The 56665-nt window shown below is 51.3% G+C and carries 55 protein-coding genes and 1 tRNA gene (1 of these 56 cut by a window edge); 40 read left to right on the top strand and 16 right to left on the bottom strand.

Features of this window, described 5'->3' with window-relative positions; translation table 11 throughout:
- On the bottom strand, positions 1-1732 hold the 5' portion of the coding sequence (gene rapA, locus IEX86_RS20870) for an RNA polymerase-associated protein RapA (RefSeq protein ID WP_188868081.1). Its footprint begins 1091 nt before the window's first position; 1732 of the gene's 2823 nt are visible here — the first part of the coding sequence; the start codon lies at positions 1730-1732; its stop codon lies off the left edge, out of view.
- 115 nt (positions 1733-1847) lie between these two features.
- Here rapA and IEX86_RS20865 point away from each other — a divergent pair, with 115 nt between their 5' ends.
- The 3 genes from IEX86_RS20865 to IEX86_RS20855 all read left to right on the top strand — a co-directional run bounded on the left by IEX86_RS20865 (position 1848) and on the right by IEX86_RS20855 (position 2947).
- Positions 1848-2114 carry an aspartate-semialdehyde dehydrogenase gene (locus tag IEX86_RS20865; protein WP_188868080.1) on the top strand — a complete coding sequence of 89 codons (267 nt, stop codon included), beginning with the start codon at positions 1848-1850 and terminating at the stop codon, positions 2112-2114.
- A gap of 96 nt (positions 2115-2210) precedes the next feature.
- Positions 2211-2792, top strand: coding sequence for an alpha-ketoglutarate-dependent dioxygenase AlkB family protein (locus IEX86_RS20860; RefSeq protein WP_188868079.1), 582 nt, complete (start codon positions 2211-2213; stop codon positions 2790-2792).
- Positions 2789-2947 (top strand): hypothetical protein, encoded by a 159-nt coding sequence (locus IEX86_RS20855; protein WP_188868078.1) that lies wholly within the window; start codon positions 2789-2791, stop codon positions 2945-2947. Before IEX86_RS20860 ends, IEX86_RS20855 begins: the two co-directional genes overlap by 4 nt.
- A gap of 316 nt (positions 2948-3263) precedes the next feature.
- On the opposite strand, the gene IEX86_RS20850 is transcribed toward IEX86_RS20855, so the two are convergent.
- The 4 genes from IEX86_RS20850 to IEX86_RS20835 all read right to left on the bottom strand — a co-directional run bounded on the left by IEX86_RS20850 (position 3264) and on the right by IEX86_RS20835 (position 8536).
- Entirely contained in the window at positions 3264-4496 is a 1233-nt protein-coding gene (locus IEX86_RS20850; protein WP_188868077.1) for a sugar MFS transporter, read from the bottom strand.
- A 227-nt stretch (positions 4497-4723) separates the two neighbouring features.
- On the bottom strand, positions 4724-5941 hold the full coding sequence (gene fabB / locus IEX86_RS20845) for a beta-ketoacyl-ACP synthase I (RefSeq protein ID WP_188868076.1): 1218 nt from the start codon (positions 5939-5941) through the stop codon (positions 4724-4726).
- 12 nt (positions 5942-5953) lie between these two features.
- Positions 5954-6469, bottom strand: a complete 516-nt coding sequence (gene fabA, locus IEX86_RS20840) for a 3-hydroxyacyl-[acyl-carrier-protein] dehydratase FabA (protein ID WP_010797837.1) — start codon at positions 6467-6469, stop codon at positions 5954-5956.
- 180 nt (positions 6470-6649) lie between these two features.
- Positions 6650-8536, bottom strand: coding sequence for an ATP-binding protein (locus IEX86_RS20835; RefSeq protein ID WP_188868075.1), 1887 nt, complete (start codon positions 8534-8536; stop codon positions 6650-6652).
- A 196-nt stretch (positions 8537-8732) separates the two neighbouring features.
- Between IEX86_RS20835 and IEX86_RS20830 the strand changes: the two genes are divergently transcribed.
- The 7 genes from IEX86_RS20830 to IEX86_RS20800 all read left to right on the top strand — a co-directional run bounded on the left by IEX86_RS20830 (position 8733) and on the right by IEX86_RS20800 (position 14359).
- Positions 8733-9758, top strand: coding sequence for an NAD(P)H-dependent glycerol-3-phosphate dehydrogenase (locus tag IEX86_RS20830; RefSeq protein ID WP_188868074.1), 1026 nt, complete (start codon positions 8733-8735; stop codon positions 9756-9758).
- 8 nt (positions 9759-9766) lie between these two features.
- Entirely contained in the window at positions 9767-10060 is a 294-nt protein-coding gene (locus IEX86_RS20825) for a DUF4389 domain-containing protein (RefSeq protein ID WP_188868073.1), read from the top strand.
- On the top strand, positions 10057-10512 hold the full coding sequence (gene sixA / locus IEX86_RS20820) for a phosphohistidine phosphatase SixA (protein WP_188868072.1): 456 nt from the start codon (positions 10057-10059) through the stop codon (positions 10510-10512). The genes IEX86_RS20825 and sixA overlap by 4 nt, the downstream gene beginning before the upstream one ends.
- Positions 10513-10608: 96 nt before the next feature.
- Positions 10609-11046 carry a hotdog fold thioesterase gene (locus IEX86_RS20815; protein WP_188868071.1) on the top strand — a complete coding sequence of 146 codons (438 nt, stop codon included), beginning with the start codon at positions 10609-10611 and terminating at the stop codon, positions 11044-11046.
- A gap of 170 nt (positions 11047-11216) precedes the next feature.
- Positions 11217-12083, top strand: coding sequence for an alpha/beta fold hydrolase (locus IEX86_RS20810; RefSeq protein ID WP_188868070.1), 867 nt, complete (start codon positions 11217-11219; stop codon positions 12081-12083).
- Between the two features lie 255 nt (positions 12084-12338).
- Positions 12339-13139: a DUF4892 domain-containing protein gene (locus tag IEX86_RS20805; protein WP_188868069.1), complete on the top strand. Its 801-nt coding sequence runs from the start codon at positions 12339-12341 to the stop codon at positions 13137-13139.
- 167 nt (positions 13140-13306) lie between these two features.
- Complete coding sequence (locus IEX86_RS20800) at positions 13307-14359, top strand: AI-2E family transporter (protein WP_188868125.1); 1053 nt, start codon at positions 13307-13309, stop codon at positions 14357-14359.
- A gap of 43 nt (positions 14360-14402) precedes the next feature.
- Here the strand turns inward: IEX86_RS20800 and IEX86_RS20795 are convergent, their stop codons facing one another.
- Positions 14403-15608, bottom strand: a complete 1206-nt coding sequence (locus tag IEX86_RS20795) for a CynX/NimT family MFS transporter (RefSeq protein WP_188868068.1) — start codon at positions 15606-15608, stop codon at positions 14403-14405.
- Positions 15609-16176: 568 nt separating this feature from the next.
- On the opposite strand from IEX86_RS20795, the gene selD reads away from it, so the two are divergent.
- The 3 genes from selD to IEX86_RS20780 all read left to right on the top strand — a co-directional run bounded on the left by selD (position 16177) and on the right by IEX86_RS20780 (position 18651).
- Positions 16177-17211, top strand: a complete 1035-nt coding sequence (selD, locus tag IEX86_RS20790) for a selenide, water dikinase SelD (RefSeq protein WP_188868067.1) — start codon at positions 16177-16179, stop codon at positions 17209-17211.
- Positions 17211-18305: a tRNA 2-selenouridine(34) synthase MnmH gene (gene mnmH / locus IEX86_RS20785; protein WP_188868066.1), complete on the top strand. Its 1095-nt coding sequence runs from the start codon at positions 17211-17213 to the stop codon at positions 18303-18305. Before selD ends, mnmH begins: the two co-directional genes overlap by 1 nt.
- Before the next feature lie 64 nt (positions 18306-18369).
- On the top strand, positions 18370-18651 hold the full coding sequence (locus IEX86_RS20780) for a hypothetical protein (protein ID WP_188868065.1): 282 nt from the start codon (positions 18370-18372) through the stop codon (positions 18649-18651).
- A gap of 52 nt (positions 18652-18703) precedes the next feature.
- Here IEX86_RS20780 and IEX86_RS20775 read toward each other — a convergent pair whose 3' ends face one another.
- The 4 genes from IEX86_RS20775 to IEX86_RS20760 all read right to left on the bottom strand — a co-directional run bounded on the left by IEX86_RS20775 (position 18704) and on the right by IEX86_RS20760 (position 22271).
- The gene (locus tag IEX86_RS20775; RefSeq protein WP_188868064.1) at positions 18704-19447 is read right to left on the bottom strand and encodes a YciK family oxidoreductase; all 744 of its coding nucleotides are present in this window, start codon (positions 19445-19447) and stop codon (positions 18704-18706) included.
- Positions 19448-19484: 37 nt separating this feature from the next.
- On the bottom strand, positions 19485-20156 hold the full coding sequence (gene mupP / locus IEX86_RS20770; protein WP_188868063.1) for an N-acetylmuramic acid 6-phosphate phosphatase MupP: 672 nt from the start codon (positions 20154-20156) through the stop codon (positions 19485-19487).
- A gap of 4 nt (positions 20157-20160) precedes the next feature.
- Entirely contained in the window at positions 20161-20859 is a 699-nt protein-coding gene (gene ubiG, locus IEX86_RS20765) for a bifunctional 2-polyprenyl-6-hydroxyphenol methylase/3-demethylubiquinol 3-O-methyltransferase UbiG (RefSeq protein WP_188868062.1), read from the bottom strand.
- A gap of 89 nt (positions 20860-20948) precedes the next feature.
- A complete protein-coding gene (locus IEX86_RS20760; RefSeq protein WP_188868061.1) occupies positions 20949-22271 on the bottom strand; it encodes a TRZ/ATZ family hydrolase in 1323 nt (440 codons plus the stop codon).
- 181 nt (positions 22272-22452) lie between these two features.
- On the opposite strand from IEX86_RS20760, the gene mtnA reads away from it, so the two are divergent.
- The 4 genes from mtnA to pheA all read left to right on the top strand — a co-directional run bounded on the left by mtnA (position 22453) and on the right by pheA (position 28648).
- Entirely contained in the window at positions 22453-23529 is a 1077-nt protein-coding gene (mtnA, locus tag IEX86_RS20755) for an S-methyl-5-thioribose-1-phosphate isomerase (protein ID WP_188868060.1), read from the top strand.
- Between the two features lie 116 nt (positions 23530-23645).
- Positions 23646-26465: a DNA gyrase subunit A gene (gyrA, locus tag IEX86_RS20750; protein WP_188868059.1), complete on the top strand. Its 2820-nt coding sequence runs from the start codon at positions 23646-23648 to the stop codon at positions 26463-26465.
- Entirely contained in the window at positions 26465-27550 is a 1086-nt protein-coding gene (serC, locus tag IEX86_RS20745; protein WP_188868058.1) for a 3-phosphoserine/phosphohydroxythreonine transaminase, read from the top strand. The genes gyrA and serC overlap by 1 nt, the downstream gene beginning before the upstream one ends.
- Before the next feature lie 3 nt (positions 27551-27553).
- On the top strand, positions 27554-28648 hold the full coding sequence (gene pheA / locus IEX86_RS20740; protein WP_188868057.1) for a prephenate dehydratase: 1095 nt from the start codon (positions 27554-27556) through the stop codon (positions 28646-28648).
- 40 nt (positions 28649-28688) lie between these two features.
- Here pheA and bamE read toward each other — a convergent pair whose 3' ends face one another.
- Positions 28689-29189, bottom strand: coding sequence for an outer membrane protein assembly factor BamE domain-containing protein (gene bamE / locus IEX86_RS20735; protein WP_188868056.1), 501 nt, complete (start codon positions 29187-29189; stop codon positions 28689-28691).
- A 305-nt stretch (positions 29190-29494) separates the two neighbouring features.
- On the opposite strand from bamE, the gene mgtE reads away from it, so the two are divergent.
- A complete protein-coding gene (gene mgtE, locus IEX86_RS20730; RefSeq protein ID WP_188868055.1) occupies positions 29495-30928 on the top strand; it encodes a magnesium transporter in 1434 nt (477 codons plus the stop codon).
- A 47-nt stretch (positions 30929-30975) separates the two neighbouring features.
- On the opposite strand, the gene IEX86_RS20725 is transcribed toward mgtE, so the two are convergent.
- Positions 30976-31293: an Arc family DNA-binding protein gene (locus IEX86_RS20725; protein ID WP_188868054.1), complete on the bottom strand. Its 318-nt coding sequence runs from the start codon at positions 31291-31293 to the stop codon at positions 30976-30978.
- A 283-nt stretch (positions 31294-31576) separates the two neighbouring features.
- Between IEX86_RS20725 and IEX86_RS20720 the strand changes: the two genes are divergently transcribed.
- The 9 genes from IEX86_RS20720 (at position 31577) to IEX86_RS20680 (ending at position 40322) form a co-directional block, all read left to right on the top strand.
- Positions 31577-31653: transfer RNA gene (locus tag IEX86_RS20720), tRNA-Arg, on the top strand.
- A gap of 515 nt (positions 31654-32168) precedes the next feature.
- Positions 32169-33194, top strand: a complete 1026-nt coding sequence (locus IEX86_RS20715) for a glycosyltransferase (protein ID WP_188868053.1) — start codon at positions 32169-32171, stop codon at positions 33192-33194.
- Positions 33195-33204: 10 nt separating this feature from the next.
- Positions 33205-34311, top strand: coding sequence for an FAD-dependent oxidoreductase (locus IEX86_RS20710; RefSeq protein WP_188868052.1), 1107 nt, complete (start codon positions 33205-33207; stop codon positions 34309-34311).
- Positions 34292-35941, top strand: coding sequence for a hypothetical protein (locus IEX86_RS20705; RefSeq protein ID WP_188868051.1), 1650 nt, complete (start codon positions 34292-34294; stop codon positions 35939-35941). Before IEX86_RS20710 ends, IEX86_RS20705 begins: the two co-directional genes overlap by 20 nt.
- Before the next feature lie 5 nt (positions 35942-35946).
- Complete coding sequence (locus tag IEX86_RS20700) at positions 35947-36744, top strand: NAD-dependent epimerase/dehydratase family protein (RefSeq protein WP_188868050.1); 798 nt, start codon at positions 35947-35949, stop codon at positions 36742-36744.
- Positions 36744-37583, top strand: coding sequence for a sugar phosphate isomerase/epimerase family protein (locus IEX86_RS20695; RefSeq protein WP_188868049.1), 840 nt, complete (start codon positions 36744-36746; stop codon positions 37581-37583). The genes IEX86_RS20700 and IEX86_RS20695 overlap by 1 nt, the downstream gene beginning before the upstream one ends.
- On the top strand, positions 37580-37939 hold the full coding sequence (locus tag IEX86_RS20690; protein ID WP_010797866.1) for an EamA family transporter: 360 nt from the start codon (positions 37580-37582) through the stop codon (positions 37937-37939). The genes IEX86_RS20695 and IEX86_RS20690 overlap by 4 nt, the downstream gene beginning before the upstream one ends.
- A gap of 13 nt (positions 37940-37952) precedes the next feature.
- Positions 37953-38759: a glycosyltransferase family 2 protein gene (locus tag IEX86_RS20685; RefSeq protein WP_188868048.1), complete on the top strand. Its 807-nt coding sequence runs from the start codon at positions 37953-37955 to the stop codon at positions 38757-38759.
- A gap of 189 nt (positions 38760-38948) precedes the next feature.
- Positions 38949-40322, top strand: coding sequence for an MFS transporter (locus tag IEX86_RS20680; RefSeq protein ID WP_188868047.1), 1374 nt, complete (start codon positions 38949-38951; stop codon positions 40320-40322).
- Here the strand turns inward: IEX86_RS20680 and IEX86_RS20675 are convergent.
- The 4 genes from IEX86_RS20675 to flgA form a co-directional block, all read right to left on the bottom strand.
- Positions 40319-41053, bottom strand: coding sequence for a flagellar brake protein (locus IEX86_RS20675; protein WP_188868046.1), 735 nt, complete (start codon positions 41051-41053; stop codon positions 40319-40321). The genes IEX86_RS20680 and IEX86_RS20675 overlap by 4 nt on opposite strands.
- Positions 41054-41127: 74 nt before the next feature.
- Positions 41128-41595 carry a flagella synthesis protein FlgN gene (locus tag IEX86_RS20670; protein ID WP_188868045.1) on the bottom strand — a complete coding sequence of 156 codons (468 nt, stop codon included), beginning with the start codon at positions 41593-41595 and terminating at the stop codon, positions 41128-41130.
- A gap of 41 nt (positions 41596-41636) precedes the next feature.
- Positions 41637-41963 carry a flagellar biosynthesis anti-sigma factor FlgM gene (flgM, locus tag IEX86_RS20665; RefSeq protein WP_188868044.1) on the bottom strand — a complete coding sequence of 109 codons (327 nt, stop codon included), beginning with the start codon at positions 41961-41963 and terminating at the stop codon, positions 41637-41639.
- Positions 41964-42109: 146 nt separating this feature from the next.
- Positions 42110-42835, bottom strand: a complete 726-nt coding sequence (gene flgA, locus IEX86_RS20660; RefSeq protein ID WP_188868043.1) for a flagellar basal body P-ring formation chaperone FlgA — start codon at positions 42833-42835, stop codon at positions 42110-42112.
- A 98-nt stretch (positions 42836-42933) separates the two neighbouring features.
- On the opposite strand from flgA, the gene IEX86_RS20655 reads away from it, so the two are divergent.
- From IEX86_RS20655 to IEX86_RS20595, 13 genes are all read left to right on the top strand, one after another.
- Complete coding sequence (locus tag IEX86_RS20655) at positions 42934-43866, top strand: chemotaxis protein CheV (protein WP_188868042.1); 933 nt, start codon at positions 42934-42936, stop codon at positions 43864-43866.
- A gap of 43 nt (positions 43867-43909) precedes the next feature.
- Entirely contained in the window at positions 43910-44737 is an 828-nt protein-coding gene (gene cheR, locus IEX86_RS20650) for a protein-glutamate O-methyltransferase CheR (protein ID WP_188868041.1), read from the top strand.
- 226 nt (positions 44738-44963) lie between these two features.
- Positions 44964-45377, top strand: a complete 414-nt coding sequence (gene flgB, locus IEX86_RS20645) for a flagellar basal body rod protein FlgB (protein ID WP_188868040.1) — start codon at positions 44964-44966, stop codon at positions 45375-45377.
- 2 nt (positions 45378-45379) lie between these two features.
- Complete coding sequence (gene flgC / locus IEX86_RS20640; RefSeq protein WP_188868039.1) at positions 45380-45823, top strand: flagellar basal body rod protein FlgC; 444 nt, start codon at positions 45380-45382, stop codon at positions 45821-45823.
- Positions 45824-45836: 13 nt separating this feature from the next.
- Positions 45837-46547, top strand: coding sequence for a flagellar hook assembly protein FlgD (locus IEX86_RS20635; protein WP_188868038.1), 711 nt, complete (start codon positions 45837-45839; stop codon positions 46545-46547).
- Between the two features lie 27 nt (positions 46548-46574).
- Positions 46575-47882, top strand: a complete 1308-nt coding sequence (gene flgE / locus IEX86_RS20630) for a flagellar hook protein FlgE (protein WP_188868037.1) — start codon at positions 46575-46577, stop codon at positions 47880-47882.
- Between the two features lie 178 nt (positions 47883-48060).
- Complete coding sequence (gene flgF, locus IEX86_RS20625) at positions 48061-48798, top strand: flagellar basal-body rod protein FlgF (protein ID WP_188868036.1); 738 nt, start codon at positions 48061-48063, stop codon at positions 48796-48798.
- A gap of 51 nt (positions 48799-48849) precedes the next feature.
- Positions 48850-49635, top strand: coding sequence for a flagellar basal-body rod protein FlgG (gene flgG, locus IEX86_RS20620; RefSeq protein ID WP_188868035.1), 786 nt, complete (start codon positions 48850-48852; stop codon positions 49633-49635).
- 29 nt (positions 49636-49664) lie between these two features.
- Positions 49665-50360: a flagellar basal body L-ring protein FlgH gene (gene flgH, locus IEX86_RS20615; protein ID WP_188868034.1), complete on the top strand. Its 696-nt coding sequence runs from the start codon at positions 49665-49667 to the stop codon at positions 50358-50360.
- Positions 50361-50371: 11 nt separating this feature from the next.
- Complete coding sequence (locus IEX86_RS20610; RefSeq protein ID WP_188868033.1) at positions 50372-51472, top strand: flagellar basal body P-ring protein FlgI; 1101 nt, start codon at positions 50372-50374, stop codon at positions 51470-51472.
- Between the two features lie 12 nt (positions 51473-51484).
- Positions 51485-52726 carry a flagellar assembly peptidoglycan hydrolase FlgJ gene (gene flgJ / locus IEX86_RS20605; RefSeq protein WP_188868032.1) on the top strand — a complete coding sequence of 414 codons (1242 nt, stop codon included), beginning with the start codon at positions 51485-51487 and terminating at the stop codon, positions 52724-52726.
- A gap of 9 nt (positions 52727-52735) precedes the next feature.
- Positions 52736-54787, top strand: a complete 2052-nt coding sequence (gene flgK / locus IEX86_RS20600) for a flagellar hook-associated protein FlgK (RefSeq protein WP_188868031.1) — start codon at positions 52736-52738, stop codon at positions 54785-54787.
- An 11-nt stretch (positions 54788-54798) separates the two neighbouring features.
- Positions 54799-56355, top strand: coding sequence for a flagellar hook-associated protein 3 (locus IEX86_RS20595; protein WP_188868030.1), 1557 nt, complete (start codon positions 54799-54801; stop codon positions 56353-56355).
- Positions 56356-56665 lie beyond the last annotated feature (310 nt).

Here is a 56665-nt window from a genome sequence, read left to right as displayed (position 1 = left end):
GCTGACCAATGCGGTCAAGGCGGCCAATCCGTTGCTCAAGCAGGTCAGGGTGTCCAGGCAGATCGAACAGCACCAAGTGGTGAGCAAACTGGAAGTTACGGCCCTCGCTACCAATTTCAGAGCAAATCAATACCTGTGCGCCGAACTCTTCATCAGCAAAGTAGGCTGCGGCCCGATCGCGCTCAAGGATGCTCATCCGCTCATGGAAAACTGTTGCCGGAATACCCGAACGTAGACGTAAGGCGTCTTCCAGATCCAGTGCAGTTTCCGCGTGTGCACAAATAACCAGAACCTTGAATTTCTTCAGACTTTTCAGGGTTTCGATCAACCATTCCACACGCGGGTCATGACGCCACCAGCGATCGTTATCATCCTCTGGAACATAAAGCGTTTCAGGGTACAGTGAGTCTCCGACATCCAGGTATTGATCTGGAAAGGGCAAAGCTGACGCATGAAGATTTCGCTCTGGAAAACCTTGCACTGCTGCGCGGGTATTACGGAAAAGAACACGGCCTGTACCATGGCGGTCCAGTAGCTCACGAATAAGACGTGAGCGAGCTTCCTCATCCCCGGCTGCGGCGGACGTCAACAATGTATCGCCTTCTGCTCCCAGGAAGCCGTGGATAGCAGTACGTGACGCATCGCTCAAGGTGCCATGATCAAGCAGCTCCTGAACAGCCTCAGCCACTGGGCGATAATTAGCGCTTTCACTGCGAAAAGCTTCAAGGTCATGGAACCGGTTAGGGTCCAGCAGGCGTAGACGGGCAAAATGGCTGTCCTGTCCAAGCTGCTCAGGCGTTGCTGTGAGGAGTAACACGCCAGGTATGACCTCAGCCAGTTGCTCCACAAGCGCATATTCGGGGCTCACATGCTCTGGATGCCAAACCAGATGATGAGCCTCATCGACAACCAGAAGATCCCATCCTGCCGCGAATGCAGCATCTTGGGCGCGCTCATCGCGCCTTAGCCAGTCCAGCGAGACCAGTGCAATCTGGCTATCTTCGAACGGATTAGTCGCATCGCTGGCGCGGAAGCGTTCTGCATCAAACAGGGCGACTTCCAGGTTAAAGCGGCGCCGCATTTCCACGAGCCATTGGTGTTGAAGGTTTTCAGGCACCAAAATCAGTATGCGACGTGCGCGACCATTCAGCAGCTGACGATGGATAATGAGGCCTGCCTCGATTGTCTTGCCAAGTCCCACTTCGTCGGCCAGCAGGACGCGTGGGGCAATACGGTCGGCTACACTACGGGCAATATGCAGCTGATGCGGAATAGGTTGCGCACGCGCGCCAGCCAGCCCCCACAGCGAGGATTGCAGGAGACGACTGCTGTGGGCTAGCGTGTTATAGCGCAGGCTAAACCAGGAAAGGGGATCGATCTGCCCGGCAAACAGGCGATCACTCGCCAACCGGAATTGGATGAAGTTGGACAATTCCGCTTCGGTCAGGGTGTGAGGCTCATTCTTGGCATTTAAGCCATGATATGTAAGCAGTCCTTCGTTCTCTTCTACTTCCCGGACTGTAAGCTTCCAGCCCTCGAAGTGAGTGATTTCGTCGCCTGGTGCGAAGCGTACGCGGGTTAGGGGTGCATTGCGTTGAGCATACTGGCGTGTTTCTCCGGTGGCCGGATACAGTACGGTCAGAAGGCGTCCATCCTGTGCCAGGATGGTCCCGAGCCCCAGCTCGGCTTCACTGTCACTGATCCAACGTTGCCCTGGTTGATACTGCGCCATGTAATAGCTTCTCCCGCCCATTCAAAAAGCCGGTTATGTTAACGAATGCGCCCGCTGAGGCCAAAGCCTAATGGCATAAAAACTTTCAATAGGTATCTCGTGAGAGGATAAGTCGATGTTACCCCCGATTCCACAAGCCTTGATTCCGGTTACCACACAGCATGATTCAGTAAAGCCTCGACCAGACATCGCTCCGGTAACGGCTGTTGCTCATTCAAAGGAAGCAGGCTTTCAGTCAGTACTGGATGAGCAGAAACTGGAGCAGGAGAGTGAAAAGCGCCGTAAGCGCAGGCGTGCACTGCAGGTTTCGTTGCCAGATGAGCGTGCCGAAGCATTGATGGAACCTTCCGAAAAAGGGCAGTGTGTCGATATCAAAGTTTAGGTGCCGGTTAGGTTCTATCAAGCTATATATGCTGGTTTGTAACCGCTTGGCTAAGATCGTGCTGAAAACACAACGATTAGTGATCCAAGGGGCGCCATGATCCAGGTTGATTTGCCCGATGCCGATATATTGTTTTATGAGCATTGGGTTGCTTCTGGAGAAGCCAATGACTGGCTGATAGAGTTGATCAGGCAAACACCCTGGGAGCAACCGCAGGTACGTGTATACGGCAAAAGCTATTCAACGCCTCGGCTGGTAGCTTGGTATAGTGACCCTGGAATCGATTATGAGTATTCCAGCCTTGCACATCCTTCATTACCCTGGACAGCTCTTCTTGATGAGATCCGTGGTCGAGTAAGTCAGTTTTGTGAGCACCCGTTTAATGGTGTCTTGATTAACTACTATCGTAACGGCCAGGATGCCATGGGATGGCACAGTGATAATGAAGCTGTTCTAGGCAAAAATCCCACCATTGCTTCATTGAGTTTGGGGGTGGCGCGGCGTTTTGATCTACGTCGACGTGGCGCACAACGTATCGAGCATTCCATTGAGCTTACACATGGTTCGCTTTTAATCATGCGAGGAGCTACACAGCATTATTGGCAGCATCAAGTTGCCCGAACAATGCGATCAATATCTCCTCGACTCAATCTTACTTTTCGTTGGATACGAACGTGAGCGATAACAACCTGATTGATTTTACTTCTGAACGCAGCAAGCGCATCCATGACTTGAATGAAAAACGACTGAATGAAATGCGTCAGGCATTCGAACAGGCGCTGCCATTAACGAAAACAAAAAAGAAAGGCAAGTCAAAGCCTAAGAAGCGTTGAGTGTCAAATTACTTACCTGCCCAACTATTGACTGAGGTCAATAACCCCAAGCTGGCTCTGGTTTAACGTATATCCATTGCTTCGCTGCAGAGATCATCACCATGTTTATTGATGATGTTGTCACAACAGGTGTTGGCGCTTTGATCTCAGTATTATTGTTTGTTGCAGTTGTAGGTTTTATCGTTTGGAAGGATATGCATAAGCCCTGACCTTCCAGATAAAGGGCACGCAAGGCACTTGGGCGACTTCGGTCGCCTTTTTTTTGCTCTTTTTTAAGGCAAAAAAAAGGCTGGCTAAAGAGCCAGCCTTTTTAGGCTTAGTGAGCGGTTACAGGCTTGGTGCGATAGCCTTTCAAGCCGTAGAACAGAATATAGACGTAGCCTACCATCGGGACGAAGAACGACATCAGAAGACCGAGAGAGTCAGCAAACATAGCCTGAATAAACGGAATCAGTGCACCGCCAACAATGCCCATGCACAGGAGGCCAGAGCCTTTGCCGGTGAACTTGCCTAGGCCATCCAGAGCCAGGGAGAAAATAGTCGGGAACATGATGGAGTTAAACAGGCCCATGCATAGCAAGGCCCACATTGCCACCTTGCCGCTTACTGCCATGGCAATTGCCAGCAACACAACGTTTGCAATGCTATTGAAGGCGAGTACGTAGTTGGGTCTCACACGGGCCATGACCACGCCACCAATAAAGCGGCCAACCATTGCGCCACCCCAGTACAGCGCCAAGTAACGACCAGCAACATCGCTTGACAGGCCTGCAACGTCAGGGCTCTCCATTAGGCTGATGAGGTAGGTGCCGATGGATACTTCGGAGCCTACATACATGAAGATACCAACAACCCCTAGAAGAAGATGCTTATATTGCCAGACGCTTTTGGCTTCTTGCTTCGGAGTGGTGTTCTGAGGTTGAACTTCATCGTTGCCGCCCTTGATCTGGGGTAGCTTGATGAAGCTGATGATCACGGCAATTGCTAGAAGCATACCGGCCAGGATGACATAAGGCATCTGTACCGAGGACGCATCCGTACTGTGCTCAACCAGCGCCAGAATGGTCACGGCGCCAATCAGCGGGCCTACTGTAGTGCCCAGGGAGTTGAAAGCTTGAGTAAGCGTCAAACGGCTTGCGGCGGTTTCAGGCTTGCCTAGCACGGTAACGTAGGGGTTAGCGGCTACCTGCAATATGGTAATGCCGCCAGCCAGCACAAACAGGGCTAGCAGGAAGAAGGCGTAAGAGTGTGCGCCGGCTGCTGGATAAAAGAGCAAGCAGCCGACAGCGGCTGCGCACAAGCCAAAAATAATTCCCTTCTTGTAGCCAAGCCCCTCAACCAGGCGACCCGCTGGAAACGAGACGATGAAGTATGCGGTAAAGAAACAGAACTGAATCATCGAGGCTTGAACATAGCTCAGCGTGAATACAGCCTTGAGGTGAGGAACCAGAATATCGTTCAGTGAGGTAATCAATCCCCACATGAAGAACAGTACGGTAAGTACCGACAGAGGGCCTCTATAATTTGGAACTTCGTTGGAATTATTCATCTTCTCTCCAAAAGGGTAGGCGACTCAAATAAACGCCCGTTTAAAGCTCGCATATGATTGATCCAAGCCGTTTCGGTTCAATCAGCGCGAAATAATAATTATGAAACGCGCAGAAATCGATTCAGCCATAGGCTAAATTTTTAAAAAATTCGTCTAAGGTCATGTTTTAGCTGTAAAAAAGCCCGCACATTGTGCGGGCTTTTTTAGACGCTATAGCACTTGCCTAATCAACTGTTCCAACGCTTGAGGATCAGCGTAGCGTTGGTGCCGCCAAAACCAAAGCTGTTACTCATGACGACGTCCAGCTTGGCATTCTCGCGAGTTTCGCGAAGAACTGGCAGATCTGCTACTTGAGGGTCGAGCTCATCAATGTTGGCGGAGCCAGCAATGAAGTTACCTTCCATCATCAACATGCAGTAGATAGCTTCATGGACACCGGCAGCACCCAGTGAGTGACCCGAAAGGCTTTTGGTAGAACTAATAGCAGGAGCCTTGTCGCCAAAGACTTCACGTACCGCTTTGATCTCGGCAACGTCGCCCACTGGAGTAGAGGTGCCATGAGTATTCAGGTAGTCGATCGGTGCATCTACTGTAGACATCGCCTGGCGCATGCAGCGTGCAGCGCCTTCGCCACTTGGGGCGACCATGTCATAACCGTCAGATGTTGCACCGTATCCTACGATTTCTGCATAGATTTTGGCGCCGCGTGCAAGGGCGTGCTCCAGCTCTTCAACCACAACCATGCCGCCACCGCCCGCGATGACGAAGCCGTCACGGTTGGCGTCGTACGCACGAGAAGCCTTTTCAGGCGTTTCGTTGTACTGGCTGGAAAGGGCGCCCATGGCATCAAACAGGAAGGACTGAGACCAGTGTTCCTCTTCACCGCCGCCAGCAAATACGACGTCCTGTTTGCCAAGCTGAATCTGCTCCATGGCCAGGCCAATACAGTGAGCACTGGTGGCGCAGGCAGACGCTACGGAGTAGTTCAGGCCCTTGATCTTGAATGGAGTTGCAAGACAGGCGGAAACCGTACTGCTCATGGTGCGGGTTACCCGATAAGGGCCAACGCGCTTTACACCTTTTTCACGCAGGATATCCAACGCTTCCATCTGGTTGAACGTGGAAGCGCCCCCAGAGCCGGCAATTAGGCCGGTGCGTGGATTTGAAACCTGCTCTTCGGTCAAGCCTGAGTCTTTAACAGCCTGTTCCATAGCCAAATAGGCATAGGCAGCTGCATCACCTACGAAGCGCTTGACCTTGCGGTCGATCAGCTCTTCTAGGTTCAGGTCGACGGACCCGGACACTTGGCTGCGAAGCCCCATTTCGGCATATTCCGGATTGAAACGAATGCCGGGACGACCTGCGCGCAGGTTGGCGGAAACGGTGTCTTTGTCATTGCCGAGGCAGGAAACGATGCCCAAGCCGGTGATCACGACGCGACGCATGCGGAAAGACCCTTAGAAACTTTCTGTTGAAGTGAATAGGCCGACACGAAGACCTTCGGCCGAGTAAATTTCGCGACCATCAACGCTGACCGTACCATCTGCGATGGCAAGGATCAGCGAACGTGTGATGGTACGCTTGATATGTATGTTGTAGGTCACTTTCTTGGCTGTGGGCAGGACTTGGCCAAAAAACTTGACTTCTCCCGAGCCCAGCGCTCGGCCGCGGCCGGGGTTACCCTGCCAGCCAAGGTAGAAGCCTACCAGTTGCCACATGGCATCCAAACCCAGGCAGCCCGGCATTACCGGGTCACCTTCGAAATGGCATTTAAAGAACCAGAGGTCTGGATTGATATCCAGCTCGGCGACCAGTTCACCCTTACCGTACTTGCCGCCTACATCGCTGATATGAGTAATACGGTCAATCATCAGCATGTTTGGGGCGGGCAGTTGCGCATTACCCGGACCGAATAGCTCGCCACGGCTGCAGCGCAGCAAGTCTTCGTGGGTGAAGGCGTGTTGTTTGGTCATGCAAGCTCCTGTAGCTGGCCTGGTGATCAATGTCGGCGATTATAATGTCGCTCTCGCTATTAGACAGCCACCACATAGACAGCCAAGCCATTTTGAAAGTCACAGCGAGGCGGTAAAACCTCGCGAAAGACGAATTGTGCACGTTGGAGATCAAATACTCCAATAGTGATGCATCTTCGATTACAAGGACGCTGCTCCTTGGGATCGATCGGGCTGGCTAATCCAGCGCTGCAGCATCTGCTGAAGGTCAGCGCGCTTGAAGGGTTTTGCCAGGTAGTCATTCATTCCTGCGGCCAGGCAATTTTCCCGATCTCCCTGCAGCGCATTGGCCGTTAGCGCGATAATAGGAACAGCAGGCCCAGCTGACTGTTGGCGGATCAAGCGAGTAGCTTGGTAACCATCCAGTACCGGCAGCCGACAATCCATGAGAATTGCACTAAAAGACTGCTGCTCGGCCAGACTTACCGCCTGGGCACCATCCCCCGCGATGGTGATATGATACCCTAGGCTGCGTAACATGGCTTCGATAACTGTCTGATTGACGGGGTTATCTTCGACCAGCAGGACGTTCAAGCCGTTAACCTGAACCTCCTGAATGGGTGATTGGTTACGCTCTGTCTGCTTGACATGCCGGAATGGAAGGGGCAGTTCAAGCGTAAAGGTCGATCCTTGGCTTTCCTGACTCATGGCATGCAGTGAGCCCCCCATTCGCTCCGCAAGTGTGCGGGCGATCGAAAGCCCCAGGCCTGTGCCACCGTAGCGTCGGCTAATAGTTGGATCAGCCTGTTGAAACGCATCAAACATACGCTCTAGCTGTTCAGCTGAAATACCTATGCCACTATCATGTACGGAGCAGGTGAGCCAAAGCAGGCGTTCATCCAGCGGCTGGCAATGGCATTTCACCCCAATGGAGCCGCTTTCTGTAAATTTAAGTGCATTTCCAACCAGATTGACGAGGATCTGCCTTAGCCGCGTTGGATCTCCAGTAACCTCAAGGCGTTCCATATTTTCAGCGCCTTCGAGTGTCAGATGCAGCCCACGCTGTGTTGCGCTGTGCTGAAAGACTTGTACTGATCCTGTAATCAGGTCAGCCAGATTGAACGGTATGCTTTCTAATTCCAGGGCGCCACGCTCGATGCGTGAAAAATCCAAGACATCATTGATCACTTTCAATAGATGCTCTGTAGATTCAGTAGCAAGGCTTGTGTATTCGCTTTGCTCGCTAGACTGCTCTGTTGTCTCGAGAAGCTGCAGCATGCCCAGGACGCCGTTGAGTGGCGTACGAAGCTCATGGCTCATCATGGCTAAAAAGTCTGATTTGGCCCGGTTCGCTTGCTCGGCTTCTTCGCGTGCTGCAACCAGTTGATCGATGCTGCGTTGCTGCTCTTCGCTGGCCCGTTGCAAGGCCTGTGCAAGGTCGTTGATCAGATGTGCCAGAACGCCCATTTCGGAGTTGTCCGATACCGGCAGGCGGCTGTGATAGTCACCCGCACGAATGGCATTGACAGTGCGTCCCATGTCGCTCAGCGGCGCTGAAAGGCGTTTAGCCAGGCGCCAGGCCAATAGAAACGTAAGCCCTAGGGCTAATAGAGCCAATGCGCCGGCCTTCGTCAAAATGGCTTGTTGACGCTCATGAAAGGCTTCGTTGGTCACACCTACCGCAACACGGCCAAGGGATCCATTCGAATTCGGAGTGCCAGAGCGGCTGATGCTGGCGTGAAATATCTCTACCTGCGAGGCCGATTGTGCATTAGGGGGCGGATTATGCGCATACATAATGATGCGTTCTTGGCGGTCGCGGATTTCGATGAATCGAACATAACGGGTCGCCAGTGTAGCTTCCAAAAGGTTACGCAGCATTGGAAGGTTGTCGGTTGAAACCCCATACTCACTCGCAGATGCCAATTGAATTGCAATCAGCTGGCCCGTATGACTGAGCTCGTGATGCAAATCCTGAAGGCGCGCATATGTGAAGTAGCCCGTCAGTACCAGTGTAATAATCAGGGCAGGTCCCAGGCTGATGGCTAAAGTGCGGGTACGTATGCCCCAGCCGCGTCGCTTATCCAATAGAGCGTTCTCCGTGAGCCTTGAGCTCGATGCTCTTACTACAATAGGCCATTCTGGCCGTTGTGGGGTTAACGTCCATCTTCATAGCAGAAGGATACGGAATTACACATGGTTCAATAAAAGAGGGCGGAATGTTAAATAGGGGCTTCGTATAATGTAGATACCGTCGCACATTGCGATATAAATGGATAACCCGATGAGTGTAAAGCAACCTATAGCCGTGTTGGGTGGTGGCAGTTTTGGAACGGCCCTGGCCAATCTGCTGGCGGAAAATGGTCATCCTGTAAGACTCTGGATGCGTGATCCTGAGCAGGCTGAAGCCATTCGTCAAGTTCGCGAGAATCCGCGTTACTTGAGAGGCATCAAGGTGCATCAGTTAGTTGAGCCAGGATGTGATCTTGATCTTGCCCTGGAATGCGACATGGTGTTTGTTGCTTTGCCCTCAAGCGCCTTACGGCATGTTCTTGCGCCGGTAGCCGACCGCCTGACGGGTAAGGCGTTGGTGAGTCTAACCAAGGGGATTGAAGCCCATAGCTTCAAGTTGATGAGTCAGATCCTTGAAGAAGTTGCGCCAAAAGCACGGATTGGTGTCATTTCAGGACCAAACCTGGCGCGAGAGATTGCAGAGCATGCGCTGACGGCTACTGTCATTGCCAGTGAAGATGAAGCGCTCTGTCAGCAGGTGCAATCTATTTTGCATGGTCGCACTTTCAGAGTCTATGCCAGTCGTGATCGGCTAGGCGTTGAGTTGGCCGGGGCATTGAAAAATGTGTATGCCATCATGGCAGGGCTGGCCGCGGCACTGAATATGGGTGAAAACACACGCAGCATGCTGATCACTCGCGCCCTGGCTGAAATGACGCGATTCGCCGTACAGCAGGGCGCCAGTCCCACCACTTTCATGGGGTTGGCCGGAGTAGGTGATCTTATCGTCACCTGTTCGTCTTCTAAAAGCCGCAACTATCAGGTAGGACATGCGCTTGGCGAGGGCCTTACGCTTGAGGCAGCTATTGCCCGAATGGGTGAAACTGCAGAGGGGGTCAATACCTTGCGTGTCTTGAAGGAAAAGGCTGATGAGCTAGGCGTGTATATGCCGCTGGTGCAAGGCCTGTATGCGGTTCTATTTGAGTCTCGCACTCTGGATCAGGTCATTGCTGCGCTAATGCGTGGAGAACCTAAAACCGATGTCGATTTTTATTTGCCGATGGGCCCTGAAGCCTAGGAGAAGATATGTCAGCTGATACCCATGAGCGCGAAAGCGTGGCACTGCGTCTTATTTGGATGGTGCTTTTTCTGTTTGTATGGTTGGTAGCTCAATACATTTTTGCAGGTGTGGTGGTTGTTCAGCTTGTTTGCCGCCTCGTTAAGGGCAGGCCAAGTAACGCATTGAGTGAGTTTGGTTTAAATCTTTCCCGCTATCTGGCACAGATTGTCCGTTTTGGAACGTTTGCTACGGAAGAAAAACCATGGCCTATCGCTGACTGGCCTGCTAGCACGGCCACTGTACAAGAGGAGCAGATATGAGGCTTTGGTTGCTGCGGCACGGCGAGGCTGAGCCTCGTGCAGAAGGGGATGAGTTCAGGCCGTTGACCGCGAAGGGGCGTGATGAGGTCAGACGCAGCGCTGCACGACTGCTAGGGAAGGGTATTGATGCGATTTATGCCAGTCCATACGTTCGAGCTCAGCAGACAGCTGAGCTGGTAAAGGAAGTTCTGGCGTATAAGGAGCCTATTGTTACCTTACCTTGGATAACACCTGATGATGATGTCAGTAAGGCTATCGATCATTTGGATAGTCTTTCTGGCAGAAATATTCTGCTGGCTACTCATAATCCCTTCGTTAGTGATTTGGCGGGTTTTTTGGTGTACGGAAATCGTCAGCAACCGCTGAGCATGGCTACGGGGTCGTTGGCTGTGCTTGAAGGAGAGCTGCCCATTGCAGGGGCTATGGAATTGATTGAGCTTTTCCACCCCTAACGCTTTCGACGATTCCACAATTTCTAACAAAAAGAGGGTCGCTATGTTAGCTCTTGCCTCAAGTGTTGCTTCAATCGCCTGTTTGGAGTGCTCGGAATGAGTATCTGGTTTACTGAGCCGGACCTTGCTGCTCTGGACGAAAGCTTGCGAAACACTATATGCGAGCGTGTGGATATCCGCTTTGAAGCTTACGATGATGATTCGCTTACAGCGAGCATGCCGGTAGACGAGCGCACTCATCAGCCATTTGGGCTGCTCCATGGAGGCGCGTCTGTTGTCTTGGCCGAAACAGTAGGTTCTATTGCGAGTTTGCTGTGTATCGACAGAAGCCAGTATTCCTGCGTAGGCCTTGAGGTCAATGCTAACCACTTGCGCGCCGTCAGAAGTGGGCGCGTAACGGCTGTGGCAAGACCCATACATTTAGGACGAAGCACACATGTATGGGATATTCGCCTGTCTGATGAAGCTGGGCGCGCGACCTGTATTTCTCGTTTGACCGTAGCCGTTATCCCGGAAAGCCGCATTTCCTCTTGATCTTGCGTTTGGGCCAGCTTTTGAACGCGCACCATGGCTGGCCCTTCGCCCGCTGTTCTATGCATAGGTATTTCATGGCCGACGGGGAAGTCTTGTTGTATCCATTCTTTCTGCGAAGCCTATCCTCTTGCGGTATTGTCTGAGTTGGAAATCAACCATGAGAGCTAGACATGACTGCCCATGTACAGGAGTTGCGCCTTAACCTACCTCACCTTGAACTGGCCGCTCGCTTATTCGGCCCGGAAGATGGGCAGCCTGTATTGGCCTTACATGGTTGGCTTGATAATGCTATGACGTTTTCCCGCCTTGCCCCCCATCTGGAAGGTTTGCGGATTGTCGCAATCGATCTGCCAGGGCACGGCTTATCAGCTCATCGGCCTGCCGGTGTTGGCTATCTGCTCCAGGATTATGTGCAGGATGTACTGATGGCAGCAGAGCAGCTGGGCTGGGAACGCTTCTCTCTACTAGGTCATTCACTCGGCGCGATTATTTCGGTGCTCTTTGCGGCAGCCTTACCTGAGCGCATAGAACGTTTGGCCTTGATCGATGGTTTGCTACCTTATACGACCGAGCCAGATGAGGCGCCTGAAAAGTTGGGCAATGCCTTGCGCGCTCAGCTCAATTTGCCTAATAAGCGCAAGCCGGTCTATGAAACCGTTCAGCAGGCTGCTCAAGCCAGGCTGAAAGGAGTAGGCTCGGTCAGTATGGAGGCCGCCGAGCTACTGGCGGAGCGGGGGTTGATGCCTATCCCCGGTGGATATACATGGCGATCGGATGCCCGTCTGACCTTGCCAGCAACGCTCCGCCTGACAAGAGATCAGGCATTAGCATTTATTAATAAAGTGCAGTGCCCAACAAGTCTTGTTGTGGCTGGCGAAGGGTTGCTTGTCAATATCCCGGATATCGACACGCTCCTGAAAGGGCTTAACTCCTGTGAAGTTACTCACTTGCCAGGAGGGCATCATTTGCACCTGGACACGGAGGTTGGAGCAAGGGCGGTAGCAGATTGTTTCAATCGCTTTTTCGCTGCTACTTGACTCGTCTAGACGTATTGATGAGTCTTCCCGCATCAAGGATTCGATGGTGATCGATTTATACACAACCGCTACATCCAATGACAGAAGGTTTCCGCTGCCCTTGAGGCTTTCCATTTACTCTGTCAGGTCTGTGTCTGAATCATGGGAAGAGGGAGCAAAAGGCTCCGCTTGTTTTACGTCTGAGTCCCAACGGGCATATTCCGCGCATTGTCTATCATATGTCTTCAACCAATACAGGGTGATCCGTTAATAACTATGCGACTTTTTCTTGCGCTTGGCCTAGGGGTTATGACATGCGCTGCAGTGGCGGCGGATATAGCAGGCAGTGTCGACCTTCCAGTTTTAACACGGCCGGCTCATGCTGAAATTGTTGACTATAAAAAGGCCGGCCCTGCCGAGAGAACGTATCCGCAGGGGGCTGTCAGTCGTATTGGAGGAAGGTTACGCCTGGAAAGTAGCGTTCAGGCTGAGGGTGAACTCATTACTCTAACCTACGAGCTGCCGCGCGGACATGACCCCGTTGTAGCACTTAATGAGGTGCGGAGAGTACTGCATAAGCAGTCCGCTATACCTCTATCATGGTGCGAGGGCCGAGACTGCGGTTCCAGTAATGTCATTGCCAATACTATTTTTGGTAAATCACAGCTTTATGGGCCAGATGAACAGCAGGCTTATCTACTGCTGCGCCTTGCTCCTCCACATGATGATACGCTGCTGGCCCTTTATGCCATTACGCGAGGCAACCGCAAAGCTTATCTGCATGTTGAGCAACTAGAGGCTTCTACATCTCTAGGCACGCTAGTGGCAAGTCCTGCTACCTTGCTCCGCCAGTTGCGGCAGGATGGTGAATTGCATCTTCCGGCCTTAGCTGACACACCAGACGGAATCTGGCTGGACCTAATAGCGCAATGCCTTAATTTAGATGCTGGCGCCAGAGTTATCATCGGAGGGCAGCAGGCCGGTGAGTGGGAAAAGGCATTGCTGGCTAGACGAATACGAGCGGCCCGCCTTGAGGTCGATCCAGGCCGTGAGCCGGGACTCTATCTGCAGCCTTGATCTAAGCGTGTTTGCCTGGCGACAGGCGACTGTCCCAGCGGTAAGCTCTCGCCATTGCCTCACCTGCTCATCCAACGGAACTCGATTAAGCAGGGCATGACTCGATTGTCATCTTAGGAATTTTTATGCGGCTTCCTGCTGGTCAGTCTCCTCAGTTACCCCCGTCTATGTATGAGCATGACCGCCTGCTTGTCAGGATACTTCTTCTATCCTTGCTTGGTGCCTGCCTTTGGGTGCTGCTGCCATTCATGTCAGCACTCTTTTGGGCTGCTGTACTGGCTTATGCCAGTTGGCCTCTGATGCGAGGTATGACTCGTAGACTCAACGGTCGCAATACGGTAGCCGCTGCAGTTCTTACTATTGGCTGGATATTGCTTGTAGCATTACCGCTTGTATGGGTTGGTATGGGACTAGCCGATCATTTGCATGGAACCATCGAGTTGATCCGTAGCATTCAAGTAGGTGGACTGCCTCCAGTGCCCGAATGGATCGTCCGACTACCTCTTATTGGTGACAGGCTGGCCAGCCTATGGCAAGCCCTGGATGCTCGGGGTGCTGCCTACTTTGACAGCTTAAAACCCTATTTAGGGCAGGTAGGTAATTGGCTTCTGGCGCGAAGTGCACGTGTTGGTGGCGGCTTTTTGGAGCTAGCGCTAAGTCTGGTTCTGGTATTTTTCTTCTACCGAGACGGACCACGGCTGGCTACCTTGGCTGAGAAAGCGCTCATCAGGCTCATTGGTGCACAGGCTGGTCATTATATGCAGCTGGTTGGCGGTACCGTGCATCGCGTCGTCAATGGCATTCTGGGAACAGCAGCAGCCCAGGGTGTCTTGGCTGTAACAGGTCTTATGATCGCCGGCGTTCCGGGTGCATTGGGGCTAGGGTTGCTGACCTTTGCCTTAAGCCTGATTCCGGTTGGACCTCCATTGGTCTGGATCCCCTCAACAATCTGGCTTGTGCTTCAGCAGGAATACGGATATGCCATATTCCTGGGGCTCTGGGGGCTGTTCGTTATTAGTGGCGTTGATAATATCCTCAAGCCCTACCTTATCAGCCGAGGAGGTGACCTACCGCTGGTGGTGGTGCTGCTTGGCGTGTTTGGGGGGCTTCTGGCATTTGGCTTTATGGGGCTCTTTCTCGGGCCTATTCTTCTAGCTGTTGCCTACAACCTGATCCGTGACTGGATGGCAGGGGCTGCCGACCAGCCACCTAAGCCATAGGGTTGAGCGAGGCTGAACAAGACGTTAGCTTCGCTCTGGCTGGTTACAATGGAAGACTTTTGGCCTGTACATGCAGATTGCGTCCCGCCAATAGACCAAATAGTGCAGCCGAAAGAGCAATCCCAATAAACAGGATGCCTACACTGTTCCAGCCATGGGTCATGTCGTGAATTACGCCCACCAGCAGGGGGCCCATAGCCGCCAATGTATAACCCACGCCTTGGGACATCCCTGATAGACGAGCCGCAATATGTGCATCAGGCGAGCGCAATACGATAAGAGCCAATGCAATGCTAAACGTCCCGCCTTGGCCAAGACCCAGGATACATGCCCAGAGCCAGAGGCTGCCAAGCGAGCCGTACAGGCACCCAAGAAGTCCTGTTAGTGTCATGCTTAGCACCAGGATAATAGCCAGGCGTTGATCTTTGCCGCGTGTGGCCAGCCAGGGGGTAATAAGAGCAGTCAGTAACTGCAACAGCACTGAAACTGACAGCATGAGCCCAGCTTCTACAGCGCTTAGGCCTCGATCTATCAGGATTGAGGGCAGCCAACCAAATACGATGTATGCAAGTGACGATTGCAACCCCATGTACAGGGTAACTTGCCAGGCTAATCGATCTTGCCAAAGGCCCACCACATACCATTTCTGGCTATTGGCGTGATGATTGGCACGAGCCTGCGGCAACCAGACGATAGCGGCTAGAATTGCTGGAATGGCCCAGAAGGCTAGAGCGGGTTGCCAAAGATCATTAAACATATGTTCAAGCGGAGCGGTTGCACCTGCAGCAAGTGCGGCGCCCAGGCAAAGCGCCATGGTATAGGCCCCCATAAGCATGCCAGCCTGCTTTGGGAAATCCCGCTTGATAATGCCAGGGAGTAAAACGCCGATGATGCCAATGCTGGCTCCGGCAAGAAGACTCCCTATGAAGAGCCCGGTAGGTGGAAGCAGGCTACGTAAAACAATACCGCCAGCCAATGTGAGCAGTATAACCAGTATCGTCCTTTCGCTACCTAGCCAGCGAGAAAGGCGAGGTGCCAGTGGGGCGAACAAGCCGAGACAAAGTACTGGCGCAGTGGTTAGTAGTCCTGCAGCAGAGCTGGATAAACCCGTCGAGGCTTCGATTTGGCGAAGTAAGGGCGAAAGGCTCGACAACGCTGGCCTGAGGTTGAGTGCTACTAGAAAGAGGCCTAGCAGGAGTAGCCACGCGCGGGCGGGTACTGAGCTGGATTCGATTGATGAAACAGGCATTGAATAATCCAAAATATAAAACGCGCTCATCCTACCTGAAAGGGGCTGGCAGAACAGGCTGTAGTCTTACTGTAATGAGATATGCACACCTTGCTAAAACACAGTCTGACGTAATGTCAAGTAGGCATGGCAGCACGCATAACACTATTTAAAAAATATAAATGCCTGAAAAGGAAGAGAATTTATGAATTGTCTAAAAAAGCGACAGTTTAGTTAAAGGTCGCATGGCTACTGGCGTCGCGATGCTTTCCACCATCTTTTCCACGAACTTATCCACAGCTTCTGTGGATTAAAATTATTGATACTCATCGCTTGGGTGCTTGGGTGCTTGGTTGTAGCAGCTATTTCGCGACATTTTGTCCTCCTAAGTATGCTGTCAGTTCCATAATCTCAATCTTTACAAGGTCTCGAACCGGCTAACTCACAAGCGTATGCTGGCTTGGTTTATTTGATTTATGGCACTGTCAGGAACCTGATCCTGCCCAGGCTTTGTTAGAATATTTTTACTCGTTTCTCATGTAAGCGCGCCTCGCGCGTATGAAAGCCTTAGCTTTTTAGCGGAGTATCTATGTCCGAGCCTATTCGTCTTACCCAGTACAGCCATGGAGCCGGGTGTGGTTGCAAAATATCGCCTAAGGTATTGGAAATCATCCTAGCCGGCAGTGGGGCCCAGCATCTGGATCCAAATCTCTGGGTGGGAAATGCCTCAAGGGACGATGCGGCGGTATATGCGCTTGATGCTGAGCGTGGCGTGGTCTCTACAACGGATTTCTTTATGCCAATCGTGGATGATCCGTTTGATTTCGGGCGAATCGCGGCCACTAATGCCATCAGCGATATCTATGCCATGGGCGGTGACCCCCTGATGGCTATCGCAATCCTGGGCTGGCCGGTTAACGTGCTTGCGCCAGAGGTCGCACGTGAGGTCGTAGCCGGAGGGCGTAAGGTATGCGACGAAGCCGGTATACCGTTGGCTGGCGGACACTCCATCGACGCGCCTGAGCCTATTTTTGGTTTGGCCGTAACAGGCGTTGTCGAAAAGCGAAACATGAAGCGCAATGACACTGCTTCGCTAGGCTGCAAGCTGTTTCTGACCAAGCCGCTTGGCATTGGCATTCTCACTACAGCTGAGAAAAAATCCAAGTTGCGCCAGGAAGACAAGGGGGTCGCGCGGGACTGGATGTGTCAGCTCAACAAGCCGGGCAGCCGCTTTGGTAAATTGGCTGGTGTCAAGGCAATGACAGATGTGACGGGCTTCGGCCTGCTAGGGCACCTGGTAGAGATGGCGGATGGCAGCGGTCTGACGGCTCGAGTCGATTACAGCGCGGTTCCTCGCTTGCCTATGGTTGAGCAATATCTGGAGCTGGGTTGTGTGCCTGGAGGCACACTGCGTAATTTTGACAGCTATGGTGATCGTATCGCCTCCTTACCTGAACAACAGAAATTGCTTTTATGTGATCCCCAAACCAGTGGTGGACTCCTGATTGCAGTCGATCCACAGGATGAGTCTGAATTTATATCAGTGGCTAATGAGTTAGGTCTGTCGCTTCAGCCAATTGGTGAAATGATTGATCGACAGCGCCATGCGGTCGAGGTGTATTGATGCGTGATGACGCCCGGGATTATCGCTCCCTGTTCCTTTCAGGCGCTCCACTGATGGACGTACGCGCACCTGTGGAGTATTCCAAGGGCGCGTTTCCCTGTGCAGTTAACCGGCCGCTGATGGACGATGTTGAACGGCAGAAGGTTGGCACTTGTTATAAGTTGAAAGGCCAGCAGGCAGCGTTGGAGCTTGGGCATTCACTGGTTTCTGGACGGATAAAGGAAGCGCGTATTCAGGCGTGGGCTGATTTTGCACGGAACAACCCAGAGGGTTACCTGTACTGCTTTCGGGGAGGGCTTCGCTCGCAAATTGCTCAACAATGGCTGCTTAGCGAGGCGGGTATTGCGTATCCACGAGTAGCCGGTGGTTATAAGGCCTTACGTACATTTCTCATGGAGTCACTGCTTCAAGCGGTTGAGGAGTGTCGTTTTGTATTGGTGGGTGGGATGACCGGGACTGGCAAGACAGAAGTCATCGCCCAGCTCGACGATAGCGTTGATCTGGAGGGACATGCCAACCACCGTGGCTCAAGCTTTGGTAAGCGCGCGACGCTACAGCCATCGCAAATTGATTTTGAGAACAGTCTCGCCATTGACTTGTTGAAGCGTCGTGCCAATGGACAGGGACGTTTTGTACTAGAGGACGAATCGCGGCTGATCGGGCGTTGTTCATTGCCTTTTGAACTACACCAGGCTATGCAGCATTTTCCGATGGTATGGCTAGAGGATACGCTAGAAGGCCGTGTCGAGCGGATACTCAAGGATTATGTGGTTGATCTGGCGGCCGAGTTCAGCCGTGAGCATGGCCAGGATAATGGCTTCAGCTTATTTGCCGAGCAGCTTCGCAAAAGTCTTTCGAATATTGCCAAAAGGCTTGGGGGCGAGCGTTACCAGCGGCTGGATGAAATCATGGGTGAAGCGCTGGCTGTGCAGTTGTCCAGTGGCGATGTAGGACAGCATCGCGAGTGGATCCGAGCGTTATTGGCCGAGTACTACGATCCTATGTATGCCTATCAGCGCGAGAACAAGTCAGGGCGCATTCTCTTTGCTGGGAACCAGCAGGAAGTCGTGACCTATCTCAAGGTAAACCGTTGAACAGGCTAGTTAAAAAGCGGTCTTTAGTGCGCTGGATTTACTTATCCATTGAAGGAGTCAAGTCATGAATCGCTATCTTGCAATGATGCCTGTCGTAGCACTGGTGCTTGCTGGTTGTGCAGCCAAAACAGTTAATCGAGATAGCTGTGCGACTGAAGTGAGTGCTGCCTGGAAAGAGCTGGATATAGCCAAGACTGAAGGGTTTGCAGGAACGGTCAGCTATTCCAAGGCATTGGGCCTGATCTCAACAGCCAAGACTCAACAGCAGGTCGAAGCTTATAATGGGTGTGTTCAAAATGCCCAGAAGGCGCGTTTCTATATCCGCGAGTCACGCGCCGGCCGCTAATTGATTCAAGGATGAGCACCCTCCATGTTCATCCTTTTTCGTTTCCGCTTTCTTAGCCCTGAGCGTCGAACGCTTGCCCATTCACATGGGCGCTGTCAGGTCCCATCAGATAAAGGTACACCGGCATGATTTCCTCAGGCGTTGGGTTACGCGTAGGATTTTCAGCTGGATAGGCGAGGGCGCGCATATCGGTTCGGGTTCCGCCGGGATTGATGCTGTTGGCGCGAACTGCTGCGGTGCCATCCATTTCGTCAGCAACTACTTGCATAAGGCCTTCATTGGCAAATTTCGAAACGGCGTATGCTCCCCAATAAGCACGTCCTTTACGACCTACACTGCTTGATGTAAAGACAATCGAAGCGTCCTTTGACTGCCTGAGTAGTGGTAGTAGGGCGCGCGTCAACATAAAGACAGCGTTGACATTGATTTGCATGACTTGCATGAAGGCTTCCCCGCTTGTCTGCTCAACAGAGGCGCGAGGTCCCAGAATGCCTGCATTGTGTAAAAGACCATCAAGCTGGCCAAGTTCCGTTTCAACCATTGCAGCCAGTTCTTCGAACTGCTCGGGCTGCGCTGTTTCAAGGTCGAAAGGAACTACAACGGCTTGTGGATGGCCGGCGGCTTCGATCTCATCATAGACCGCGTTTAGGTTTTCCTCGGACCTTCCTAATAAAAGGACCGTCGCGCCATGGGCGGCATAGGTTTTCGCAGCTGCTCGTCCAATGCCTCGACCAGCGCCTGTAACAAGGATGACTCTATTTTTAAGAAGATCTGGGCGCGCAGTGTATTCAAACATCGTAACTCCCGACCGCCCCTGCGAGCGGCCTTACTTTTTAACAGCCGCAAATAGCGCGGTCTAAGGCATCACGCAGCTCAAGTGGATGATCAACTACCAAATCGGCACCCCAGTAAGCAGGGTTATCGTCAGGATGAATATACCCAAACCTCACCGCTGCTGTTTTGGTACCTGCCGCACGTCCAGATTCGATATCACGACGGTCGTCACCTACAAAGATGACAGCTTGTGGATCAATGTTGATCTGTTTGCAGGCAAGCAGAACAGGCTCAGGGTTAGGTTTGCTGTGTGTGACATGATCCGGACAGATTAAAACGGCTGATCGTTCTGCAAGGCCGAGGGCCTGCATGATGGGCTCTGCATAACGGACGGGTTTGTTTGTAACCACGCCCCACGTCACGCGGGCTCGCTCAAGATCTGCCAGTAGCTCTGCCATACCTTCGAATAGGTGTGAGTGAACTGCGCAGTGATGCTGGTAGCGCTCAAGAAAGTCCAGGCGCAACGGCTCAAAGGCATCACTTAAAGGATCTATTTGGAATGCACTGGCAACCATGGCTCGTGCACCACCGGAAACCACGTCACGAACACTCTTTTCATTGACAGCGGGTAAGCCTCTATCCGCTCGCATGGCCTGAATGACGGCAATGAAATCAGGTGCCGTATCGAGCAGTGTGCCGTCCATATCAAACAGGACCGCTTTGATTCGCATCCTATTACTCCTCGCGAACGGTGCGTAGCATGTAGTTCACGTCGACATCATTGCCAAGCTTGTAGACCTTGGTGATGGGGTTATACGTCATGCCAATGACATCCCGCACGTTTAGCCCGGTATTGCGGCACCATGCGCCTAGCTCAGATGGACGAATAAACTTGCGGAAATCATGAGTGCCGCGTGGCAGCAGGCGCAGGACATACTCGGCGCCTACGATGGCAAACAGATAGGATTTGGGATTGCGGTTGATCGTGGAGAAAAAGACATGGCCGCCCGGTTTGACCAGCGTCTTGCATGCTTGAATCACAGATGCTGGGTCGGGAACGTGCTCGAGCATCTCCATGCAGGTAACGACGTCATATGTGCCTGGTGCTTCAGCCGCCAGGTCCTCAGCAGTGATACGGCGGTAGCTGACAGGGACTCCAGACTCCAGCTGGTGGAGTTGCGCCACTGAAAGGGGCGCTTCGCCCATATCAATTCCAGTGACGTCTGCACCGCGCACAGCCATGGCTTCGCTCAGGATGCCGCCACCGCAACCGACATCCAGCACTTTCTTGCCGGCAAGGTTGGCATGCTGGTCGATCCAGTTGACGCGCAGTGGGTTGATGTCGTGGAGCGGCTTGAATTCACTTTCTCGATCCCACCAGCGAGAAGCGAGGGCTTCGAATTTGGCGATCTCGGCATTATCGACGTTGGACATCCATTACACTCCATTCTCTAAATTCGTTATGCAGATGCTTTTATGGTCTGGCATCTGCCTGATGAGCCTACAGCTGATTGGGCGCTTGGTTAGCGAGCTGCTATTTTCCGGCCCCACGCACGTGCGTTCTCTATCAGTTCTTGTTCATCTATTCGGGTCAGACTGCCGTCTTTCAACACGGGGCGTCCACCCACCCAAACGTGTTTCACGCAGTCACGATTACTGGCGTAAATGAGCTGGGACACTGGATCATAAATAGGCTGCTGGGCCAGTCCGTTCATGTCAAAGGCAACCATATCGGCAGCCTTACCCACTTCCAGTGAGCCCAGGCAGCGCTCAAGGCCCAGCGCGCGGGCGCCGTTAAGCGTAGCCATTCGCAAGGCTCTGTGTGCATCCAGTGCGGTTGCGGAGCTGGCGACTGCCTTGGCGAGGAGGGCTGCAGTACGCGTTTCGCCTAGAAGATCCAAGTCGTTGTTGCTGGCTGCGCCATCCGTGCCTATGGCAACATTCACCCCCGCCTGCCAAAGCGTTTCGACCGGACAGAAACCACTGGCAAGTTTGAGGTTGGATTCTGGGCAGTGGATAACATGGGTATTGGTCTCAACCAGGTTTTCCAGGTCTTCCTCATCGATCTGTGTCATGTGTACCGACTGGAAGCGTGGCCCAAGCAGACCCAGCCTGCGTAAGCGTGTAAGTGGACGCTCTCCTGTTTTTTCAATGGCTTCCTGTACTTCTCCAGCCGTTTCGTGGACGTGCATGTGAATGCACGCATCAAGCTGGTCAGCCAGCATCAAAACATTAGCCAGCTTGTCATCGCTCACGGTGTAAGGGGCATGAGGGCCAAAGGCAACCTTGATGCGCTCATGCAGCTTTAAATCATCAAACAGCTCAAGACCCCGGCGTATGGACTCATCTGCGGTTCTTGCGCCAGGAACAGCAAAGTTCATGATTGGCAGGGTAACTTGCGCGCGCATTCCTGACTCGTGGATAGCCTCGCATGCCACTTGCGGGAAAAAATACATATCTGAAAAACAGGTAATGCCGCCTTTGATCTGTTCGGCAATCGCCAGTCGAGTCCCGTCGCGGACAAAATCTTCGCTTACCCATTTGGCCTCAGCAGGCCAGATATGCTCTTGTAACCAGGTCATGAGCGGAAGATCATCTGCAAGGCCACGGAACAATGTCATCGCCGCATGACCGTGCATATTGATAAGGCCTGGACTTAATAGCATGCCGGGCAGTTCGACCCGTTCGGCAGCTTGATAGCGTCGCAAATCCGAACAGGGAGCAAGTACAGCAATTTGTCCATCCTTTATGCCTATGGCGTAGTCAGTCAGTACCACCCCGGCCGGTTCCACTGGAACAATCCAGGTGGGGATAAGGAGCAGATCGAGTGCTACGGTGTCGGGCATGAAAAGACTTCCTGAAGACAAATAAATGAAAGTATAACTGGCGTCAGCCTGATGGCGGGACTCAGGCATGCCAGATTATCGATAAAAGCGTCCATAAACCCACGTATTAGCGATGTCCTGTCACAGCGGTATGTGTCACCCCTGTATAATTGACGTTTTGTTTCAGGCGATGAGGGTGATCATGCGCGAGCGACTTCTGGCCGCAGAGAAGGTCAAGGCTATCGAGTGGAAAGAGGGTGTGCTGCATCTGCTGGATCAGCGCTTGTTGCCTATGCAGGAAATCTGGCTCACGTACGACTCAGCAGCGGGCGTGGCTGAGGCTATCAAGCAAATGGTAGTGCGAGGCGCGCCGGCGATTGGTATCAGTGCGGCTTATGGTGTGGTGTTAGGCGCTCGCATGCGTCATCAGTCGGGGGAAGACTGGCTGCAGACGCTGGATGAAGATATGCGAATGCTCGCTGATTCCCGTCCTACGGCCGTTAATTTGTTCTGGGCGCTTAACCGGATGCGGGAGCGCCTGAAGCGACTCAAGCCTGGTGAAGAAGCACTCTTGGCCCTTGAGGCGGAGGCTATTGCCATTCACGAAAGTGATCGTGAAGCCAATCTGACCATGGCACAGCTTGGGGTCGAGTTGATCCGTAAGCATGGTGATGGCGTTCAGACGCTTTTGACCCATTGCAATACCGGAGCGCTGGCTACGGGTGGATTTGGTACTGCCCTGGGCGTCATTCGTGCGGCTCACATAGCGGGGCTTGTAGATAAGGTTTTTGCTGATGAGACACGTCCTTGGCTGCAGGGGGCTCGTCTGACTGCTTGGGAACTTGCCGGTGAGGGGATTCCAGTCACATTGAATGCCGATGCGGCGGCAGCTCATCTGATGAAAACCGGTAATATCTCCTGGGTCATCGTAGGAGCTGATCGAATCACGGCCAATGGTGATGTGGCCAATAAAATTGGTACTTACCAGTTGGCTGTCAATGCTATGCACCATGGTGTGCGCTTTATGGTTGTGGCACCAAGCTCAACCATTGATATGAATCTGATGTCCGGTGAAGACATCCCCATCGAGCAGCGTGAAGGACGAGAGCTGCTCGAGATTGGTGGCGTTCGGATTGCAGCAGATGTGGATGCCATAAACCCTGTTTTCGATGTAACACCGGCCGATTTGATTGATGCGATTGTGACTGAGCGGGGGGTCATTGAACGACCTACCGCCGAGAAAATGGCCGCGCTTATGAATCGCAAGCGGTTGCATTGATTTTTCAGCTTAAAACGACTCACACATATCCTGCGGGGAACCGCAGGCAACCCTTGGTTTGTGGTAGTATTTACCGCTTTCCCGCAGGGTGTTGAAACTAAGGAACCAGGCTTCTCATGGGCGAACTGGCCAAAGAAATCCTCCCGGTCAATATTGAAGACGAACTCAGACAGTCTTACCTCGATTATGCAATGAGCGTAATCGTCGGACGCGCATTGCCGGATGTGCGCGACGGCTTGAAACCTGTGCATCGCCGTGTGCTTTATGCCATGAGTGAACTAGGCAACGATTGGAACAAGCCTTATCTCAAGTCCGCCCGTGTCGTGGGCGACGTAATCGGTAAATACCACCCACACGGTGACTCCGCGGTATACGACACTATTGTACGTATGGCGCAGCCGTTCTCCCTTCGCTACATGCTGGTGAATGGTCAAGGCAACTTCGGTTCGGTTGATGGCGACTCTGCAGCCGCTATGCGATACACCGAAGTCCGTATGTTCAAGATGACCCATGAAATCCTGGCGGATCTGGACAAGGAGACCGTCGACTGGGTAGACAACTACGACGGGTCCTTGAAGATTCCGGCTGTCATGCCAACAAAGGTCCCCAACCTTCTTGTCAATGGCTCTAGCGGTATTGCGGTAGGTATGGCTACCAATATCCCGCCTCACAACCTGACCGAAGTAATTGATGGCTGTCTTGCTCTGATCGAGAACAGTGAGCTGACCATTGACCAGCTCATGCAATACATCCCGGGGCCTGATTTCCCGACAGCGGGTATTATCAATGGCCGGGCCGGGATCATAGAGGCTTATCGTACTGGGCGTGGGCGCATCTATGTGCGGGCACGTGCGGGCGTTGAAGACATCGACAAGTCAGGTACTCGTCAGCAGATTGTCATTACCGAGCTTCCTTACCAGCTAAACAAGGCTCGCCTGATCGAGAAGATTGCTGAGCTGGTGAAAGAGCGCAAGATCGAAGGTATTACTGAACTGCGTGACGAGTCTGATAAAGACGGTATGCGTGTCGTAATCGAATTGCGCCGCGGTGAAGTAGCTGAGGTTGTGCTGAATAACCTCTATGCACAAACACAGCTCCAAACAGTATTTGGTATCAATATCGTCGCGCTGGTAGATGGCCAACCCAAGGTCCTTAACCTTAAGGACATGCTTGAGGCATTTATTCGGCACCGCCGCGAGGTGGTTACCCGTCGAACCCTCTATGAACTGCGTAAAGCACGCGAGCGTGGCCATATCCTTGAAGGTCAGGCTGTTGCGCTGTCTAATATCGATCCGGTTATTGAGCTGATCAGATCTTCTCCTACGCCTGCTGAAGCAAAAGAGCGGCTGATTGCGACGGGGTGGGAGTCCAGTGCTGTCGAGGCCATGGTAGAGCGCGCTGGCGCTGATTCCTGCCGCCCGGAAAATCTGGATCCGCAGTATGGCCTTCGTGAAGGTAAGTACTGGCTGTCTCCTGAACAGGCTCAGGCCATTCTTGATCTGCGACTGCATCGTCTGACTGGCCTTGAGCATGAAAAGCTGCTGGCCGAGTATCAGGAAATCCTGAAGCAGATTGGGGAATTGATTCGAATCCTCAATAGCCCCGAGCGTCTCATGGAAGTCATCCGTGAGGAGCTGGAAAAGATCAAGACTGAGTTCGGCGATACACGGCGTACCGAGATCGTTGCTTCTCAAGTCGACCTGACCATTGCTGATCTGATCACGGAAGAAGATCGTGTAGTTACTATCTCCCATGGTGGCTACGCCAAGTCCCAGCCTTTGCATGCTTATCAGGCCCAGCGTCGTGGTGGTCGTGGTCGCTCCGCTTCAGGCGTGAAAGACGACGACTACATTGAGCATCTACTGGTTGCCAATAGCCATACCACGCTGTTGTTGTTCTCCAGCCTCGGCAAGGTGTATTGGAAAAAGACCTATGAAATTCCAGAGGCTTCCCGCGCTGCTCGGGGCCGTCCGCTTGTAAATCTTCTACCCCTGGCTGAAGGCGAGCGCATTACAGCAATGCTGCCAGTGGATTTGGAGGCCGTGCGTCAGCAAGCACCTGAAGATGAAGACCTGGGTGACCAGGACGATGTAATCGAAGAGGTGACGCCTGAGGATGAGGCTGAGCTGGACGAGAGCCAAGACGGCGCTGAAGACAGTGGCAAAGACGAGCCGACTGGATCCTACATCTTTATGGCAACAGCTTACGGTACAGTCAAAAAGACGCCGTTAGTGCAATTTAGCCGTCCGCGTAGCAATGGCTTGATTGCTCTGAAGCTGGAGGAGGGTGATAGCCTGATCGCAGCAGCCATTACTGATGGCGCTCAAGAGGTCATGCTGTTCTCCGATAACGGTAAGGTCATTCGCTTCAAGGAGCGTCATGTTCGCACGATGGGCCGTACGGCTCGTGGGGTGCGCGGTATGCGTCTGGGTGATGGGCAGCATCTGATTTCCATGCTGATTCCAGAGGAACAGGCGCAGATTTTGACTGCCAGCTTGAATGGTTATGGTAAGCGTACCGCTATTGCTGAGTATCCTCAGCGCGGTCGTGGTGGCCAAGGTGTGATAGCCATGGTTGCCAACGAGCGTAACGGTCCGTTGATTGGTGCTATTCAGGTATTGGAAGGCGAGGAAATCATGTTGATTTCCGATCAGGGCACGTTGGTGCGTACGCGTGTTGATGAGGTGTCGCTTCAGGGGCGTAACACTCAAGGGGTTACCTTGATCAAGCTGGGCAACGGCGAGAAGCTGGTAGGCCTTGAGCGTGTGCAAGAGCCTTCGGTTGATGAAGAGCTGATCGAGCATGAGGGTGAGCTTGACGAGGCGTTGCTTGATAAAGAGCTTCCTGTAGTCAGCGAAGAGCCAGGCGACGAGGATGTCCTGCCGGGTGCTAATGATGTTCCCTCTGACGACATGCCTAATGAGGACGATGAGTAATGAGCAAGCGAGCGTATAACTTCTGCGCTGGCCCGGCTGCCTTGCCGGAAGCGGTACTGAAACAAGCTCAGGCTGATTTGCTCGACTGGCAGGGGCGTGGCTTATCTGTCATGGAGATGAGCCATCGTGGTGATGACTTCACTGCGATCAGTTCGAAAGCTGAGCAAGACCTGCGGGATCTGCTTGTAATTCCTTCGGATTACAAGGTGCTCTTCCTGCAGGGTGGTGCAAGTCTGCAGTTCGCCCAAATCGCACTAAATCTGCTTCCTGAGGGCGGAAAAGCTGATTACATCGACACAGGGATCTGGTCGCGCAAGGCTATCGAACAGGCCCAAAACTATGGCGCAGTTAATGTCGCTGCTAGTGCGAAAAAGTACGATTACCTAGCTATCCCTGGGCAGAATGAATGGCAGCTTTCCAATGATGCAGCCTATGTTCATTACACTCCCAACGAAACCATTGGCGGCCTTGAATACAACTGGATTCCTGAAGTCGGTGATATTCCTCTAGTGGCTGACGCATCATCGAACTTGTTGTCACGTCCTCTCGATGTGTCACGGTTTGGTCTGATTTATGCGGGTGCGCAAAAAAACATCGGACCCAGTGGCCTGGTTGTGGTTATTGTTCAGGAAGAACTGCTGGGGCGTGCACGCTCATCTTGTCCCAAACTGCTCGATTATAAAGTCGAAGCAGACAATGGCTCGATGTACAACACGCCAGCGACGTTTTCCTGGTACTTATCTGGCCTAGTTTTTCAGTGGCTGAAAGACCAGGGTGGACTGCCTGCTATCGAACGGATCAATCGTCAAAAGCAAGAGCTGCTGTATGGATTCATCGACGGCAGTGAGATGTATACGAACCCGATTGCCACGAACGATCGCTCCTGGATGAACGTGCCTTTCCGTCTGGCAGATGAGCGTCTAGATAAGACATTCTTGTTAGGTGCCGAAGCGCGCGGTCTTCTCTATCTCCAGGGGCATCGCTCGGTGGGTGGCATGCGTGCATCTATTTACAATGCAGTAAGTCTTGAGGCTGTACAGGCTCTAGTGGCTTATATGACTGAGTTCGAAAAGGAGCACGGTTAAGTTATGGCTGAACAAGAGCTCAAGGCCCTGCGCCTGCGCATCGATAGTCTGGATGAAAAGATTCAGGAGCTCATCAGTGAGCGTGCTCGTTGTGCTCAGGATGTGGCTCGCGTGAAGATGAAGTCGCTAGACAAGGGCGAAAGTCCGGTCTTTTACCGGCCGGAGCGTGAGGCGCAGGTGCTTAAACGGGTAATGGAGCGCAACCAGGGCCCGTTGAGCAATGAAGACATGGCTCGTTTGTTTCGAGAGATCATGTCCTCATGCCTTGCGCTTGAGGAGCCGCTAAAAGTCGCCTATTTAGGGCCGGAAGGTACGTTCTCGCAAGCTGCTACGCTCAAGCATTTCGGTATGGCCGTAAAAACACGGCCAATGGCGGCTATTGATGAGGTTTTTCGTGAGGTTGCAGCCGGTGCTGTGAATTTCGGTGTTGTTCCTGTTGAGAACTCAACAGAGGGTGCCGTTAATCACACGCTGGATAGCTTCCTGGAGCATGATCTCGTTATTTGTGGTGAGGTGGAGCTACGTATCCACCATCATCTGCTTATAGGCGAAGCAACAAAAACAGACAGCATCTCGCGTGTCTATTCGCATGCGCAGTCTCTGGCTCAATGTCGCAAATGGCTGGATGCTTATTTTCCAAATATTGAACGGGTTGCTGTTTCAAGTAATGCTGAAGCCGCGAAACGAGTCAAAAGCGAATGGAATAGCGCTGCGATAGCTGGAGATATGGCTGCATCTTTATATGGCCTGTCCAAGCTACACGAAAAAATTGAAGATCGCCCGGACAACTCTACGCGTTTCTTGATTATCGGCAATCAGGAAATTCCGCCTAGCGGCGATGATAAAACGTCTGTCATTGTATCGACTCGCAATAAGCCAGGCGCATTGCATGACTTATTGATGCCTTTTCATGCAAACAACATTGATTTAACGCGTATTGAGACGCGTCCATCTCGCAGTGGAAAATGGACGTATGTCTTCTTCATAGACTTTATCGGCCACCAGCATGATCCTCTTATCAAGGATGTACTGGAAAAAATTAATAGCGATACAGTCGCTTTAAAAGTCTTGGGGTCGTATCCCAAAGCTGTGCTTTAACACTCAAAAGCCACACCGTCAGGGTGTGGCTTTTTGTTTGCTACTTAACACACCCTGAATCGTCAAAACTAACAGTACGTGAATGTCTTTTGTGTTGTGTCACGTAGTGATAGCGGGCGCGGCTGTTGTGCTCGGTGATTCTGTCTGGTTTTCCCAGTGCACTTTCAACATCCTCTCTCGTCATGCCTGCTATAACTTTCTTTTGAATAATCGCAGTTCTTCTCTCTGATCCAGAAAGTGTGCTCAGGCAAGTTGCTTCTTTGGCTCCTGCAATCGCTGGTTCCTGAGGCGCAGGCAATTGATTTTTAGACGTCGAGGGCTGAAGTAAAGATTGCGGCATTATCGAGAGATTGAGTCCGGAGCCGCCAGGTTTTGGATTTTTAATTTCTTGATGATTGATTGCTTCCTCTTTAAGGCAACCATTTGCAGAAAAACTAACACGACCTTGTTCGCTTACACACCGAAATACGGTTGTGGCAGTAGCTGTATGTGAAAAAAACAGTATTGCCAAACACATGAATGTAACAGGATTGCGGTACATAGCTGTCCTCCATGACATCTAATGGATAGGGTAATGCAGGGCATTCTATGCCGCTGTGATTCATAGCGCAGTTCGATTGCTAAGCACGGGCTAGGCACAAAGATTGAATGCCAAATAATTGTTTTTTAGTTGTTTTACATCGCCGATTCAGCACATGCAGTGCTATTATTCCGCTTGTCAGCCCCGCCGGGGCTCGTGGACCTTTTCCATGGACATACCCCGATCTAACAAATTTCGATCGCCGTTTCGTTTATTAAAGATTTAATTCCCGCAGCGCGCTCCGTTGTCGGGGATGGAGTGCGCTTATGAGTGAAGTGGAAGCAAGAAAGCCGCAGGAAAGTTTGCAGGAGCGACTGGCGCAAGTCGTTGAGCTGCTACATCAATATCGCTTCGTAGAAAGCCCCTCTCATGACGAGCAGATTGCTCAGCCCGATGAGGCATTGCATCAAGAGGGGCTTTCCGAGCTTCGTCGTCGTTTGGATGAGCTGCATCCAGCAGATATCGCTTTTATCCTTGAGGCGCTACCACTTCAAGAGCGTCTGACCGTCTGGAGTCTTGTTAAAACTGAGCGTGATGGCGATATCCTGCTAGAGGTCTCTGACTCTGTTCGTGAAACGCTGATTGCTGACATGGATGATCAGGAGATCCTGGCAATAGCAGGGCAGTTGGATGCCGACGAGTTGGCGGATCTGGCACCGGATCTTCCTCGTGATGTCGTTCATGAGCTTATGGAGGCTCTAGACGCTCAACAGCGCGAACGAGTGCGCTCAGCGCTTTCCTATGAGGAAGATCAAGTCGGCGCGTTGATGGATTTCGAGATGGTGACCATTCGTGATGATGTCACGCTTGAGGTTGTCCTTCGTTATTTGCGTCGCCTGAAAGAGTTGCCAGGTCATACGGACAAGCTTTTTGTTGTTGATTATGATGGCGTATTAAAGGGCGTTCTGCCTGTTAAACGTCTCTTGGTCAACGATCCTGAGAAACAAGTCGCTGAGGTAATGGCTAACGACCCCGTAGCGTTTCACCCTGATAACGATGCTTATGAGGCAGCCCAGGCGTTTGAGCGTTACGATCTTATTTCCTCACCTGTTGTTGATAAGAACGGGAAGTTAATAGGCCGCCTGACCATTGATGAAATGGTGGACTTGATTCGTGAAGAAAGTGAGTCCGAAGTACTCAATATGGCAGGTCTTCGTGAGGACGAAGATGTTTTCGCTTCTGTTTGGAAGTCGATTGGCAACCGATGGACTTGGCTCGCTACAAACTTGGTGACAGCATTTGTTGCCTCTCGGGTCATCGGTCTTTTTGAAGGCAGTATCGAAAAGTTGGTAGCGCTGGCAGCCTTGATGCCTATTGTTGCAGGTATTGGTGGAAACTCCGGCAATCAGACCATTACCATGATTGTGCGTGCTATGGCATTAGGTCAGCTTAATGCAAGCAGTACCATGAGGCTGCTGCGGAAGGAGTTAGGTGTTGCGCTCTTTAATGGACTGATCTGGGGAGGGGTGATTGGCGTAATCGCTTATTATCTCTATGACAGTTGGTCGCTGGGAGTGGTCATGACCGCTGCCATGACGTTGAATCTATTATTGGCCGCATTTATGGGTGTGCTGATTCCCATGACGTTGCAGCGGTTTGGGCGGGACCCTGCGATGGGATCAAGTGTTTTGATCACGGCAATGACTGACAGTGGAGGGTTTTTCATCTTCCTTGGTCTTGCCACAATGTTCCTTCTATAGCTGTGAGTGGCGGATCAGGGCATGTGCCTGATCCGCCACCAAGATTTTTATTCCTGTGATGACTCGACATCATTGGCAATAAGAGAAAGCAGGGCGTTCTGCTGACGCCCAGAGAGTTGCCTGAAGCGCTGCAGTAGTTCACGCTCGTGAGCACTGAGCTCCGGACTATCAAGGCGCATGCTGGGGTCCGTATCAATAGCTCCCTCTTGAATAAGGCTTTGCTCCAGTCGAGCAATGATTTCAGAGTTCATGCTGCGATGATGATTGCGTGCAACTTCGGCGATACGCTCACGCATTCCTTCAGGAAGGCGGACGACGAATTTGTCAGCTGTGCGACTGGAGTACGATCTAATTGCCTGAGTCATGAGTACATTCATCTAAAGTGGTCAAGGACGATGCCAACAAGGCTTTCATAAAGCTTGGGACAATATTTGTTATTTGATTTCAACACCTTCATGGCGTGATCTTATTGGCGTCAATTTAGTGACAATTTTCAAAAAAAGCAAAGTCGCTTACCTAAAAAATCAGTGCTTATGAGAAGCTTAGCAATGATTTTTGGGAATGTCGGTGTTTAGAGGGCAGGTTTTACATAACGCATGACAAAGAGCTTTCTTATCGTTAACATTCTGCTCCAGTGCAAATCACTTGGTCCCAGTAGCTCAATTGGATAGAGCATCCCCCTCCTAAGGGGAAGGTTGTGAGTTCGAACCTCGCCTGGGACGCCATCAAATCTGCTGTATCTTACTCGTATCTAGTCTTCGTGTTCCTAATCAGCGCATAAATTAGACTTTATGGTCTTTTATATTATTTATACGTGACGCTTTATCCTTTCATTTTTATGTCAACCAATAATATGGCTTCTATAGTAAAGTGATATTAATAGTTACTCATCCTATGACTGATATATAAATATGTGATGAGGTTGGCAGGTCGGCGGGGAACCTTCGGTAGGAGTGGGAATCTATCGCTGGCGCTAGCGTTAAGGGGTTATCACTATTCCTTAATTATAAGCTATCTTATTCCGGTGCTCATTGGGCTGAGCGTGTTGGCCTCGATAAAGATTCGAACAAGCAGAGCCCAACAATGAACTTGTTTTACTCACGTAGTCAATTTAGTTGACTTGTGATGGTTTGTTCGTTATGTCGCGCCCATTCTTAATGAAGCCGCAATATTAAAGTTTATCTAAACAGCTTTGCTGAATATGGATCAACCCACTTGGGCTCTCTGAGAGGAAGCGTGAATGTCTTATTATCCCGTCCTGTTATCAATCGTTTTTGTTGTTCGTAATCAGTCTAGGGAGCTTGCAGAGTCATTGACTAATGCAGCGAGCATCATCGCTTCACTGGTGAGTGACTACGAGCTGATCATTGTCGATAATGCTTCTACTGATGATAGCGTGGCTATGCTGAAGGGGTTGACCAGTGAAAAGGGGCTGCCAAACCTACAAGTGTATGCCCTAACTAAAGAGGTCGACACGGACACAGCCTGCTGGGTTGGTTTGGAGAATGCCCTGGGCGATTATGTGGCTGTTATTGACCCGCTAACGGACGATATCGGCTTTTTGCCTGAGATGCTCGAAAAAGCAGCAGAGGGAAGTGACGTCGTTTTTGCGGCTAATGCCCAAAAGCCTAAGCGTACGGTGGCCTACAAGGCCTGCTTCTCTGGCTTTAATTCTCTGTATAAGCGGATGGGTGGCGTCGACCTTGCAAACGATGCTCCTCAGTATCGTTTACTGAGCAAACGTGTGGTCAATTTCATCCTGCAGCACCCCGTTCCTGCCTTGACCTATCGTCATTTGCCAGCGACAGCAGGTTTTGCGCAAACCAAACTAACCTATAGCTCCACGCCTAAAGCTGCTCAAAGAAAGCGTCTTGGAAACAGTATCGAGCGTGGAATTCGGCTGCTGATTTCTACAACTCGTGCGCCTATGCGCTTGGTTAACATGCTTTGTATGTTTGGAGCCGCTGCTAACCTTATCTACTCTATCTATGTTATTGCAGTGGGTCTGCTTAAGTCTGACGTGGCGCCAGGCTGGGTAACATTATCTCTGCAGCAGTCGGGCATGTTCTTCCTCCTATCCCTTGTACTGTTGGTCTTGGGTGAATACATCCTGCAAGTGGCTACCCGGACAAATGAGGGGCCTGCTTACCATGTCGCTCAAGAATTCACGAGCGCGATTATGACGCGGCGTGAAAAACTCAACATTGAAGTCGTCAGTAATCAGCAGTCGTCCGCAGTGACCGCTACTACCTCTAATATGGCTTAAGGCATACGTCATGCAGGATGCTATTGTTATTGGTGGCGGCTTTTACGGATCCATGATTGCCTTGTATTTGATGAAGATGCGGGGCTTCAAGGCAGTGACACTGATTGAGCGGGAGGCTGCTTTACTCAATCGTGCGTCTTATAATAATCAGGCCCGTGTGCATAACGGCTATCACTATCCGCGTAGTTTTACGACGGCCTTCAGAAGCCGAGTTAACTTGCCTCGCTTTATAAAAGATTATCCTGACGCAGTAGTCACGAACTTTACAAAGCTTTACGCCATAGCTCGAAATAACTCCAAAGTTACAGCTAAGCAGTTTGAGCGGTTTTGCCATGAAATTGGTGCAAAGCTTGAACCTGTCCCTGCTTCAGTGGAAAAGCTTTTTGAACCACGGCTTATCGAGGCTGTGTACCTGACGGAAGAGTACGCATTTAATTCTAGAGAGCTGGCAGGAGAGGCAAGGCGCGAACTCGACGAAATTGGGGTAGAGATCTTACTTAATACCAGAGTGAAATCTATTCACCGTCAGGGCAATGAGTCGCTTTCGGTGACTTATGAGCAGGACGGAAAATCAATTGAGCGTTCCACGCGGTTTATTTTTAACTGCACATACAGTGGTTTGAATCAGTTTACTGGGGATTTTCCAGGTACTCAGACTAAGTTAAAGCATGAGCTGACAGAAATGGCCCTGGTTGAGATGCCGGATGCCCTTAAAGGGCTGGGCGTTACAGTGATGGACGGGCCCTTCTTCTCCATGATGCCGTTTCCAGCGAGAGGGCTGCACACGCTCTCCCACGTGCGATATACCCCTCATATGCAATGGAATGATGCACCAGACGTCGACCCTTATCACCGACTTGAGCATTATCATCGTGACACGCGAGTTGATCGCATGATTCGGGATGTAGCGCGCTACATGGCACCCGTTGCCAATGTTCAATATCGGGACTCGCTTTTCGAAGTAAAAACCATTCTTGTTAAAAATGAAGGCGATGATGGTCGGCCCATTCTTTTTGAACAACATGCCCAACTGCCAAATTGTTACTCGGTTCTAGGTGGAAAGATCGATAACATTTTTGATGTTCTGGAGAAGCTAGATGCCGAACCCATCCACTGATGCGACAAATTTTGCGGATGCTGCTCCGGCTAGGTCGGTCCGTTGGCTTGGGCTTTTCGCTTTATTCGCTTTTGCTTTTGTTAGCTTTTTCACTCTAGGCCCAGGAACCATCGTCGATCCCTTTCATCAGGGTGAGTTCTTTGCCACTTTGCCTGGCATGCTGCACGGCCAAGCTAGCGAGCATGCCTTTACTATTCATGGTGCGCTCGACTTTTTACCTGCTTGGGCCGCTACCTATCTCAGTGGGCTGAATAATAATTTCCTTTATACTCAAGTCGCTTATGCGTTATGCAATTTAGGCGCTGCACTGCTGTTCTACCTAATAGCGTCACTGTTCGTGCAGCGGAGCGGTAAATATGAGCTACTGACACTTATTGCGGTCGCGGTTGTGTCCAGCCAATTAGTTGGTTACCGCGATCTGTGCCTGTTACTTTCAATCTACCTGTTTCTGCTCTGTTTACGTGCGAATCGCTCTTCTGATTTTTTTATCAGAGCGACGCTCTTAGGCGTTGCTGCAGCGTTCAACATGTTCTGGTCGTACGATCGGGGTATTACAGGTTTTGGAGCAGTAGGGTTGGGAGTGTTTCTGGCGAGCTTCTATGATCGCCGTTTCATATATGCCATGGTTATCTTCATCGGGACGTTTCTTGTATTGTCCTTGATGACTGAAGTCTTTTCTCTTAGTGATTATCTACGTAATTTCGATTTTCTGCTCAGCACGTCTTCTCAATGGACCTATCACAGCCCGCGGTTCATCATTCAGAGTGCGTTGCTGACCATTCCAACGGTACTGGCTTACTATGCATTATTCAAAGCATTGCCTAAGCCGTTTCGCTTCAGTCCTGCTTTTGCTGTTATTGGACTGTTAGCTGTCTTAATGCTGGTCTTATATAAAGTCGCTACTAATCGAGCAGACTTTATTCATGTGCCGATGGGAATGTGGGCACCGTTACTCAGCTTTCTTTTTTCTTACGATCAACTGCGCAAAGCAGGTAGAAAGCAGGAATTTGTCCTGCTGAAAAAGCCGGTAGCCATGATAGTTGTCGGAGCCATGCTGCTTCTGGGGCTGATTGGTAAAAACCCAATGCCCTTTTTTGCCGTCTTGCTTGGATTAGTGCTGATCGGCAATAACCGTAAGCCCCTGGGGTATATGGCGCTGATCGCTCTTTCTGGATTGCTCGCTGCCTTTACACTTTATAAATCGCCTGTCCCCAATGTTCTTGCAAACGGCTACAAGTGGCTACCCCATATGGCCTCACCACCGCAGAACGACCTTCTGGTTTCTGAGGGCGCGCGTTGGGCGGCCAGTCAGATCAAGGAGTCGGGATCACAGTGTGTGTTTGATCTTTCCAATAATGGAATCATCAATGGCGTTACTGGACTGCCTGCATGCACCAAATACATCTATCCGGTGTATGCCACGCGTGTGTACGAGCAGGACATGATTTCGGATCTGAAAAAGTCGGACCCCTCTGTTGTCGTCTACTCCACAACGTTCTGGTCGTTCAACATCAACGACATATCAATGCACGACAAATTTCCTGAACTCAAAAAGTACCTGGATGAAAAGTATCCGTACGAGAAGTGCGAGTCGGAATATTGTCTTCGTTTTAAAAATACTCAGGGGTAATAGGAATGAGTTTGCCAGACGCACTTATAGGATATAGCGGCTTTGTCGGTTCGACATTGCTTAAGCAAAAAGACTTTGAGGGCCAGTTTCGCTCGACCAATATCTCTGAAGTAGGCGAGAAGCCTTATCGCACGCTTGTATGCGCAGGCGCGCCTGCGCAGAAGTGGATTGCCAATAAAGATCCTGATGCTGATCGAGAAAAGATCGATGGTCTAATCGAGCATCTTAAACAAGTTAAGTGCGAGACGTTCGTTCTCATTAGTACAGTTGATGTGTTTGGCTCACCGGTTGGCGTAAATGAGGAGACGCCTGTTGTCGAGGAGGGCCTGCATGCTTACGGTCTTAATCGCCGACGTCTTGAGAAGTTTGTTGAAAGCTATTTTCCTAATTATCTGATCGTCCGGTTACCCGGCCTAGTTGGCCCAGGGTTGCGCAAGAATGTCATTTTCGACTTCTTGAATGACAATAATCTCTCTGTTATCGATAGCCGCGGAGTGTTCCAGTTTTATCCAATGGTAAATCTCTGGTACGACATCCAGACGGCGCTGAAGGCAAACCTCAAACTCGTTCATTTCACATCAGAACCTGTTAGCGTCGCTGATATTGCACAGCAGGGCTTTGGGTTTGAATTCACCAACGAGTTAGGCAATTCTCCTGCCTCGTATGACTTCCAATCTCTTTATGCCGAAGAGTTTGGTGGCCGAGTTGGTTATCAATATAGCAAGCGCGAAACACTTCAAGCAGTAAGAGCATACGCGCAGTCCGAGCCGTTGAAAGCGAAGACTGACTCGGAGGCTCACTGATGCGAGTCGCTATTTCCAATATTGCCTGGGACATTTCAAGTGATGAGGAGGTCGCTCAGCTGCTTTCTCGTTATGGGGTAGATGCTATCGATATAGCTCCAGGTAAATATTTTCCTCAGCCTAAAGCTGCTACCTATGCAGAGATCCAAGCGGTTAAACAATGGTGGAACTCGCGCGGTATTTCGCTGACGGGTATGCAGTCTTTATTGTTTGGAACCACTGGATTAAACGTTTTTGGTTCTGCCGAGTCGCAGCAGGCCATGCTGGATCACTTAGACGCTGTCTGCCGTATTGCGGCGGGTCTGGGCTCTACACGTTTAGTGTTTGGTTCCCCCAAAAATCGCGATCGTTCGGCAATTGCTGATAATCTGGTCGATAGCATCGCTGTTCCATTCTTCCGTCGTTTGGGTGATGTTGCTGCTCGTCATGGTGTTTTGATCTGCCTGGAGCCAAATCCGACCTGTTATGGGGCCAACTTCATGATTAACAGTGTGGAGACTGCCCGAGTAGTAGAGGCGGTTGACCACGACTCTATCCGGATGCAATTGGATACCGGTGCTCTGGCGATCAATGATGAGAGTCCAGAGGAAGTTGTCACGCGCTTTGCCTCTTTCATTGGTCATGTACATGCCAGCGAGCCCAATTTGATTACGCTGGGCGATGGGGGCTCTAAGCATGAGCAGGTCGCTCAGGCTTTAATGAAACACCTGCCTAACCACGTTGTGACGATTGAAATGCTGTCTGCCAAGGAAGAACCCAATATGGCTTCTATAGAGCGAGCACTGGGATTGGCTACACGCGTCTATCGCGACGGCGTACAGGCAGAGGTAACCGTATGAAGTGGATGATCCTCATTCTAGGCATCCTATCTAACGCATCTGCCAGTGTCCTTGTGAAAATGGCCATGATGCCCCCAAGAAAGTTTCCCAGCCTTTCGGATCCTATGGGGGCCCTGAGCAACTGGCCGTTTTGGCTTGGTCTGTTTCTGTATGGGCTGGCATTTCTGCTGTATGCCGCCGCGCTTGCGCGACTGCCCCTCAATGTGGCGCATCCCGTTTTGACTGCTGGTGCGATTGCAACCGTAGCAATCATGTCGGCCGCAATATTCAAAGAACCTTTCCCATGGACGACCATTACCGGGATCATCATGGTAATCGCCGGCGTTGCGTTGATTACGGCCCGTGTAAGCTCATAACGTAGAAATGACTATGACAGCAGATATCTCCGAACATATACGCACGTCCTGGCAAGTTCCGGCGTATGAAAAGACGATGTGGTTAGGCAAGCAGCACGCCACATGCATCATTATTCCTGTTATCAATGAAGGAAGCCGAATCGTCAGTTTGCTGACTCGAATGAAAGATCTGAACGTTGATCAGGCGTCAGATGTGATCATTATCGATGGCGGTAGCACTGATGGCTCGCTGGAATTGGAACGGCTCAAGTCCAAAGGCGTTAGGGGGCTTCTTCTGAAAAAGGGGCCCGGCAAGCTAAGCGCACAGCTGCGCTGTGCTTATGCTTTTGCGTTAGAGCAAGGCTACGAAGGCATTGTAACAATTGATGGGAACGACAAGGATGACCCTGAGGCCATTCCACGGTTTATTACCGCGTTGGAAGAGGGGGCGGATTTCGTGCAGGCCTCGCGCTTTCTACAGGGTGGAGTTGCTGAAAACACCCCGAAGTCCCGTGATTTCGCTATTCGCTTTATTCATGCGCCTATGCTCAGTATGGCATCGGGGTTTCACTGGACAGACACTACCCAGGGTTTTCGGGCCTATAGCCGTAAAATGTTGCTAGACCCGCGGGTGGCACCCTTTCGCGATGTGTTCATGACCTATGAATTGTTGGCTTATCTTTCCTATCGTGCCCCTAAGCTGGGCTATCGATGTATAGAGCTACCAACCATTCGCCGCTACCCTAAAGGGGAAGTGCCTACCAAAATCAGCAGCGTGAGAGGTAATCTCTCCGTGCTTCAGGTTTTGTTCAAAGCCTGCACAGGGCAATATAACCCTTAAGTCAAGATAAACACGGCGGCTCAGGCTGCCGTGTTTGCTTTAGCCATAAAATACAACCCCGCATTAGCCGAACTCTCGCGCTTGCCACCCATCGAAGGGGTACGTCAAAGTCAAGGCAATAAGCCTTGGCCTCTAACGAATAAGAATTCATCTTCGAGGCGTATTGTTTTGCCTTCGTAAGGAGCTGTAATGGGTCGTACGTTATCTGCCTTCCGAGCGCTCTATGTTGCCACACTGCTTATGCTGATTGGGTCTGGCCTGCTCAGTACGTATATGGCGCTAAGGCTTTCATCTGAGCAAGTTCCAGGCGGCTGGATTGGTGCACTGACGGGCGCTCAATACTTGGGTCTGGTATTGGGAGGCAAGGTCGGGCACCGACTCATTGCTCGTGTAGGGCATATACGTGCTTACGTTGCTTGCGCAGGCATTGTGACTGCAGCGGTTCTGGGAACAGGCATACTGCCTTTTCTACCTGTGTGGCTGCTGCTGCGTATGCTGGTAGGCATGGGGATGATGTGTCAGTACATGGTGCTGGAAAGCTGGTTGAATGAGCAGGCCGAGCCAAACCAGCGAGGCAAGGTGTTTTCTGGCTACATGACAGCTTCTTACTTCGGTCTGGTGCTGGGGCAGGGTGTCTTGATGGCATGGCCTGAGCTGGGAACCGAAAAGCTTATGCTGGTTGCCCTGTGTTTTGCGCTGTGCCTTGTGCCAGTGGCCGTTACTGCGAAAATTCACCCTGCACCTATGAGTCCAGCGCCCCTTGACCCTGGGTTTTTCTTCAAGCGAATCCCGCAGGCGCTAACGACAACTGTGGTGAGTGGCCTTGCTATCGGTTCGTTTTATGGCCTTGCGCCTGTTTACGCCTCAGCCCAAGGACTGCCAACCGAGCGAGTAGGTTTATTCATGGGGGTCTGTATTTTTGCAGGACTACTGGCTCAATGGCCTATTGGCTGGCTTTCCGACCGTCACGATCGTAGCTGGCTAATTAACAAGGTTGCGCTTGTCCTGGTCATAACGGCTTTACCGTTGGCGTTATTGCCTAAAGTTCCTCTGCTGTTGCTTTTAGCGCTTGGATTCGCAGTTAGCATGCTGTTATTTGTGCTCTACCCTCTGGCCGTTGCGCTTTCCAATGACCATGTGGAGGGGGAGAGGCGGGTGTCGCTTACAGCGATGCTTCTGGCTACCTTTGGGGTAGGCGCCTGTATAGGGCCACTACTGGTAGGTGCTTTGATGAATTGGTTTGGCGCCAACATGTTGTATGCATCCATTGGCGTCTGCGGATTGATTCTGGTATGGCGTATCAGGCCGCAGGATGTAAAAGGTTTGTATCGTGTTGACGAGGCGCCCCTTCAGCATGTACCGATGCCTGATAGTCTCGCCAGTTCACCCTTGGTCGCAGCACTGGACCCGCGAGTGGATGAGCAGGTGGTTCATGATCAGATGCAAAATGCAGATGTAACAATGACGCCGGAGGAGAGTAAAGCTGAAGAGGCCTCGGCAACCTCAGCTGCTGAAGCCGCACAAGAGGCGGATCCTGCAACTGAAGGTGAGTTAAAGCGTTAGTCGATTCGACGCGTTTCTCGTTGTAGCTGGTAAACGAAGCGTTCTACTTGGCGTTGAACAAGGCCTGACATGCGATAGAAACGGAGACCTACTTCAGTGCAGTCGAGCTTTTCGTTATAGGAAACGTGGCGAACTTCGACTGTTGACGAAATGGCGCTTCCCGGTAGACCAACAGAGAATTTTTCCAGCAATTCACCGGGCGATACCATAGAGGTCGCATTCTTGGCAATGCGAATCTTGCAGCCGGTCGCAGAAATATCCAGAAGCTGACCCTTCAGGTATTTTTTACTGGGAAGGTCTGAAAGCTCAGCTGTTGGCTGACGATTCAGCTGCAGCCGAACTCGGAATGCATTGCGACGCTGGTGATAGCTCACTTCCTTTGGAAGTGGGAACAAGTAACAGCGGCTGTCGTTCAGCTCGCTCGGGCTTCCAGGAGTATCGTACTCCCATATGATTTGTACACCCTCATGACTGCTGTCGATACGAAAACGCTCGCCCTGCAGCAGTAGTCGCTCTCCTTCAAGTGGAACGAGTTCGTCTAAGGCGATAAGCCCTTGCTCCGTATTGATATCAATCAGAAAGCTTTGGAACTGCCTGTTGCGCTCCAAGAAGGTGACGCGGAGTGGACTGCGGCTTTCCACCAACGGTTTTAGGTATGCAGCTATCTCAATAGGTGTCTTGAGTAGCTTGGGTGGCTGAGGACCCTGCACATCGTTAAATGCGTTGGACACGCCCTGTCTCCATTTCGTGACAAATAAATAAAGAATGGCTGGATTTATGAAATCCCAGCCATTGTTTCAACAATTCATACCTGACTTAACGGGCGTTGGTAATTCGAGCGAGGCAAATGGCCACGTCTGTTGTACAGACTAGGCACCGGAGGCCCTTGCAGAATTTCGAGCATGCTTGCCACCGTATACTGGTTGGCCTTGATAATCTGGCCATTCCGATTATTGGTTTCCTTGCAGTGCTCAATAATAGTCGTAAGCTGGTCTGCCGCCTCGATCAATTGATCGTCTTGCTCGAAGCGCTCGGCATAAGCTAACAGGCCTTCACGACTTAGCGGTAACCCCAAGCGCTGCAATTGTGCAGAACGCAAATGGTTATGCTGATCCAGTTGAACCAGGAGTGGCTGCTTTTCATCCAGCAGCAGGCCGAGCAAATCGAACTTGCGATTTACCAAGGCATCATGTTCTAACTCGATCAGTTCCAGCAACCTCGTAGCGATGTTCAGGTCGCTAAGGGTTAACTCAAGCAAGCTGGCGTTGTGCATACGATCTACACTCGTGCGTCATATTTCCAACGCTGCGTCGCTTAGCGCTGGGATTCAAAATCAAGCAGTTTGGAAGCTACACGTTGGCTATCGACTTTATAGCTGCCATCGGCAATGGCTTGCTTCAGGCGATTAACGCGCTCGCTATCAACTACAGGTTCTTGGCGAATCTTTTCGACAGCCTTCTGAAGCGTTTGGGCTTCATCACTCAGCTTTACGTTCTCACCTGCCGGTTGGGTTGGAGATACTGCAGCTGTCTTAGCAACTTCACTTGCTTTATTAGTTGCATTGGTTGCTGCAGGTCCAGTAGTCCGGCTAGTGCTGGCGGTGCTGGAAGTGCTGTTCGTTCTGTTGAAATCAATAACCATGATGGATAACCTCGGACAGTTTCGGTCGCATGCCCAGCTTTTCGGCTTAGCCCAAAAAAACTTTAGGCTAAATTTTGTGCTCCGTTTGGCAAAAAGCTAATGGGCCAGTATAAACCATCTGTTAGAGGCTATGGTGGCTCTTTGGTTTACATGGCGACCTCGACCATTCCCGGACCCGTCACACGTGCTTTAATGACGCGCTTGGAGTTCAGGTTCTTGACTCGAATCTGCTCTCCTTGGGCTCCGTCAACCAAAGCTTCTCCCTGCATCCGTACAGTAAAGCCTCCTGAACCTGTACTGATAACGACCTGATCGCCCTTGCGTACAACTTCAGCTGCCTGAAGAAAAGAGGGCGCTAATATCTGGTCAGCCACTACCTGTCGCTTGAGTTTCTGCCCCATTACTAAATCGATATCTGTTAGATAACCTTGAGGCAATTTTCCAACGTCACGCTCCAGCAATGCCACATTTTGCGAGTCTATAATCGTATCGCGCAGCAGTGGACGAGTAGTGACCACGACGTTGCGATGCAGACGTACCTCAGCGGGTATGTAAACTGTCCAGGGGGTGCTCCCTTCGCACCGGACACGTACAGAAATACGGCCCAGCGGCGCTTCAAGTCCCTGTTGTGCGACTGTCAAGGGCTTATCACAGCTAGCCAGTCTTAAGCGCGGATCCAGGTCTTTTACCTGAATCTCGTGCCGACCCTCTGTATGACTTTCGATCAAATATTCCTGAACACGCTCCTCAAGAAATCCCTGAGCTGCGCCGATAAGTTCTTCAGGCAGGGTTAGCTCGGCAGCTGCATAGGTCTGGTTTGCAGAGCAGAGCCCTACAAAAGTTATCAGTAATGAGATACGGCGTCTGTTCATGCGTCGAGAAACTGTCTTCGGCGGTTCATGAATCTACTTAAGCAATCCGTGTGCCGTTTTCTGTCATCCGATGGGCCGGCCTTTTCAGGAGTTCACAAATGGCTGGCGTATTAGATGCAGTCAACCAGCGTACTCAGTTGGTCGGGCAAAATCGGCTGGAGCTGCTGCTGTTCCGCTTGGACGGTCCGCAGCTTTACGGAATCAACGTCTTCAAGGTAAGGGAAGTGTTGCAATGCCCTAAACTTACCGTGATGCCAAAGTCCAGCGCTGTTGTACGCGGTGTTGCAAGTATTCGTGGAGGCACATTTCCAATCATGGATCTGGCGCTGGCTACGGGTGGGCGTGGTCTGCAAGACCTGACCAACAGCTTTGTCATTATTACCGAGTACAACACTAAAGTTCAGGGCTTTTTGGTGCGTTCCGTTGAGCGAATCATCAATATGAACTGGGATATGATTCAGCCTCCCCCAAAGGGGACAGGCCGTGACCATTATCTGACAGCGGTGACGCGTGTCGATAATCAGCTGGTCGAAATCATCGATGTAGAGAAAATTCTGTCGGAAGTTGCGCCCTCGGTTGAAACCATTTCTGAAGGTGTAATAGATGTAGTCACCCAGGCTAAGGCTATAACCAAGCACGTTTTGATTGTTGATGACTCTTCAGTTGCGCGTAAGCAGGTAAGCCGGTGTTTGGGAACAATTGGCGTGGAAGTAACAGCACTCAATGATGGACGCCAGGCGCTCAATTTCCTTAAAGATATGGTTGATAACGGTGAAAAGCCGGAGCGGGAACTATTAATGTTGATCTCTGACATTGAAATGCCCGAGATGGACGGCTATACGCTCACCGCTGAAATTCGTAATGACTCACGAATGAGCAATCTCCACATTCTTCTTCATACCTCACTTTCAGGTGTGTTCAACCAAGCTATGGTTAAGAAAGTAGGAGCTAACGATTTCCTTGCTAAATTCCGCCCCGATGATCTTGCCTCTCGGGTAATTGAGCGAATCAAAGCAGCCGATGAAGGCTGAGATGATTAACGCTCTTCTTTTCTGATTCAGGAGCAGAACGGAAGTGTCAGCAGTTAATGCAGATTTTGTGCAGTTCCGTGTCTTTCTCGAAAAGGCGTGTGGAATCCTGCTTGGTGATAACAAACAGTATCTTGTCTCGAGCCGTCTCAATAAGCTGATGGAAACCGAGGGTATCAAGACATTGGGTGAACTGGTTCAGCGTATTCAGAGCCAGCCGCGCAGTGGCTTGAAGGAGAAAGTTGTCGATGCGATGACGACTAACGAGACCCTATGGTTTCGTGATACTTATCCATTCGAGGTGTTGAAGAATCGCCTATTGCCAGAATTGACCAAGGCCAGCCCTGGACAGAGGCTCCGTATCTGGTCAGCGGCCTGTTCGTCGGGTCAGGAGCCCTATTCATTGTCGATGACAGTGGATGAGTTTGAGCGTAGTAGCCCAGGCCAGTTACGTAGCGGCGTGCAAATCGTGGCAACAGATCTATCCGGCGCGATTTTGACAGCAGCCAAATCCGGTGAGTATGACTCTCTGGCGATTGGGCGTGGCCTGTCTCAGGAAAGACTGCAGCGTAATTTTGACGTTGTTCCGCCGAATCGTTGGTCTGTAAAGCCGCCTATTAAAAGTCGTGTTGAGTTTAGAGCGCTGAACCTGCTGGACAGTTATGCCAGCCTGGGCAAGTTCGATATGGTCTTTTGCCGCAACGTGCTGATTTATTTCTCGGCTGATGTGAAGAAAGATATTTTGACGCGAATTCATGGCACGCTTAAACCGGGAGGCTACCTTTTCCTAGGAGCATCAGAGGCCTTAAATGGCCTGCCTGAACTCTATCAGATGGTGCAATGTAACCCTGGCATTATCTACAAAGCGAAATAAGCCAAAGGCCCGACATGTCGGGCCTTTTCTTTTTTGCCTTCTTGTCCTTCCTGTCAAAGATTTGCCGTCCCCATTGCCGCTTGACCCTGCCAGACGCGGAAAAACGTTGCCGCTTTTGGCGCTCCAGTGCGCTGCTATTTCGTAACTTATTGATATGTAAGGTTTTTAATAGTTGGCATGTGCATTGCTAAAGGGAGATAGCCCTTCTGGCAATAGGTTCATGACCATGAGTATCAGTTTCGATAAAGCATTGGGTATCCATCAGCAGGCGTTGAATTTCCGTTCTCAACGCGCCGAAGTGCTGGGCAACAATATTGCTAACGCCGACACGCCTGGATATAAGGCGCGCGATCTGGACTTCTCAGCTGTCCTGGCAGAGCAAGCCAACAAGTCGTCGCATAGCAAGTTCAATCTCGGTACGACTAACGTTCGTCATATTGAGGCTGAAGGTTTCGGTGATCTGTCAGCGGATGCTGCGATGCGCTATCGCATTCCCACTCAGCCTTCGCTGGACCAGAACACTGTAGATGAGCAAATAGAGCAGGCTAACTATGCGGAAAACTCTGTGCAGTTTCAGGCCAGCTTCACATTGCTTAACAACAAATTCAAAGGGCTCATGTCTGCCCTTCGTGGAGAGTAACCATGTCCCTGAGTAATGTATTCAATATTGCTGGTACAGGTATGAGCGCACAAACGACGCGCCTGAATACCATTGCCAGTAACATCGCCAACGCCGAGACCGTTTCGTCGAGTGTGAATGAGACGTACCGTGCCCGTCACCCTGTATTTGCCACCATGCTCAACCAGGCGCAGAACGGCGGTAGCACTTCCTTATTCGATGAGCAGGGTGAGGCTGGTACCGGTGTGCAGGTACTGGGCATTGTGGAAGATCAAAGCAATCTTGAGGCCCGTTACGAGCCCAATCATCCAGCTGCTGATAAAGACGGCTATGTGTACTACCCGAACGTGAATGTTGTTGAGGAAATGGCTGACATGATTTCGGCAAGCCGTGCCTTTCAGACCAATGCTGACATCATGAACACTGCCAAGCAGATGATGCAGAAAGTGTTGACGTTAGGTCAGTAAGCGGAGATCACATATGTCCACCATCAATACGAACACCAATAACACAGGCGTTGCAGCATCAGCGTTGACGAGTCTTACAAGCACGTCGTCAGCAGATTCTGCCACGTCTACCGACAAGAAAGGCAGCCTGGGCAAGGACGACTTCCTTCAGTTGCTGGTAACGCAGCTTAATAACCAGAACCCGCTCAGTCCTCAGGATAACAGCGAGTTCGTGGCTCAGCTTGCACAGTTTAGTAGTGTTGAAAGTCTGCAAAACCTGAATACGTCGGTAAATGGCATAGCGAGCAATTATCAGTCTTCTCAAGCGTTGCAGGCATCCTCGCTCGTAGGGCGTTCAGTGATTGCTCAAACAGGCTCCTCCATGGTGGATACTTCGAAGAGCTTTAACGGCACGCTGATCATGCCAGCTGCAGGCACTAATGTAAGTGTAAGTGTTTACGACACCGCAGGCTCGCTGGTTAAAACCATCGATCTAGGATCCGCTCAGGCTGGCAAGTCCGACTTCATTTGGGATGGTACAGATGATAAGGGCAACAAGTTGAATGCGGGTGTTTATAGCTTCAAAGCAACTGCTGCAATTGATGAGACTAAGCAGGCGCTAACAACTTATCTACCGGCCACGGTTAACAGTGTAACGCTGGGACAAGATGGCGGTGAGATGCAACTTAACCTTGCTGGGCTGGGCAGCGTGACGCTGTCGCAAGTTCAGATGATTGGACAGTAAGCCGGCAGTCCGGCAGAGGAACGTATTATGTCATTCAATGTTGGTCTGAGCGGTCTGAAAGCGGCAAGCACTCACCTGAACGTTACTGGCAATAACATTGCTAACGTAGGTAGCACAGGTTTCAAAGCATCTCGTGCTGAATTTGCCGATATATATGCAACCTCCATGTTTGGTGTAGGTAACAACACAACTGGGAGTGGTGTATTAACGGCCAATGTTTCCCAGCAGTTCAGCCAGGGAACAATCAGCAAGACCGGGAATAGCTTGGATATGGCCATCAATGGCAATGGCTTCTTTATCATGAGCAACAACGGGGCGGAAACCTATACCCGTAACGGTACGTTTAGTACTGATAAAGAAGGCTTCATTGTCGATAATTCGGGTAACCGCCTTCAGGGCTACCGTGCAGATATCGATGGCAACATTGTTCCTGGCGCAATGACTGATCTTGTGGTTGATACCACTAACCAGTTGCCAAAAGCTACTACTGCTGTAGCACAGACATTGACACTGAACTCAAGCTCCACTGTTCCGACGTCCACCACGTTTGATCCTAACTTGGCTTCCAGCTACAACTGGTCCACTTCCGTCAGTGTGTTCGATACCCAGGGTAACGAGCACAACATGATGCAGTATTTCGTGAAGAACGATACGAATCAGTGGACCATGCACGTGACTGTAGATGGCCGCAATCCTGCGGACCCAACATCGACTACACCCTATTCGGCGAATGTGAATTTCGACGCTGCAGGCCGTATGAGCTCGATTGCCTCAACTGATTTCCAAGTTGACGCAAACAATGTGTTAACGATGAACAACTGGGTTCCTGCGGCTGTTAAAGACAGCAAAGCTGATCCTGTTGTATGGGGCCCAAATGGTGCCGCTGCTAATGGTGCCGGTGTGACCCTGGATATCACTAAGGTTACTCAAACCAATAGTAGCTCTGCCGTAACCAAAGTAACGCAGGATGGCTATACAACGGGGCAACTGTCAGGCTTGTCTGTAGACAACTCCGGCACGCTGTTCGCTAACTATACTAATGGTCAATCCAAAAACATCGGCCAGACTGTGTTGGCTACTTTTGCCAATATGCAGGGTCTGCGCCCGGTAGGTGGCACTAACTGGATTCAGACTGTAGCTTCTGGCGAGCCTGTACGTGGTACTCCAGGTTCCGGTGTAATCGGAACAATCGAGTCTGGTTCTCTGGAAGACTCTAATGTGGATCTGACGGCTCAGTTGGTTGACTTGATCGTTGCGCAGCGTAACTATCAGGCCAATGCCAAAACAATCGAAACTGAAAACGCCATTTCCCAGACGATTATCCAGATTCGTTAATAGCGGAAGCAGATTGCCGCTGTCGGCAACAATATTCCGACGTTCCGCAAAAGGCCTCGAAAGAGGCCTTTTTCTTTTGTGTCAATGAATTATGTTTGAATAAAGCACCTGGCACACGGCTTGCTATAGAACCTGTACGAAAGCAGTTCACTGCAAAAAACCGTCGCTAGAGGATTCTATGGACAAGTTGCTTTATGTCGCCATGAGCGGTGCCAGCCAGAACGAAATGGCACAACGCGCCCACGCCAACAACTTGGCGAACGTATCCACTTCAGGGTTCCGTAAGGACTTTGAACAAGCGCGTTCAATGCAGGTGTTTGGTGATACTCATCCCTCACGTGTTTATGCCATGAGTGAGCGTCCAGGCACTGACTTTACGCCTGCAGCGCTTCAGGAAACGGGGCGTGATTTGGACGTGGCTATCGAGGGCAACGGCATGATTGCCGTACAAGCACCCGATGGGAGTGAAGCGTATGTGCGCACCGCAAGCCTGCAAATTGATGCCCTAGGTCAGCTCCGTACCAGCTCGGGCTTTCCTGTTATAGGAAATGGCGGTCCGATTGCTGTTCCTCCTCAGGCCAAAATCGCAATTGGACAAGACGGTACGATCAGTATCCAGGCGCTGGGTGAGAGTCCTCGCGTGCTAGCTGAGGTTGACCGAATCAAATTGGTTAATCCTGACGTCAAGCAAATGGAGAAGGGGACTGACGGTTTAATTCATACCAAAAACCAACAGCCCGCCGCTGCAGATGCTGGTGTCCGTGTTGTTTCAGGTTTCGTAGAAAGCAGCAACGTTAATGCTGCTGAAGAAATGACGTCCGTTCTTGCCTTGGCTCGCCAGTTCGAGTTGCACATCAAAATGATGCGCACTGCTGAAGACAATTCAACCGCTATGGCAAAGGTTTTGCAATCTTAATACTGACTTGCATGAAACGCCGTAAAGCCGGCGCTTGAGGAGAATACTATTATGATGTCTGCACTGTGGGTTAGTAAAACAGGCCTGTCTGCCCAAGACACCAACCTGAGCACCATCTCCAACAACTTGGCCAACGTTTCGACAACAGGCTTCAAGCGTGACCGCGCTGAGTTTCAGGATCTGCTGTACCAGGTACATCGTCAGCCAGGTGCTCAGTCCACTCAGGACAGCCAGCTCCCTTCTGGTCTCCAGGTAGGTACGGGTGTCCGTATTGTTGGAACACAAAAGAACTTTACTGAAGGTAGCCTTCAGACAACAGATCAGCCGCTCGACATGGCTATCAATGGTCGTGGTTTCTTCCAGGTTCTGATGCCGGATGGCTCCGTTTCCTATACCCGTGATGGAACATTCCACCTAAATGCGGATGGCCAGGTTGTTACGGCAAACGGTTTCCCGCTTGAGCCTGCGATTGTCGTTCCCGCCGGAACGAAAACCTTTACCGTTGGTGAGGACGGTACGGTTTCTGTAACAGGTACCGATAGTGCAGCACCGCAGGTAATCGGCAATCTTCAAACCGCGGACTTCATTAACCCAGCGGGTTTGCAAGCTGTAGGCAACAACCTGTTTATGGAAACCGCCGCGAGTGGTGCTCCCCAGAACGGTACGCCTGGCTTGAATGGTTTAGGCACGGTCATGCAGAGCACATTGGAAAATTCGAACGTCAGCACGGTTGAGGAGTTGGTGAACATGATCACCACGCAGCGTGCCTACGAGATGAACTCCAAGGTTATCTCGACTGCCGACCAGATGCTTGGCTTCCTGACCCAGAACCTGTAATCGCTTTTACCTTGCGAGGTCGTTGTTGTATGAACCGCCTTCTTGCTCTTGTTCCTGTACTAGGCGCTACGTTGTTAGTGGGTTGTGTAGCACCAGCTGCCAAGCCCAACGATCCATATTATGCGCCTGTGCTGCCGCGTACGCCCATGCCGGCTGCGCAGAACAGTGGGTCTATTTACCAGCCGGGGTTCGACCAGAACCTGTATACCGACCGCAAGGCTTTCCGCGTCGGCGACATTATTACTATCACGCTGGAAGAACGGACGCAGGCGAGCAAGAACGCGAGTTCAGATATTTCGAAAGACAGCTCAGCCAATCTGGGTGTTGGATCATTATTTGGTACCAAGGCTCAAATCGGTAACCCGCTGTCTGGCGGCAACCTAAACCTTGGTGCTCAATTCGAGGGTTCTCGTGAGTCCTCTGGCGACGCCAAGGCCGCTCAGGGCAATAGCCTGACGGGCTCGCTGACGGTAACTGTGGCAGATGTCATGCCCAATGGTGTTTTGTCCATCCGCGGAGAGAAGTGGCTGACTCTTAATACCGGCAACGAGCTGATGCGTATATCAGGTTTGATCCGGGCTGACGATATCAGCACCAATAACACTGTGTCTTCGACTCGCGTAGCGGATGCCCGCATTACGTACTCTGGTACCGGTGCATTTGCAGATGCCAGCCAGCCGGGCTGGTTAAGCCGGTTCTTCACCAGCCCGCTATTTCCGTTCTGAGGCGTGAAACCATGTTGAAACATTTATGCGTTGCTTTCGCTCTGGTGCTGTCGGCAACAGCAGCCCAGGCAGAACGCCTCAAGGACATCGCCTCGATTCAAGGGGTGAGGTCTAACCAATTGATTGGTTATGGTTTGGTCGTGGGGCTGAATGGTTCAGGTGACCAGACGACTCAGACACCGTTTACGGTCCAAACCTTCAATAACATGATGGCGCAGTTTGGGATCAAGGTTCCCAGCGGTGGAAACGTGCAGCTCAAAAACGTTGCAGCGGTTTCTATTCATGCAGACCTGCCAGCCTTCGCCAAGCCAGGTCAAACGATCGATGTCACTATTTCGTCGATTGGTAATGCTAAAAGCTTGCGTGGCGGTAGCCTGTTGATGGCACCGCTTAAAGGGATCGACGGCAACGTATATGCCGTTGCCCAAGGCAACCTTGTTGTAGGTGGTTTTGACGCTGAAGGTAAAGACGGGTCACGAATTACTGTCAACGTTCCGTCAGCTGGCCGTATTCCGGGTGGTGCAACCGTAGAGCGGCCTGTACCGAGCGGTTTCGATCAGGGTAATTCACTCACGCTAAACCTCAATCGCTCGGACTTCACGACCGCTAAGCACATTGTCGACAAGGTTAATGAGTTGCTTGGCCCGGGTGTTGCAACAGCATTGGACGGTGGTTCGGTACGTGTCACGGCTCCGCTCGATCCTGGTCAGCGCGTTGATTACATCTCCGTGCTGGAGAACCTGGAAGTAAATCCAGGCGAGGCGGTAGCCAAGGTCATTATCAACTCACGTACCGGCACGATTGTAGTGGGGCAGAACGTCAAGGTTTCGCCGGCAGCGGTTACGCACGGCAGCCTGACCGTCACCATCAGCGAAGATCCGATTGTCAGCCAGCCTAATCCGCTGTCCGACGGTCAGACCGCGGTGGTGCCGAACTCGACGGTTAAAGCCAAGCAGGAAGCCAAGCCGATGTTCAAGTTTGGTCCTGGAACAACACTCGATGAAATAGTACGCGCCGTCAACCAAGTGGGTGCAGCACCCAGTGACCTGATGGCGATCTTAGAAGCACTCAAACAGGCCGGCGCCTTGCAAGCCGATCTGATCGTGATTTAACGGAGCAGTATCATGGACTCTCGTTTGGGCGGAACCTACAGCAGTAACGTCGATTCCGGCGCCTTTACCGACCTGAACCGCCTTGCCCAGATGAAGGGCAAGAATCGGGACAGCGAGGAAAACATCAAGAAAGTGGCTCAAGAGTTCGAGTCACTTTTCCTGAACCAGATGATGAAGTCCATGCGCTCGGCCAACGAAGTGTTGGCTGATAAGGACAGCCCGTTCCAGAGCGAGACTACCAAGCAGTACCAGAGCATGTACGATCAGCAAATGGCTGTGTCGCTGTCTCGGGAGGGGGGTGGTCTTGGCCTGTCCTCTGTACTGGAGCGTCAACTTTCCAAGACGGCAAAGACTAGCCATCGCCCCAATCCTTTTGCTCAGGTTGGGCAGGCTAATTCACCAGCAGGTGATGTGGTTGCCAAGCAGGATGGGTTAAAGGCGTCTACAAAACTGGCTTCCGTAGATCCGGCGCGTGATGATTCCAAGCTGCTCAATCAGCGCCGCCTTGCATTGCCAGGCAGGTTCGTTGACCGCGTAATGGCGGGTATCGTACCGGATACCCAGCAGCCGAACGTAGGTCAGCAGCCAACCATTGCAAGTCAATTAAGTGACTCATCCAAGACCGCATTGTCCAGGAGCGATTGGAAACCGTCTCAAGCTTTTGCCGTAACAGCCGATAGACAGGTGAGTACCCATAAAGCGCAAGACGTTAGCGAGCGTCGCTACGCCCAGCCGCCTCTCGCCAGTAAGTCATCGTTCAGTAGTCGTGAAGACTTTGTCAATACGATGCTGCCGATGGCAAAAGAAGCCGCAGAGCGCATTGGCGTCGACCCACGTTATCTGGTTGCCCAGGCGGCACTGGAAACGGGATGGGGTAAGTCTGTTATCCAGCAACAGGATGGCTCTAGCAGCCACAACCTGTTTGGTATCAAGGCTCATGGCTGGAAAGGTGGTTCAGCACGTGCGCTAACAACAGAATTTGTGAATGGCCAGCCTGTAAAAGAGGTCGCCAAGTTCCGTACGTATGACTCGTACGCAGACAGCTTTCATGACTATGTAAGCTTTTTGCAAAACAACGATCGGTATCAGAAGGCGCTTAACAGCGGAGGCGACTCAGAGAAATTCATGAAAGGACTTCAGCAAGCCGGCTATGCCACTGACCCGAACTATGCACGCAAGATAACGCAAATTGCTCAAGGCATTGGTACATACCAGAACATTGCCTCAACTAGCTCAACTACGATTCGTTCATAAGGCCTGATCATGTCGAACCTCATTTCAATCGGACTTTCGGGGCTGTCAGCCAGCCAGAGTGCTCTGAGCACGACAGGCCACAACATTACTAATGCGGACACCGCAGGCTATACCCGTCAGCAAACGGTACAAAAGGCGATTGCGCCGCGCCTGGAAGGAACGTCCTATATTGGCAATGGCACTACGATTGCCGATGTCCGTCGCATCTATAACGACTACCTGGGCACTCAGGTACGGACGACTACGGCGCTCAACAGTGCTTCCCAGGCATTTTATAACCAGGTGAAGCAGGTTGACTCCTTGCTGTCAGACGGTACTACCGGCGTTAGCAAAGTCATGCAGTCCTTCTTTGCAGCTCTGCAGACGGCGGCAGCCAGCCCAACGGATAATGCGTCTCGCCAGCTTTTACTGACGCAGGCTCAGGGCTTAAGCGAGCGTTTTAATTCGATAACCAACCAGTTGGTTGACCAAAATAATTACGTTAATGAACAGCTGGCCAGTATGGCAAGTCAGGCCAACAAACTGGCTGGCAGCGTGGCGCAGTACAACCAGGCTATTGCTGAGGCCTCAGGCAGTGGCGCATCGCCCAACGATCTGTTAGATGCACGTGATGAAGCTGTGCGCCAGCTTTCCGAGATGGTGGGCGTCACAGTTGTTAATCAGGATGGTAACTATAACCTGTATATTGGCTCTGGCCAGCCGCTGGTAGTAGGTAACTCCGTATCCACCTTGGCTGCTGGTCCTAGCCAAATGGACCCGTCGCGCTATGCTGTTACCCTGACCAAGGCCAACACGACGCAGGATGTTTCTTCCGTTGTGAATGGCGGAGAGATGGGCGGACTGCTCAACTACCGAGACAACGTGCTCGATCCTGCTCGTAATGAGTTGGGACGCATGGCTATGGTCCTTACTGAGCAGGTCAACAGTCAATTAGGGCAGGGGCTGAGCCTGAATGGCAATTTCGGCTCACCGATGTTTGCGGATCTTAACAGTGCTACCAACGTATCTCATCGTAGCCTGGCCCAGGTGGGTAATAGCGACAAGAACGCAAGTTTGAACGTCCAGATAAAGGATACCAGCAAGCTGACCACCAGTGACTATGAGGTCACTATGCTGGAAGGTAACCGGTATTCCGTGCGTCGTCTTGACGATAATCAGTCCATGGGCTCCTACAGCCTGGACGCTTCGCCAGCGCCGGTTATTGATGGCTTTACGCTCAATCTGGCTAGCGGTACGGCAGTGAGGGGGGACAAATTCACTGTCATGCCGACGCGTACAGGCGCCGCGGATATTTCCGCTCAGCTTAAGGACGCCACCCAGATCGCATTTGCAGCGCCCCTATCGGCTACGCTTACTACTGGTAACAAGGGCTCAGGCAGTGTGACGCAGCCGGCTTTGACGACTCGGCTGGATGTAAATGATGCTACGGCTAATGCGCAGATGCAGGCGGGTATCAAGAACGGTACACCAGTCAAGATGGTGTTTGGGGCTGCGGCAAATGGGTCGCAAAGTTATTCTGTATTTAATACTAAGGGCGAGACCGTTGGTACAGGCACTATCGTGCCGGGAAACAACAACAAGGTTTCGATTAATGTTCCAGTAGTTGATGACGCTGGGAACGCAGTACTAAATACAGACGGTACGGCCAAGACATTTTCTTTTGAAATGACCGTAAGCGGCTCTCCGTCCCAGGACGATAGTCTGACCGTCTCCTTTAATAAAGGTGGCGCATCGGACAACCGCAACGCTCAACAACTGCTGGGTTTGCAAACTAAAAACTCCATTGGCGTCACTGGCGGTAGTGTAGGGACCAGCATTACTGGTGCCTATAGCTCTCTAATCGAGCGGGTAGGAGCGGTTACCAATCAAGCTGAGCTGGATACCAAAGCAACCACGGCAGTGCTAACCCAAGCTAAAAATAGTCGCGACTCAGTCTCTGGAGTAAATCTGGATGAAGAGGCCGCTAACTTGGTGAAATTTCAACAGTATTACAACGCGTCTGCGCAGGTGATCTCTATCGCCCGCAGTACGTTCGATACGCTGATCAACGCAGTACGATAGAGGCTTTATTCATGCGCATCTCTACTTCACAAATGTTTGCTTCGAATATCGCCGGATATCAGAAAGGCTATTCGAGCATTGTCAAAACCCAACAGGATATCTCCAGCGGTGTACGTATACATACGCCCGCGGATGACCCTGTCGGTGCTGCACGTTTGCTTCAGCTGGAGCAGCAGCAGGCTCAATTGGGACAGTACAAGGGCAACCTGGATACGGCTAAGAACAACCTGTTGCAGGAAGAAAGCGTATTAACGTCTATGACCAATATGCTTCAGCGCGCACGTGAACTGGCATTGTCAGCTGGTAATGGCTCGTATTCGGATATCGATCGTGATTCAGTTGCCGCGGAGCTGGATCAAATTCAGCAGCAGCTTCTTTCTGCGATGAATAGCCGTGACGCCAACGGTCAGTATTTGTTCGGTGGTGCAAAAAGCAGTGAAATACCGTTCACTCAGAACCCGGACGGAAGTTATGGCTATGCAGGCGACCAAGGGTCACTCGACCTGCAGGTTTCCAGTTCAATGCGCTTGTCTTCCAATGATAGTGGTTGGAGTGTGTTCGAAAACGTAGCCAATAATGCACGTACTCAAACACAGTTGACAGCTGCGCCAGCTGGTGGCCAAAAGGCAACAATGGGGCAGGGTGTGGTTGGCAACAGCCAAAGCTTTAGTAATTATTTCCAGGATGGTGCGCCCTATGTAGTAGAGCTGACCAGCAGTAAAGAATACAAAGTTTTCAGCAAAGCCGATCCGAGTCAGGCTTTGGCGACAGGCACAATCGATCCAGCTAAATCCACAAACAATATCTCGTTCCGAGGCGTAGATTTCTCGCTGGGTATTACAGGGCTGTCAAAAGATCCCAATGTGAGTCTGGACACACAGTTGGCAGGGCATCAGTTTGAGCTTACAACCGCCTCGGACAAGTTTTCCGTGTCCGGTCAGAATGCGTCTAATGCTCAGCTAAGTGGCGGCCAGATCGTTAACTCTAATGCCTATACCACGCAGTTCCCTGCTTCTGGTATTTCAGTCAAGTTTACAAGTGCTACAGAGTATCAGGTGTATGCTCAGCCAGTAAGCGAGAGCAGTAAGCCAATGGCTCAAGGAGTACTCAGCGGATCGTCATTGACGTATGCGGGTGTACAGCTGCAGGTGGGTGGGACTCCTCAGGCCGGCGATCAGCTCAGCGTATCGCCTAAGTCTCAGACAACGCAGGGTATATTGGACACACTTTCTAATTTGTCCAAGGCGTTAAGAACCCCTGTAATGGGCAATGAGAGCGCTCAATTCAAGCTGAACGAGTCGCTGAATCTGGCTGTTAAGAATATCGACAGCGCCATGGCTAATGTCGCTTCGACTCAAGCTTCGATTGGTGCACGGTTGAATACAATAGATACGCTTGCAGTTGAAAATGAAAGTTTGAACATGACAAACAAGGCTACTCAATCTGATCTTCGTGACACAGATATGGCTGAGGCGTCATCCAAGCTTATTCTTCAGCAGACGATGCTTGAGGCGGCTCAAGCTTCCTTTGCGCGTGTCAGCCAGTTGAGCTTGTTCGATAAGTTATAAGTTCAAATAACAAAAGAGGCGAGCTTAGGCTCGCCTTTTTTGTTTTTATGATTTGTATTAAAAGCTTTCTACTCAAGGGTAGGAATGTAATCAGGTAAACATCAAACAGGCTACCGATGAAAGGTATGAGTGGCCTCTAAAGCAAATCGAAGCCGGGCCGAAATAAAGAATAACCAGTTTGGGTCACTGCACATTTAAGCGCAGTGGGGGCGAAGTTAGCCAACTGCTTAGGAAACACTGAAGAGAATTCTCCTAAAGCAAATTGAGCAAGCGCCGATAACTTAAACGTAGGTTCTCCAGGCCACTGAGG

It is taken from the genome of Pseudomonas asuensis (assembly GCF_014646755.1).
GTDB classification, from domain to species: Bacteria; Pseudomonadota; Gammaproteobacteria; order Pseudomonadales; family Pseudomonadaceae; genus Chryseomonas; species Chryseomonas asuensis.
Note: the sequence above shows the minus strand (reverse complement) of the source record. Positions and strands in the feature narration are given on the sequence as shown.

Excerpts from the sequence above, each read along its gene's own strand:
- IEX86_RS20865 (WP_188868080.1), top strand. The coding sequence starts at position 1,848 with ATGTTACCCCCGATTCCACAAGCCTTGATTCCGGTTACCACACAGCAT.
- IEX86_RS20860 (WP_188868079.1), top strand. The coding sequence starts at position 2,211 with ATGATCCAGGTTGATTTGCCCGATGCCGATATATTGTTTTATGAGCAT.
- IEX86_RS20850 (WP_188868077.1), bottom strand. The coding sequence starts at position 4,496 with ATGAATAATTCCAACGAAGTTCCAAATTATAGAGGCCCTCTGTCGGTA.
- fabB (WP_188868076.1), bottom strand. The coding sequence starts at position 5,941 with ATGCGTCGCGTCGTGATCACCGGCTTGGGCATCGTTTCCTGCCTCGGC.
- fabA (WP_010797837.1), bottom strand. The coding sequence starts at position 6,469 with ATGACCAAACAACACGCCTTCACCCACGAAGACTTGCTGCGCTGCAGC.
- IEX86_RS20830 (WP_188868074.1), top strand. The coding sequence starts at position 8,733 with ATGAGTGTAAAGCAACCTATAGCCGTGTTGGGTGGTGGCAGTTTTGGA.
- IEX86_RS20825 (WP_188868073.1), top strand. The coding sequence starts at position 9,767 with ATGTCAGCTGATACCCATGAGCGCGAAAGCGTGGCACTGCGTCTTATT.
- sixA (WP_188868072.1), top strand. The coding sequence starts at position 10,057 with ATGAGGCTTTGGTTGCTGCGGCACGGCGAGGCTGAGCCTCGTGCAGAA.
- IEX86_RS20815 (WP_188868071.1), top strand. The coding sequence starts at position 10,609 with ATGAGTATCTGGTTTACTGAGCCGGACCTTGCTGCTCTGGACGAAAGC.
- IEX86_RS20810 (WP_188868070.1), top strand. The coding sequence starts at position 11,217 with ATGACTGCCCATGTACAGGAGTTGCGCCTTAACCTACCTCACCTTGAA.
- IEX86_RS20805 (WP_188868069.1), top strand. The coding sequence starts at position 12,339 with ATGCGACTTTTTCTTGCGCTTGGCCTAGGGGTTATGACATGCGCTGCA.
- IEX86_RS20800 (WP_188868125.1), top strand. The coding sequence starts at position 13,307 with ATGTATGAGCATGACCGCCTGCTTGTCAGGATACTTCTTCTATCCTTG.
- IEX86_RS20795 (WP_188868068.1), bottom strand. The coding sequence starts at position 15,608 with ATGCCTGTTTCATCAATCGAATCCAGCTCAGTACCCGCCCGCGCGTGG.
- selD (WP_188868067.1), top strand. The coding sequence starts at position 16,177 with ATGTCCGAGCCTATTCGTCTTACCCAGTACAGCCATGGAGCCGGGTGT.
- mnmH (WP_188868066.1), top strand. The coding sequence starts at position 17,211 with ATGCGTGATGACGCCCGGGATTATCGCTCCCTGTTCCTTTCAGGCGCT.
- IEX86_RS20780 (WP_188868065.1), top strand. The coding sequence starts at position 18,370 with ATGAATCGCTATCTTGCAATGATGCCTGTCGTAGCACTGGTGCTTGCT.
- IEX86_RS20775 (WP_188868064.1), bottom strand. The coding sequence starts at position 19,447 with ATGTTTGAATACACTGCGCGCCCAGATCTTCTTAAAAATAGAGTCATC.
- mupP (WP_188868063.1), bottom strand. The coding sequence starts at position 20,156 with ATGCGAATCAAAGCGGTCCTGTTTGATATGGACGGCACACTGCTCGAT.
- ubiG (WP_188868062.1), bottom strand. The coding sequence starts at position 20,859 with ATGTCCAACGTCGATAATGCCGAGATCGCCAAATTCGAAGCCCTCGCT.
- IEX86_RS20760 (WP_188868061.1), bottom strand. The coding sequence starts at position 22,271 with ATGCCCGACACCGTAGCACTCGATCTGCTCCTTATCCCCACCTGGATT.
- mtnA (WP_188868060.1), top strand. The coding sequence starts at position 22,453 with ATGCGCGAGCGACTTCTGGCCGCAGAGAAGGTCAAGGCTATCGAGTGG.
- gyrA (WP_188868059.1), top strand. The coding sequence starts at position 23,646 with ATGGGCGAACTGGCCAAAGAAATCCTCCCGGTCAATATTGAAGACGAA.
- serC (WP_188868058.1), top strand. The coding sequence starts at position 26,465 with ATGAGCAAGCGAGCGTATAACTTCTGCGCTGGCCCGGCTGCCTTGCCG.
- pheA (WP_188868057.1), top strand. The coding sequence starts at position 27,554 with ATGGCTGAACAAGAGCTCAAGGCCCTGCGCCTGCGCATCGATAGTCTG.
- bamE (WP_188868056.1), bottom strand. The coding sequence starts at position 29,189 with ATGTACCGCAATCCTGTTACATTCATGTGTTTGGCAATACTGTTTTTT.
- mgtE (WP_188868055.1), top strand. The coding sequence starts at position 29,495 with ATGAGTGAAGTGGAAGCAAGAAAGCCGCAGGAAAGTTTGCAGGAGCGA.
- IEX86_RS20725 (WP_188868054.1), bottom strand. The coding sequence starts at position 31,293 with ATGACTCAGGCAATTAGATCGTACTCCAGTCGCACAGCTGACAAATTC.
- IEX86_RS20715 (WP_188868053.1), top strand. The coding sequence starts at position 32,169 with ATGTCTTATTATCCCGTCCTGTTATCAATCGTTTTTGTTGTTCGTAAT.
- IEX86_RS20710 (WP_188868052.1), top strand. The coding sequence starts at position 33,205 with ATGCAGGATGCTATTGTTATTGGTGGCGGCTTTTACGGATCCATGATT.
- IEX86_RS20705 (WP_188868051.1), top strand. The coding sequence starts at position 34,292 with ATGCCGAACCCATCCACTGATGCGACAAATTTTGCGGATGCTGCTCCG.
- IEX86_RS20700 (WP_188868050.1), top strand. The coding sequence starts at position 35,947 with ATGAGTTTGCCAGACGCACTTATAGGATATAGCGGCTTTGTCGGTTCG.
- IEX86_RS20695 (WP_188868049.1), top strand. The coding sequence starts at position 36,744 with ATGCGAGTCGCTATTTCCAATATTGCCTGGGACATTTCAAGTGATGAG.
- IEX86_RS20690 (WP_010797866.1), top strand. The coding sequence starts at position 37,580 with ATGAAGTGGATGATCCTCATTCTAGGCATCCTATCTAACGCATCTGCC.
- IEX86_RS20685 (WP_188868048.1), top strand. The coding sequence starts at position 37,953 with ATGACAGCAGATATCTCCGAACATATACGCACGTCCTGGCAAGTTCCG.
- IEX86_RS20680 (WP_188868047.1), top strand. The coding sequence starts at position 38,949 with ATGGGTCGTACGTTATCTGCCTTCCGAGCGCTCTATGTTGCCACACTG.
- IEX86_RS20670 (WP_188868045.1), bottom strand. The coding sequence starts at position 41,595 with ATGCACAACGCCAGCTTGCTTGAGTTAACCCTTAGCGACCTGAACATC.
- flgM (WP_188868044.1), bottom strand. The coding sequence starts at position 41,963 with ATGGTTATTGATTTCAACAGAACGAACAGCACTTCCAGCACCGCCAGC.
- flgA (WP_188868043.1), bottom strand. The coding sequence starts at position 42,835 with ATGAACAGACGCCGTATCTCATTACTGATAACTTTTGTAGGGCTCTGC.
- IEX86_RS20655 (WP_188868042.1), top strand. The coding sequence starts at position 42,934 with ATGGCTGGCGTATTAGATGCAGTCAACCAGCGTACTCAGTTGGTCGGG.
- flgB (WP_188868040.1), top strand. The coding sequence starts at position 44,964 with ATGAGTATCAGTTTCGATAAAGCATTGGGTATCCATCAGCAGGCGTTG.
- flgC (WP_188868039.1), top strand. The coding sequence starts at position 45,380 with ATGTCCCTGAGTAATGTATTCAATATTGCTGGTACAGGTATGAGCGCA.
- IEX86_RS20635 (WP_188868038.1), top strand. The coding sequence starts at position 45,837 with ATGTCCACCATCAATACGAACACCAATAACACAGGCGTTGCAGCATCA.
- flgE (WP_188868037.1), top strand. The coding sequence starts at position 46,575 with ATGTCATTCAATGTTGGTCTGAGCGGTCTGAAAGCGGCAAGCACTCAC.
- flgF (WP_188868036.1), top strand. The coding sequence starts at position 48,061 with ATGGACAAGTTGCTTTATGTCGCCATGAGCGGTGCCAGCCAGAACGAA.
- flgG (WP_188868035.1), top strand. The coding sequence starts at position 48,850 with ATGATGTCTGCACTGTGGGTTAGTAAAACAGGCCTGTCTGCCCAAGAC.
- flgH (WP_188868034.1), top strand. The coding sequence starts at position 49,665 with ATGAACCGCCTTCTTGCTCTTGTTCCTGTACTAGGCGCTACGTTGTTA.
- IEX86_RS20610 (WP_188868033.1), top strand. The coding sequence starts at position 50,372 with ATGTTGAAACATTTATGCGTTGCTTTCGCTCTGGTGCTGTCGGCAACA.
- flgJ (WP_188868032.1), top strand. The coding sequence starts at position 51,485 with ATGGACTCTCGTTTGGGCGGAACCTACAGCAGTAACGTCGATTCCGGC.
- flgK (WP_188868031.1), top strand. The coding sequence starts at position 52,736 with ATGTCGAACCTCATTTCAATCGGACTTTCGGGGCTGTCAGCCAGCCAG.
- IEX86_RS20595 (WP_188868030.1), top strand. The coding sequence starts at position 54,799 with ATGCGCATCTCTACTTCACAAATGTTTGCTTCGAATATCGCCGGATAT.